The organism is Reinekea sp. G2M2-21, from assembly GCF_015687175.1.
Lineage (GTDB): Bacteria > Pseudomonadota > Gammaproteobacteria > Pseudomonadales > Natronospirillaceae > Reinekea.
In genome coordinates, this window is sequence record NZ_JADPQG010000001.1 from 1210444 (window position 1) to 1268114 (window position 57671).

At 46.3% G+C, this 57671-nt stretch carries 55 protein-coding genes and 6 tRNA genes (2 of these 61 only partly in view); 42 read left to right on the top strand and 19 right to left on the bottom strand.

The features are described 5' to 3' along the window. Positions 1–585, top strand: the end of a protein-coding gene (gene uvrC, locus IYN85_RS05550; RefSeq protein ID WP_230390486.1) for an excinuclease ABC subunit UvrC. 1251 nt of this gene lie to the left of the window's left edge; 585 of the gene's 1836 nt are visible here — the last part of the coding sequence; its start codon lies off the left edge, out of view; the stop codon is at positions 583–585. 79 nt (positions 586–664) lie between these two features. After that, positions 665–1216, top strand: a complete 552-nt coding sequence (pgsA, locus tag IYN85_RS05555) for a CDP-diacylglycerol--glycerol-3-phosphate 3-phosphatidyltransferase (RefSeq protein WP_196157831.1) — start codon at positions 665–667, stop codon at positions 1214–1216. Between the two features lie 45 nt (positions 1217–1261). Here the strand turns inward: pgsA and IYN85_RS05560 are convergent, their stop codons facing one another. The 3 genes from IYN85_RS05560 to IYN85_RS05570 form a co-directional block, all read right to left on the bottom strand. Continuing rightward, a complete protein-coding gene (locus tag IYN85_RS05560; protein ID WP_196157832.1) occupies positions 1262–1816 on the bottom strand; it encodes a hypothetical protein in 555 nt (184 codons plus the stop codon). A 90-nt stretch (positions 1817–1906) separates the two neighbouring features. Further along, positions 1907–2110, bottom strand: coding sequence for a hypothetical protein (locus IYN85_RS05565; RefSeq protein WP_196157833.1), 204 nt, complete (start codon positions 2108–2110; stop codon positions 1907–1909). A 162-nt stretch (positions 2111–2272) separates the two neighbouring features. Further along, complete coding sequence (locus tag IYN85_RS05570) at positions 2273–2752, bottom strand: hypothetical protein (protein ID WP_196157834.1); 480 nt, start codon at positions 2750–2752, stop codon at positions 2273–2275. A gap of 371 nt (positions 2753–3123) precedes the next feature. Here IYN85_RS05570 and IYN85_RS05575 point away from each other — a divergent pair. From IYN85_RS05575 to IYN85_RS05600, 6 genes are all read left to right on the top strand, one after another. Further along, positions 3124–3198 (top strand) — tRNA-Gly (locus tag IYN85_RS05575). A gap of 118 nt (positions 3199–3316) precedes the next feature. Beyond that, positions 3317–3390: transfer RNA gene (locus IYN85_RS05580), tRNA-Cys, on the top strand. A gap of 44 nt (positions 3391–3434) precedes the next feature. Continuing rightward, a tRNA-Leu gene (locus IYN85_RS05585) sits at positions 3435–3522 on the top strand. Between the two features lie 354 nt (positions 3523–3876). After that, positions 3877–4788 carry a hypothetical protein gene (locus IYN85_RS05590; RefSeq protein ID WP_196157835.1) on the top strand — a complete coding sequence of 304 codons (912 nt, stop codon included), beginning with the start codon at positions 3877–3879 and terminating at the stop codon, positions 4786–4788. Then, a complete protein-coding gene (locus IYN85_RS05595) occupies positions 4785–5660 on the top strand; it encodes a hypothetical protein (RefSeq protein ID WP_196157836.1) in 876 nt (291 codons plus the stop codon). Before IYN85_RS05590 ends, IYN85_RS05595 begins: the two co-directional genes overlap by 4 nt. A 73-nt stretch (positions 5661–5733) precedes the next feature. Then, positions 5734–6678: an aldo/keto reductase gene (locus tag IYN85_RS05600; RefSeq protein ID WP_196157837.1), complete on the top strand. Its 945-nt coding sequence runs from the start codon at positions 5734–5736 to the stop codon at positions 6676–6678. 125 nt (positions 6679–6803) lie between these two features. Here IYN85_RS05600 and IYN85_RS05605 read toward each other — a convergent pair whose 3' ends face one another. The 3 genes from IYN85_RS05605 to IYN85_RS05615 all read right to left on the bottom strand — a co-directional run bounded on the left by IYN85_RS05605 (position 6804) and on the right by IYN85_RS05615 (position 9510). Continuing rightward, entirely contained in the window at positions 6804–7259 is a 456-nt protein-coding gene (locus tag IYN85_RS05605; RefSeq protein ID WP_196157838.1) for a hypothetical protein, read from the bottom strand. A 111-nt stretch (positions 7260–7370) separates the two neighbouring features. Then, complete coding sequence (locus tag IYN85_RS05610) at positions 7371–7865, bottom strand: DUF934 domain-containing protein (RefSeq protein WP_196157839.1); 495 nt, start codon at positions 7863–7865, stop codon at positions 7371–7373. Beyond that, positions 7849–9510, bottom strand: coding sequence for a nitrite/sulfite reductase (locus IYN85_RS05615; RefSeq protein ID WP_196157840.1), 1662 nt, complete (start codon positions 9508–9510; stop codon positions 7849–7851). Before IYN85_RS05615 ends, IYN85_RS05610 begins: the two co-directional genes overlap by 17 nt. Before the next feature lie 186 nt (positions 9511–9696). Here IYN85_RS05615 and IYN85_RS05620 point away from each other — a divergent pair, with 186 nt between their 5' ends. Then, the gene (locus IYN85_RS05620; RefSeq protein ID WP_196157841.1) at positions 9697–9849 is read left to right on the top strand and encodes a methionine synthase; all 153 of its coding nucleotides are present in this window, start codon (positions 9697–9699) and stop codon (positions 9847–9849) included. Positions 9850–10020: 171 nt separating this feature from the next. Here the strand turns inward: IYN85_RS05620 and IYN85_RS05625 are convergent, their stop codons facing one another. Continuing rightward, positions 10021–10218, bottom strand: a complete 198-nt coding sequence (locus tag IYN85_RS05625; protein ID WP_196157842.1) for a DUF2970 domain-containing protein — start codon at positions 10216–10218, stop codon at positions 10021–10023. Between the two features lie 209 nt (positions 10219–10427). Between IYN85_RS05625 and IYN85_RS05630 the strand changes: the two genes are divergently transcribed. From IYN85_RS05630 to IYN85_RS05640, 3 genes are all read left to right on the top strand, one after another. Beyond that, positions 10428–15248 carry an NAD-glutamate dehydrogenase gene (locus tag IYN85_RS05630; RefSeq protein ID WP_196157843.1) on the top strand — a complete coding sequence of 1607 codons (4821 nt, stop codon included), beginning with the start codon at positions 10428–10430 and terminating at the stop codon, positions 15246–15248. A 21-nt stretch (positions 15249–15269) separates the two neighbouring features. Then, entirely contained in the window at positions 15270–15560 is a 291-nt protein-coding gene (locus tag IYN85_RS05635) for a DUF2835 domain-containing protein (protein ID WP_370592159.1), read from the top strand. A 67-nt stretch (positions 15561–15627) separates the two neighbouring features. Next, positions 15628–16641 carry a quinone-dependent dihydroorotate dehydrogenase gene (locus IYN85_RS05640; protein WP_196157844.1) on the top strand — a complete coding sequence of 338 codons (1014 nt, stop codon included), beginning with the start codon at positions 15628–15630 and terminating at the stop codon, positions 16639–16641. Positions 16642–16717: 76 nt separating this feature from the next. Here IYN85_RS05640 and rmf read toward each other — a convergent pair whose 3' ends face one another. Then, entirely contained in the window at positions 16718–16933 is a 216-nt protein-coding gene (gene rmf, locus IYN85_RS05645; RefSeq protein WP_196157845.1) for a ribosome modulation factor, read from the bottom strand. 285 nt (positions 16934–17218) lie between these two features. Between rmf and rlmKL the strand changes: the two genes are divergently transcribed. Further along, positions 17219–19354 (top strand): bifunctional 23S rRNA (guanine(2069)-N(7))-methyltransferase RlmK/23S rRNA (guanine(2445)-N(2))-methyltransferase RlmL, encoded by a 2136-nt coding sequence (gene rlmKL / locus IYN85_RS05650; protein WP_196157846.1) that lies wholly within the window; start codon positions 17219–17221, stop codon positions 19352–19354. Here the strand turns inward: rlmKL and IYN85_RS05655 are convergent. Beyond that, positions 19344–20153 (bottom strand): aminoglycoside phosphotransferase family protein, encoded by an 810-nt coding sequence (locus tag IYN85_RS05655; protein ID WP_196157847.1) that lies wholly within the window; start codon positions 20151–20153, stop codon positions 19344–19346. The two genes, rlmKL and IYN85_RS05655, sit on opposite strands and share 11 nt — an antisense overlap. A 4-nt stretch (positions 20154–20157) precedes the next feature. Continuing rightward, positions 20158–21240, bottom strand: a complete 1083-nt coding sequence (locus IYN85_RS26335; protein WP_196157848.1) for a class I SAM-dependent methyltransferase — start codon at positions 21238–21240, stop codon at positions 20158–20160. 25 nt (positions 21241–21265) lie between these two features. On the opposite strand from IYN85_RS26335, the gene IYN85_RS05665 reads away from it, so the two are divergent. Next, positions 21266–21688 carry a secondary thiamine-phosphate synthase enzyme YjbQ gene (locus IYN85_RS05665; protein WP_196157849.1) on the top strand — a complete coding sequence of 141 codons (423 nt, stop codon included), beginning with the start codon at positions 21266–21268 and terminating at the stop codon, positions 21686–21688. A gap of 50 nt (positions 21689–21738) precedes the next feature. On the opposite strand, the gene trmA is transcribed toward IYN85_RS05665, so the two are convergent. After that, positions 21739–22830 (bottom strand): tRNA (uridine(54)-C5)-methyltransferase TrmA, encoded by a 1092-nt coding sequence (gene trmA, locus IYN85_RS05670; protein ID WP_196157850.1) that lies wholly within the window; start codon positions 22828–22830, stop codon positions 21739–21741. A gap of 155 nt (positions 22831–22985) precedes the next feature. Here trmA and IYN85_RS05675 point away from each other — a divergent pair, with 155 nt between their 5' ends. After that, on the top strand, positions 22986–23612 hold the full coding sequence (locus IYN85_RS05675; RefSeq protein WP_196157851.1) for a tRNA-(ms[2]io[6]A)-hydroxylase: 627 nt from the start codon (positions 22986–22988) through the stop codon (positions 23610–23612). Here IYN85_RS05675 and IYN85_RS05680 read toward each other — a convergent pair. Genes IYN85_RS05680 through folD form a run of 3 tightly spaced genes read right to left on the bottom strand, consistent with a single transcriptional unit; the run spans position 23585 to position 25744 of the window. Further along, complete coding sequence (locus tag IYN85_RS05680) at positions 23585–24361, bottom strand: UDP-2,3-diacylglucosamine diphosphatase (RefSeq protein ID WP_255533655.1); 777 nt, start codon at positions 24359–24361, stop codon at positions 23585–23587. The genes IYN85_RS05675 and IYN85_RS05680 overlap by 28 nt on opposite strands. Before the next feature lie 3 nt (positions 24362–24364). Beyond that, the gene (locus tag IYN85_RS05685) at positions 24365–24862 is read right to left on the bottom strand and encodes a peptidylprolyl isomerase (RefSeq protein ID WP_196157853.1); all 498 of its coding nucleotides are present in this window, start codon (positions 24860–24862) and stop codon (positions 24365–24367) included. A 15-nt stretch (positions 24863–24877) separates the two neighbouring features. Beyond that, complete coding sequence (gene folD, locus IYN85_RS05690) at positions 24878–25744, bottom strand: bifunctional methylenetetrahydrofolate dehydrogenase/methenyltetrahydrofolate cyclohydrolase FolD (RefSeq protein ID WP_196157854.1); 867 nt, start codon at positions 25742–25744, stop codon at positions 24878–24880. Between the two features lie 212 nt (positions 25745–25956). On the opposite strand from folD, the gene IYN85_RS05695 reads away from it, so the two are divergent. The 11 genes from IYN85_RS05695 (at position 25957) to IYN85_RS05745 (ending at position 35709) form a co-directional block, all read left to right on the top strand. Continuing rightward, positions 25957–26033, top strand: a tRNA-Pro gene (locus tag IYN85_RS05695). Between the two features lie 145 nt (positions 26034–26178). Continuing rightward, positions 26179–26255 (top strand) — tRNA-Arg (locus IYN85_RS05700). A gap of 19 nt (positions 26256–26274) precedes the next feature. After that, positions 26275–26350 (top strand) — tRNA-His (locus IYN85_RS05705). Positions 26351–26509: 159 nt separating this feature from the next. Next, the gene (tig, locus tag IYN85_RS05710; protein ID WP_196157855.1) at positions 26510–27823 is read left to right on the top strand and encodes a trigger factor; all 1314 of its coding nucleotides are present in this window, start codon (positions 26510–26512) and stop codon (positions 27821–27823) included. 111 nt (positions 27824–27934) lie between these two features. Then, positions 27935–28567: an ATP-dependent Clp endopeptidase proteolytic subunit ClpP gene (gene clpP / locus IYN85_RS05715; protein ID WP_196157856.1), complete on the top strand. Its 633-nt coding sequence runs from the start codon at positions 27935–27937 to the stop codon at positions 28565–28567. Positions 28568–28684: 117 nt separating this feature from the next. Then, positions 28685–29968: an ATP-dependent Clp protease ATP-binding subunit ClpX gene (gene clpX / locus IYN85_RS05720; RefSeq protein ID WP_196157857.1), complete on the top strand. Its 1284-nt coding sequence runs from the start codon at positions 28685–28687 to the stop codon at positions 29966–29968. A 130-nt stretch (positions 29969–30098) separates the two neighbouring features. Then, complete coding sequence (lon, locus tag IYN85_RS05725; protein WP_304627152.1) at positions 30099–32489, top strand: endopeptidase La; 2391 nt, start codon at positions 30099–30101, stop codon at positions 32487–32489. Between the two features lie 157 nt (positions 32490–32646). Then, a complete protein-coding gene (hupB, locus tag IYN85_RS05730) occupies positions 32647–32919 on the top strand; it encodes a nucleoid-associated protein HU-beta (protein ID WP_196157859.1) in 273 nt (90 codons plus the stop codon). Between the two features lie 107 nt (positions 32920–33026). Next, positions 33027–34844: a SurA N-terminal domain-containing protein gene (locus IYN85_RS05735; protein ID WP_196157860.1), complete on the top strand. Its 1818-nt coding sequence runs from the start codon at positions 33027–33029 to the stop codon at positions 34842–34844. 60 nt (positions 34845–34904) lie between these two features. After that, positions 34905–35144 (top strand): hypothetical protein, encoded by a 240-nt coding sequence (locus IYN85_RS05740; protein WP_196157861.1) that lies wholly within the window; start codon positions 34905–34907, stop codon positions 35142–35144. After that, on the top strand, positions 35128–35709 hold the full coding sequence (locus tag IYN85_RS05745) for an HAD family hydrolase (protein ID WP_196157862.1): 582 nt from the start codon (positions 35128–35130) through the stop codon (positions 35707–35709). Before IYN85_RS05740 ends, IYN85_RS05745 begins: the two co-directional genes overlap by 17 nt. A gap of 137 nt (positions 35710–35846) precedes the next feature. Here IYN85_RS05745 and kdsA read toward each other — a convergent pair whose 3' ends face one another. Continuing rightward, the gene (gene kdsA / locus IYN85_RS05750) at positions 35847–36692 is read right to left on the bottom strand and encodes a 3-deoxy-8-phosphooctulonate synthase (protein ID WP_196157863.1); all 846 of its coding nucleotides are present in this window, start codon (positions 36690–36692) and stop codon (positions 35847–35849) included. 64 nt (positions 36693–36756) lie between these two features. Here kdsA and dinG point away from each other — a divergent pair, with 64 nt between their 5' ends. Continuing rightward, a complete protein-coding gene (gene dinG, locus IYN85_RS05755) occupies positions 36757–38871 on the top strand; it encodes an ATP-dependent DNA helicase DinG (RefSeq protein ID WP_196157864.1) in 2115 nt (704 codons plus the stop codon). 107 nt (positions 38872–38978) lie between these two features. Here the strand turns inward: dinG and IYN85_RS05760 are convergent, their stop codons facing one another. Together IYN85_RS05760 and IYN85_RS05765 are read right to left on the bottom strand one after the other, a co-directional pair. Beyond that, on the bottom strand, positions 38979–40049 hold the full coding sequence (locus IYN85_RS05760) for an agmatine/peptidylarginine deiminase (protein ID WP_196157865.1): 1071 nt from the start codon (positions 40047–40049) through the stop codon (positions 38979–38981). A 9-nt stretch (positions 40050–40058) separates the two neighbouring features. After that, the gene (locus IYN85_RS05765) at positions 40059–40613 is read right to left on the bottom strand and encodes a PilZ domain-containing protein (RefSeq protein WP_196157866.1); all 555 of its coding nucleotides are present in this window, start codon (positions 40611–40613) and stop codon (positions 40059–40061) included. A gap of 97 nt (positions 40614–40710) precedes the next feature. Here IYN85_RS05765 and IYN85_RS05770 point away from each other — a divergent pair, with 97 nt between their 5' ends. From IYN85_RS05770 to murB, 9 genes are all read left to right on the top strand, one after another. Further along, a complete protein-coding gene (locus tag IYN85_RS05770; protein ID WP_196157867.1) occupies positions 40711–41955 on the top strand; it encodes a lipoprotein-releasing ABC transporter permease subunit in 1245 nt (414 codons plus the stop codon). Then, entirely contained in the window at positions 41945–42631 is a 687-nt protein-coding gene (locus tag IYN85_RS05775) for an ABC transporter ATP-binding protein (protein WP_196157868.1), read from the top strand. The genes IYN85_RS05770 and IYN85_RS05775 overlap by 11 nt, the downstream gene beginning before the upstream one ends. Positions 42632–42724: 93 nt before the next feature. Then, entirely contained in the window at positions 42725–44863 is a 2139-nt protein-coding gene (locus IYN85_RS05780; protein ID WP_196157869.1) for a ComEC/Rec2 family competence protein, read from the top strand. Positions 44864–44923: 60 nt separating this feature from the next. Further along, a complete protein-coding gene (locus IYN85_RS05785; RefSeq protein WP_370592160.1) occupies positions 44924–45544 on the top strand; it encodes a MotA/TolQ/ExbB proton channel family protein in 621 nt (206 codons plus the stop codon). After that, positions 45541–45957 carry a biopolymer transporter ExbD gene (locus IYN85_RS05790; protein WP_196157870.1) on the top strand — a complete coding sequence of 139 codons (417 nt, stop codon included), beginning with the start codon at positions 45541–45543 and terminating at the stop codon, positions 45955–45957. The genes IYN85_RS05785 and IYN85_RS05790 overlap by 4 nt, the downstream gene beginning before the upstream one ends. Positions 45958–45981: 24 nt before the next feature. Next, the gene (gene lpxK, locus IYN85_RS05795; RefSeq protein WP_196157871.1) at positions 45982–46965 is read left to right on the top strand and encodes a tetraacyldisaccharide 4'-kinase; all 984 of its coding nucleotides are present in this window, start codon (positions 45982–45984) and stop codon (positions 46963–46965) included. Beyond that, a complete protein-coding gene (kdsB, locus tag IYN85_RS05800; protein WP_196157872.1) occupies positions 46937–47686 on the top strand; it encodes a 3-deoxy-manno-octulosonate cytidylyltransferase in 750 nt (249 codons plus the stop codon). The genes lpxK and kdsB overlap by 29 nt, the downstream gene beginning before the upstream one ends. Next, on the top strand, positions 47683–48156 hold the full coding sequence (locus IYN85_RS05805; protein WP_196157873.1) for a low molecular weight protein-tyrosine-phosphatase: 474 nt from the start codon (positions 47683–47685) through the stop codon (positions 48154–48156). The genes kdsB and IYN85_RS05805 overlap by 4 nt, the downstream gene beginning before the upstream one ends. Further along, complete coding sequence (gene murB / locus IYN85_RS05810) at positions 48149–49156, top strand: UDP-N-acetylmuramate dehydrogenase (RefSeq protein WP_196157874.1); 1008 nt, start codon at positions 48149–48151, stop codon at positions 49154–49156. The genes IYN85_RS05805 and murB overlap by 8 nt, the downstream gene beginning before the upstream one ends. 45 nt (positions 49157–49201) lie before the next feature. On the opposite strand, the gene rne is transcribed toward murB, so the two are convergent. Then, positions 49202–51892, bottom strand: coding sequence for a ribonuclease E (gene rne / locus IYN85_RS05815; protein WP_230390488.1), 2691 nt, complete (start codon positions 51890–51892; stop codon positions 49202–49204). 440 nt (positions 51893–52332) lie between these two features. On the opposite strand from rne, the gene IYN85_RS05820 reads away from it, so the two are divergent. Together IYN85_RS05820 and IYN85_RS05825 are read left to right on the top strand one after the other, a co-directional pair. Further along, positions 52333–53274, top strand: coding sequence for an RluA family pseudouridine synthase (locus IYN85_RS05820; protein ID WP_196157875.1), 942 nt, complete (start codon positions 52333–52335; stop codon positions 53272–53274). Positions 53275–53283: 9 nt separating this feature from the next. After that, positions 53284–54267, top strand: a complete 984-nt coding sequence (locus IYN85_RS05825) for a S49 family peptidase (protein WP_196157876.1) — start codon at positions 53284–53286, stop codon at positions 54265–54267. Positions 54268–54332: 65 nt separating this feature from the next. Here IYN85_RS05825 and IYN85_RS05830 read toward each other — a convergent pair whose 3' ends face one another. Continuing rightward, entirely contained in the window at positions 54333–54908 is a 576-nt protein-coding gene (locus IYN85_RS05830) for a nucleoside triphosphate pyrophosphatase (RefSeq protein WP_196157877.1), read from the bottom strand. Between the two features lie 112 nt (positions 54909–55020). Here IYN85_RS05830 and IYN85_RS05835 point away from each other — a divergent pair, with 112 nt between their 5' ends. The 4 genes from IYN85_RS05835 to fabD form a co-directional block, all read left to right on the top strand. Beyond that, entirely contained in the window at positions 55021–55533 is a 513-nt protein-coding gene (locus tag IYN85_RS05835; protein ID WP_196157878.1) for a YceD family protein, read from the top strand. 36 nt (positions 55534–55569) lie between these two features. Further along, positions 55570–55749: a 50S ribosomal protein L32 gene (gene rpmF / locus IYN85_RS05840; protein WP_196157879.1), complete on the top strand. Its 180-nt coding sequence runs from the start codon at positions 55570–55572 to the stop codon at positions 55747–55749. Positions 55750–55757: 8 nt separating this feature from the next. Then, positions 55758–56768, top strand: a complete 1011-nt coding sequence (locus tag IYN85_RS05845) for a phosphate acyltransferase (RefSeq protein ID WP_196157880.1) — start codon at positions 55758–55760, stop codon at positions 56766–56768. Between the two features lie 149 nt (positions 56769–56917). After that, a protein-coding gene (gene fabD, locus IYN85_RS05850; RefSeq protein ID WP_370592161.1) for an ACP S-malonyltransferase crosses the window boundary here: on the top strand, positions 56918–57671 show its 5' portion. 176 nt of this gene lie beyond the right edge of the window; only the first 754 of its 930 coding nucleotides appear in the window; it begins with the start codon at positions 56918–56920; its stop codon lies beyond the right edge, outside the window.

Here is a 57671-nt window from a genome sequence, read left to right on the forward strand (position 1 = left end):
GTTTTCGACCAGGATGGACCGAATAAGTCGATGTACCGAAAGTTTAATATTGACGGCATCATAGAAGGGGATGACTACGCAGCGATGGCTCAGGCGATTCATCGCCGCTATGCGCGTTTGCAGAAAGAAGAAACTAAACTCCCGGACCTGCTTATTGTAGATGGGGGCAAAGGTCAGATGAATATGGCCAGAGAAGTTATGAATGAACTGGGTATTGCCATTCCCTTGTTAGGGGTCGCCAAAGGGGAAACCCGCAAGCCCGGAATGGAAACTTTGTTTTTCGAGACGACAGACCAAGTGATTTTGCTGCCAAATTATTCCCCAGCGCTGCATTTGATTCAACATATTCGGGACGAATCGCATCGGTTTGCCATTACCGGACATCGGGCGAGGCGTGGCAAATCCAGAGTAGGATCCGTATTGGACGATATACCGCAAGTAGGTCCAGGCCGTCGTCGGGCCTTGATACGTCATTTTGGCAGCGCCATTGCCGTAAAATCTGCCAGCGTGGATGAAATTGCAAAAGTGTCTGGTGTTTCCAGAGCATTGGCGCAATCCATTTATGATTTTCTGCACAGCACCTAGCGGTTTTTCGTTTGGCTGGTGTCAGTGGCCTAAATGGCGTTTGAATGTATAATGCGCGTAATTCAAATACAGGTGTTTCATGAATATCCCTAATCTACTTACGCTCTTGAGACTCATTCTGATACCAGTATGTGTAATCATCTACTATGTCCCAGCGCCATGGGCGTACATGACGACGGCCATATTGTTTACGATTGCCGCTGTTACCGATTGGTTCGATGGGTATCTCGCGCGAAAATGGGGTCAGACTACGCCGTTTGGCGCTTTTCTGGATCCAGTGGCTGATAAACTCATCGTTGCCGCCGCATTGGTTATTTTGGTTGAGCGACACGAAACCGTTTGGTTGACTATTCCAGCGGTCATTATAATCGGCCGGGAAATCGTTATTTCTGCATTGCGCGAATGGATGGCCGAAGTCGGGAAACGCTCGAGTGTTGCCGTTAATATGATCGGCAAACTAAAAACCACAATGCAAATGGTGTCGATTATTGTACTGCTCAGTCAAAAACCCGGTACGGTCATCGCAGACATGGGTTTGATCGCGCTTCAGATTGCTGCGGTATTGACGCTCTGGTCAATGATCGTGTATTTGAATGCGGCTTGGTCGGAATTGAAGCCATCGGCGAAATAATCGAGCGATCTGTATTGCAAGGAGGCCATGCCTCCTTTTTGTTTGTCACACTTTTTTAATACGTTCGGCAATCGCCAGTACTTTGTCTATGGGTGTGTCTACCTGTTTGCTGAACTCGGTTGTGGGCGTAAATATTGTTGCGATAGTACTGAGGTCATCTGCCGAGAGTCTTTCTGGTCCCAGGGCTGCTATTACCTCGAGCGCTTGTGCTCTGGCCAGATAAAAATTAGCCAGTTTCAGGCTGTATCGGTAATTTGTAATGAGTACCTGTACCAAAAACATGATGACGGCTAACGCGCTGACTCGGATTAAACTTTTTTCAACTTGATCGTTTAAGTCACTCTTATCAAATTCAACCAGTGTTTTTTTGAAGTCTTCCAACAAGTTTTTTTGCTCTTGCAGCTGCGCTAATGTTACAGCTTCAACGTTGCGAGTACTGGCCGCCAATGCATTAATCAAAGCGGGAATGGCATCTTCGTCTCGTATTTGACGGATAGCGCGCAATAAATAAATTCCACCAAAACTCGATACCAGAGCACTTCCGTCTTCAACAAAAACCGGTGGCTGTAAACTGGTACGAATGCCTGTATCTTGCGTCAACCAGCTCAAAGCCTCTTTTTCAGAAATGAGCAGGTTGTCGTCCCTCCCGCTGATAACCCCCAACCGCAGTTTTTGAAAACACCGCGCGGTTCAGTCTTGTCGGTTCTTAGGTTTAGCTTTGTTCCAGCGTTTCCCACCTTCGCTGGTCTCGTATTTGGAATCTTCTTCACCAGAAATGATTAGCCGACTCATGAACTCTGTGGCTGAACTGAGGTTTTCAAACGTATAGATCCAGATGCTTTTGCATTGTTTTATCGTGTCATCGCCGATCAAAACAAGGTCGACATCAGCCAAAACAAGTGCTCTTCCGCTCTCAAGTTAAGCCACTTGATGTAATTCTGCATAGACTACTGTAGGGCAAGGTTGCCCAGCTAACCCTTTATCATTGGTCGTTATCAACAAGCCGTCTTCGACAACAATTACGCCTATGCTATCGCAGATGAATATCGGCGGTTATTAATGCTTGGACGCACCCGATAAATAGTGAGTCCAGTTCAGACCGCCATCGTTGCTGGTGAATATTACACCGAGCTCATCCGACATGACGCCGTTTTTTTCTCTGCTGAATACTGGTGGCCATAAAGCGCTGTTAACTCGGGTTGTTATTTTTTGCCAGTGTTCTCCGTTGTCCTTCGACACTAACATCAAACCCTTATGACCGGTAACGACTGAAATATCTTTGTCTGAAAATATCGCTGACCATAAAGGTCTTAGACCTGGGTAATAAATCTCTTCCTTTGAACCAAGCTCCGTAAAGACAGGAAAGGCGAGAATGTCCGGAATGGTTGTTATGGTCTTATCTATCCGGTCTTCAACAGAGGTGATTTTGTCTTCGACGACATCGACGGAATGAGAACTTCGAAATAGTTTATTGGCCAGACTAAGCAAATAGGGCAGCGCAATGACAATGAATAAACCGACAGCAGTTAATCCCACTATGGATCAGGAGTTTACTTTTGCGTCTTGGGTATGTTGTCCTGCAAGCTGGCGATAAGTTGTAATTGTCGCTGTGAAAGGGGTAGTGGGGTATCAAATTGGGCGGGCATGAGTCAATCGTTGGTCATTGTATAATTGAACACCATAAGGTGTATTCAAAACAGACAACGCTGCGGTTTGTCTTCAATGTCCTTGGACTTGAGATCAGAATGATCGGGGTTACCGAACCATAGTGGTCTATCCATGCCTCATGGTTAGCAAAAGCTCAATAAAATCAGGAAGTTATAAAAAAATGTTTGACAACATTCAGAACGTCGGTAAAATGCGCCCTCGTTGTTGAAGCACACACCAGCAACGGTTTAGTTTGATAAGCGGGAATAGCTCAGTGGTAGAGCACAACCTTGCCAAGGTTGGGGTCGCGAGTTCGAATCTCGTTTCCCGCTCCAATTAAATTAAGCATTAGGTTGATAGGTGGGGACTGAAGCGTCAACCGGTTCAGTCAAGTATCATATCCGATCAAGCCGATTATCAGCAGCACGCAAGCTGTCTAAATTTTGCGACATTGGCGCGGTGGCAGAGTGGTCATGCAGCGGACTGCAACTCCGTGTACGCCGGTTCGATTCCGACCCGCGCCTCCAGTCTGAGGACTGGTTCACCTTACAAGGTCGCCTTGTAACCCGAAGCCCGGGTGGTGAAATTGGTAGACACAGGGGACTTAAAATCCCCCGACTATTGCAGTCGTGCCGGTTCAAGTCCGGCCCCGGGCACCAACACTTTTTTATTTCCGCTTCGTTTTAACTTCTGCCTATACATTCTTTACGCTATCTGCACCTAATTCGGCAACGGAATTGATGTACTCAACTGCGTTTAACTTGTCATTCATTCCTTTTTGCTGTGTATTATTCGGTTTTTTTTCAGACCCTATCTCTTTTGGCAGCGAAGCGAAGCCTGCACTATGCTTTTTCTGATCTGTGTATTGGCAGCAGTTGCGCAGGTTAGGAACGTTACCTGTTTGGTAACGGGTTCAATCCACCATGCTAATTGCGCACGGTTGCACCGATAATTAGTCATACCAATTGTTGGCGTGTTGTCTTCATTGCGTTACACGACAAAGGAGGCTGTTCATGGCTACATTGGTGGTAATGGCCCACGGTGTCGGCAATGAAACCGAAGGTTTTGAAACGAAATGGCGAGAATTGATCGAGCAAACAACCTCCATTCCAGATGATGTTGTTGTCAAAGGGCTTTTGTGGGAGGACGTGCTCGAACAGGTCGCTCAAAAATATCCGATCATTTCACAACAGCAGGCAAGTTTACTTGCGATGCTTAATTTCCCATACCTGCAGCAGTTGTTGGCTTCAGATGTTTACGATCTGGCCAGAGACGCACTGATGGACGTGCTTGTTTACGCTGGACTCGATGATATGTGGGCATATATCCAAGCTGAATGCTCTGCAAAGCTTGATAGATTGCGACGTGATGATAATGGTCGACTACTCTATCTTGAATCCGATACTCTGTTGATTGGACATTCGCTGGGCGCCGCGATGCTGCCACACTTGGTCTGGCGTGAAGCCAAAAATACAGGTGTGATTCCCTATAAAGGAATGATATTGCTCGCGACCCCCTTGGGTATTCAATCGCCAATTCCCCGCGTATTCAAAGACCTACTGCAGCGGTTAGGGAAAATTCATGGTGGAAGCAGAACTAAAACACTTCAGCAGTTTGCTAAGCGCTGGTCGATGGGAGGAGCAAACCGGTTACGCATCATTAACAATGAAAACGACATTATCTGCTCGGATGTTCGTTTTGAGCTGCCCGGTGGGAAATTGAAAGATTTAATTCCGCTCAGGCAGGGGTTCGATCCAAATGAAATTGCAGTGTTGGATAAATGGCACCCAGGTTCTATCGAATATATCGCCTTTGGCGAACGAAAAATATCCTCAATTGCGTATAACCACGCTGTTTTCAATTATTTGCAGCAACCAGCCTTTATTACAGCATTTAATCGGATGGTACACGGAGGTGAGCAATGAGCAAGCGCATTGTTTTGTTCCTGACGGTGGTATTTTTCTTTCCTGTACCTTTTGCTGTGGCCGAGTCCTTTCAGGATGATTTGATTCGCTATGTCGACGAAGTGACGGTGATGCTAGAAGAGCAGACCGATGACGAAATAATCCACTATCTGAACAACAGTTTGATCCTTGTAAACTCAATGCGCGATAACGCATCACGCAAGTTGGTTGATACCCATGCTTTGGAAAGTCTCGGTGAAGCCTATTTTCTATTACCAGAAGAATTGTCTTTAGCTGCGATACAAAGCCAAGCGATACAAACTGAATCAGAGTTATATAGGCGGTATATACAGCCTTATATAAAGCAGAATTATCTGATTTTTTTGTCAGCTCAACAGAATATCTTGCAACGGAAATACTTTTCTTTAAATGATCACAATGCCAATTTTGTGGAAGGTTACTTAAACAGTAAATTGCCATTAACGCGAATCAACCTGAACGATACCTTGGCGAAGCAGGATCCATATCTGGGGGTTTCTCCTTGGGAAGCAACGTTTAGAGTTGAACCCGCTATGGTATTTGTCAATCAACTTGCTCCAGCACTGTTACTGACATTAGGAGCAACATTCACGGTTTTACCTGAAGTTAATCTTTCAGTATCACCGCCCGATTTTCAGGAAACATTTGCGACGAGGTTTATTCAAAAAGCCGGTCCGCGGATAGGTTTCGGGGCCATGCAGAAAGAGGGGGAGGTTCAGTGGGTTATGGGGGCAGGGATGCATCTTCGTTCCGTGGCCATTTGGGCGCTCTACGATTATTCTGATCAAAAAGTAGCATTGGGCGTTGGTTTGAGTGATATAAGTGTGCTGGCAAAGGTGATTGGCTGGTATTGAGCATTCGCAGTGAACGGGTTGTGCTATTTCAAAGAACGAGAAACTGGAAAGTCACCTAAAGGAGGATACAAAAATGAAACTACGACGTTTAGGTAAAACTGAGTTACAGGTTTCTGAAGTTTCATTCGGTGCCTGGCAGCTCGGTAACTATGATCAATGGGGTGGTATGACGGATGCCGATGCCTTAAATTTGGTGCGCAAAGCTCGAGGGTTAGGGTGTAATTTATTTGATACGGCACCAAATTATGCCAAGACCAACAGTGAACGATTGCTGGGTGAAGCCTTGCATCGTGAGCGTGCTGAGGTGGTGATCGTTAGTAAGTTCGGTCATCGGCCGGACGATGGACGCGCCGATTTCAGCGCGGATTGGTTCTGGAAAAGTCTGCATGGCAGCCTGACAAGATTGAAAACAGATTATTTGGACGTGGTGTTAGCGCATTCGCCGCCATTTGAAGTGCTAAATGGCCAGCACGAAATCTGGTCAGCGATGCAGAATGCGCAAAAACAAGGCAAAGTTCGTTTTTTCGGCGCGAGTGTAGATTACGCAAAAGATGTGCGCGAGGTCCTAAATACGACCGAGTCACAGGTTTTGGAATTAATGTTCAGTGTTGCGCATCAAGATGTTCGGTTTGCGTTTGATTTGGTCAGAAAAAACGATGTTGGTGTATTGACCAAGGTGCCTCTGGACAGTGGATGGCTATCTGGAAAGTATGATGCAACCAGTCGTTTTGACGGTGTGCGCAGTCGCTGGAGTTCGGAAGAAATTGCCCGTCGAGCTCAATTTGTAGACCGTTTCAGGGAAATCATGCCCAAGGATAGGTCGATGGCGCAATATGCATTGGCTTATTTACTGAGCTATCCAGAGGTTTCTGCGGTTATCCCTGGGATGCGCTCACCAGAGCAGTTGCAGGCAAATGTCAGTGCTGTTGGTCTGCAACTGTCAGCGGAACAACTGGAAACAGTTGAAGACCTTTGGGTAGAGCTGACCAATAATGGTAAAGATCTCTACCCGTGGTGAAGTGAACTGGTTCTAACGCCTTCACAGGTCGCTTTATGCCACCACGTGAAGGCTAATGTCCTAATTGCCTGCAAAGTTAACTTCATCGAATACCGAACCGCTCACACTAAGTCTCTTCTGGTGTGCTAAAAACAAAGTTCCATCTGAGGCGCAGCCGGTTGTTGCTTTGAATTCGTGAAAACCAGTGCCTGACAGCCTAGCGGAGATCCATTCAGCAGAATGTCGGGCAGTTCATTTGGGTTATTAGCCCACACTGCAACCACCGCACTTTTTCCGTTTTGTAGGCACCGCTGAATATAGCTAACGGTGGCGATATCACTATTGTCCAAACGGATAACCCGAACATAGTGGTCGCCTAGGCCAATTTCGCGCATATATCGGTCATTTGGGATGAACGGGGGGTTTATCAGGGTTACCCATTGTCGTGAATTAGCTTTTTCACGGATCGCCGACAACAGTTGGTGCCATTGGTTCAGAATAGGTGAATCGTAGGCATGAAAATGCACAACGCTTCGTGCTTTGTGTATTAAGCTGGTTATTATGGGTTGACGATAGGGTGCTTCGTATTCTGATGTAATCATCACTCGACCTCTTACTGTATGTTTGAACAGTACATGTATTTATATACAGTATTGGGTTCGAAGTCAAAAAAAGAGCCGAAAAACTCGACTCTTTTTTGTATTAAAAAATAACTATACAGTTCTACGCCGAAATAGAGGCTCTGCGAGGCGCGTATCGGATTGATACTGCTCCGTAAAATGGTCTTTAACACTCAAAGCCGTTTGCATTTCATTCTCTGTTCGACAGCAGAATGCAGTAAAACCACACCGTTGTAGGAAATTAACCTGGTCAGGTAAAAAGTCTCCAATAGCCCGTATTTCGCCCTCATACTTATACTGCATTCTGAGTAACCTTGCGAAGGTAAATAACCGTCCGTCGGCAAACTTACCGAACTTAAAGGCAATAATCTGTAAGTTCGCTAAAAATGGCAGAAGTTCGGTGTAGTCGTCGTCTTCACATACATAGGCGCCGAATGGTAAGGAGGACTCTGCCAATTCATGGCCAAAGTCAGTCCAGATTCGCACAGGCAGTAACGCATTGCCAGGTAGGCCTTGAGCGTCGGTCGATTCAAAGAGCTGCCAAGGATCGTCTTTAATTATTTGGCCGTCCTTAATGAGATGTTGCATATACGCGCTCCTTAAACGGTTCCAAGCCTAATCGATGCACGGCATCAATAAATAATTCATTTTCCTGGCGTTTTTCAACGTAGGTATCAATCACTTTTTGCAGAACATCCGGTACCTGCTCGGCTTTAAAAGAAGGGCCGAGAATTTTACCTACCTGGCCCTCGATGCCACTGTCGCCACCCAACGAAATTTGGTAAAACTCTTCGCCTTTTTTATCCACGCCCAAAATACCGATATTACCGATATGGTGATGCCCGCATGCATTCATACAGCCAGAGATGTTCAGATCGATGTCGCCCAGGTCGTATAGATAATCCAAATCATCAAACTTTACCTGAATGGCTTCTGCGATTGGAATAGACTTAGCATTTGCAAGTGCGCAGTAATCACCTCCCGGGCAGCAGATAACATCGTTTAAGGTGCCCACCGTGGCATCCGCCAGTCCCAGAGCATTTAGTGCGTTCCATAAGGTGAAAAGATCGGATTGCTTTACATCAGCAAGAATGATGTTCTGTTGATGACTGACCCGCAACTCCCCGAAAGAGTAGCTATCCGCGAGGTTGGCAAGGGTATCTATTTGCTCCGCAGTTGCATCGCCCGGCGCATAGCCCGGTTTTTTAAGCGAAACAGTAACCGCTGCGTAACCTGTTTTCTTGTGGCTCTCAACATTACGCTGAATCCATTTATCAAAAGCAGGGTGATTGAAACGCAACTGTGCTAGGGCTTCTGTCTGATCCTGGATCTGGTCATAAGCCGGATCTACAAAGTGTGATTTAACCCGTTCAATTTCCGAAGCTGTAAGGGTTTCCGCGCCATCTTTTATCAGCTGCCATTGTTCGTCAACTAATGTGCTAAAGGCCTCTACACCAAGAGCTTTGACTAAAATTTTGATCCGGGCTTTGTATTTATTGTCGCGACGACCTTTCAGGTTATAAACACGCAGAATTGCCTCAAGGTAAGACAACAGATGTTGCTGTGGTAAGAACGCATTGATTTCCTGACCGACAATAGGCGTTCGCCCTAAGCCACCGCCAACGAATACTTGAAAACCAACATCACCGGTTTCATTTTTAACCAACTGCAAACCTATATCGTGAAATCGAATTGCCGCCCGATCGGTGCTGGTTGCCGCATTCACCGCAATTTTAAATTTACGCGGCAAAAAGGCGAATTCTGGGTGTAGAGTTGACCACTGGCGGATAATTTCGCACCAGGGTCTGGGATCTTCGATTTCATCAGCAATTACGCCGGCAAATTGATCGGTTGTCGTGTTGCGGATGCAATTTCCCGATGTTTGTATGGCATGCATCTGAACTTCAGCCAAGTCAGCGAGAATATCAGGAACATCTTCCAGTGCCGGCCAGTTCAATTGAATGTTCTGACGGGTTGTGAAATGAGCATAGCCTTTATCGTATTTACGGCTAATATACGCAATACGCCGTAACTGAGTGGACGAAATCAACCCGTAAGGCACAGCAATTCGCAACATGGGTGCATGACGCTGAATATACAGCCCATTTTGCAACCGCAATGGCAAGAATTCTTCTGCCGCGAGTTCACCTTTTAAGAAGCGGTCCGTCTGTTCTCGGAACTGCGCAACGCGTTGATCAACTATCTGTTGGTCATACGAGTCGTAAACGTACATGTTACAACCTCATTAGAGTCGGAAAGCTGGCCAGCAAATCACTAGGATTTGCCATAACTTGGCGCACTATAACTCAGGTTCTTTATTCTCTGAATTATTAAAGTTTCATAATTTAATTCCATACCGTTATATATAGGTGGTTGCAGCCAGTTGAGAAAGGTTATTAAATGGCAAGGTGTGTGATAAATGCACACCATTGTTCAAAACAATAAAAAGAAAGGGGAGAGTATGTCTGCTGGTAAATCTCGAATTACGGATGCTCAGGCCGATGCTATAGCGGCCGTTGTTGTTATCTTTACGGTTGTTGCTACCGCTGTGTATTGGGTAGCGGGAGCATAACCGTGGAAGTCCGTTAAAAGGAGGGCGCAAGCCCTTTTTTTTATGCTCCAGGATTTTATTTCGTCTTTAAACTTCGCTTTGAATGACCAGATTAGGTTTGCGGTTCTTCATCAGCCCAGGATTTCTGAAACAAAGAACTTGGTTTGTCAAAAACAGGTGCCTTTCTTTGCTTTATGTATCTGCCAGTCTGACGAGAAAGATCAAAAAAGTGACGATACCAACGGTAAAAATGATGCCGCCGGCGACAAAAGGCCAAATGGTGGTGCTTTGAAAATCTTCCACTCTGTTTTTATTGCTTTGCACGCCAATAGCTGCCGCCATGACGCTTTTTGCCACTTGCAACGCACTCGGTTTTTTAGGGTTTGTCATTGCTTTTTTATCCTTTTGGTCGATTTTTCTATAAAAGAGCGACAACTGTTAGAAAAATGACGCCTTTCTGAACCATGCGACCTACTTAAATACTAGAGAATATGGGGTAATGAACTAGCATCATAGTAAAAGTATCACACGGAATGAGGCTTCAGACACTGGTCAAAAGTGTTTTGAGCCTAACTTAATAAAAATAAACAGAGGCCGATATGTCAACAGTGTTAATGACCAACCAAGATGAACTGATGGAAGCGCTTTATCAGCGATTATTGGTGCATTTCCCAGAGAACCATCATGCAAACTTGAATTACTTTATCCGTGAGTTATTTAAGCATGCCTCCATGCGTGACCTGATGCAGTATGAAATGACCGATTTAGCGGGAATGGTGGTGACGCTGTGGCGCAATATTCAGGTGAAATCCAAGCGCAAAGCGAGTATTGAAGTAATTAACCCCAATGTAGAAGAACATGAATGGCAGTCGCAGCACACCATTGTTTCAATACTTCAGGATGAAATTCCCTTCGTCATAGACTCAGCAAGACTGGCCCTAAATAAGCTGAACATTAATATACACGCCATTTTCTATGGCACATTTGGTGTTGAACGTACCAAAAAAGGAGAATTCAGAGGTTTTTCCGATGACGGCGACAAAGAACTTTTGTTGTGTATAGAAATGGACAGAACGTCTGTTGCTGAGCAGCGCGATGAGGTCGAAAGGGAATTGCAGAATGTGCTGAACGACGTAGTTTACGTCGTAGACGATTTTCCAGCGATGATTGAACGCACCACGGAAGTGATCAAAGACCTTCATGAAAAGCCATACCCGTTCAAGAAAGCTGAGCTGGACGAAGCGAAAGTCTTTATGGAATGGATCGCCAACAATCATTTCAGCTTCTTAGCCTACGATGAATACACCATAGCAGACGGTGTGGTCACTCAAGTGCCGGGAACCGAGTTGGGGTTGTTCAAAAAGAATAAATCTCGCCGTGATGAAAGAATAGACGATATGACCGAAGAACGTCGGTCACATGTGTTCAAACAGGAACTATTGATTTTTACCAAGTCGGGGCGGCGCTCCTCTGTGCATCGCGCCGCCTATTCTGATTACATCATTGTGAAGCACTTTAATGACAAGGGTGAAGTGATCGGTGGTCGACGATTTATGGGGCTCTATACCTCTGCGGTCTATAACGAAACGCCTAAGAATATTCCTGTAGTGCGCAAGAAAATTGAACGGGTACTGAAAACATCCGGTTATTACCCTGGCACGCATGCCCATAAAGAGCTTTCAGCTATTTTGTATAACTTCCCTCGGGATGAACTGATTCAGTCGAACGTGAAGACATTGCTGCGGGTGACTAATGAAGTGCTGTCAATTCAGGAACGTAAGCAAATTCGATTATTTCTGCGTAAAGACGCCTACGGGAAATTCCTGAATGCCGTGGTTTATATGCCAAGGGACGTCTTTAATACGCAGGTACGAATTAAAGTCCATGATCTGTTGGCAGAAAGCTTTAATGTAGAAGGCTCAGATTTTACGACTTTTTTCAGCGAATCTGTTCTTGCCCGTACCCGGTTTGTCTTTAAGCTTTCAGAGCCATTGGATGTAGTACCACCGGTTGAGGGATTGGAAAATCGTATTGTCCAGATTGCGCGTCGTTGGACAGATGAACTGCAACAGGCATTGGTTGAGTCATTTGGCGAAGAAAAGGGTATTCGTCTCTATCAACCCTATGAGCATGCGTTTCCGTCAAGCTATATGGAAGAATACAGTGCCCGTGTCGCGGTAGCCGACATTCAGCGAATCGAAAGCTTGCAGAAGAATGCCGACGAGAACCTGACGCTCAGCTTTTTCCGTTCTATGGAGCCGACTGGGAGTGTCTTGAAGTTAAAGATTTTTAATAAAGGGGATGCGTTACTCTTATCTGACCTGATCCCTGTTCTTGAGAATCTGGGGCTTAAGGTCATTGATGAATTTCCTTACGAAATCATCCATCCTCAGCAGGGTTGCACGTGGATTTACGATTTTAATCTGTTGTTTGAGCCAAACCCGGAAATTGATCCAGCTAAATATCGCGATGAGTTTTCTAAGGCGTTCCTGAATATCTGGAAAGGTCGCGCCGAAAATGACTCTTACAACCAACTGGTACTGCAGGCGAAACTAACATGGCGCGAAGTAGCGATGTTGCGCGGTTACGCAAAATACATGAAACAGACCCGTTTCGGTTTGAGCCTGGAATATATTGCCGAAACCCTGATTCGCTATACCAAATTAACCGATCATCTGTCAGAGTTGTTTTCAGCCAGATTTAATCCTGAAAAACAGAAAGGGGTGCACCTGGTTGAGCACTGGGTAGAACAAATTGAAGCGCAGTTGGACGATGTAAACAACATCAACGAAGACCGGATTATCCGTCGCTACATGGAACTGATCATGGCGACACTGCGCACGAACTTCTATCAGGAGAATGAGAAGGGGCTGCGTAAGGAATACATTAGTTTCAAACTTGATCCCAGTAAGATATCCAATATTCCGTTGCCTAAACCGAAGTATGAAATCTTCGTCTACTCGCCACGTATTGAAGGTGTTCATCTGCGCGGTGGGTCAGTTGCGCGAGGTGGATTGCGCTGGTCCGATCGAAATGAGGACTTCAGAACTGAAGTATTGGGTTTGGTGAAGGCACAACAGGTGAAAAACGCCGTAATTGTGCCTGTGGGTGCCAAGGGTGGCTTTGTCGCAAAACAACTGCCTCCGCCGACGAATCGCGATGCGTTCTTTGCAGAAGGTATTGAATGCTATAAAACCTTTATTCGTGGACTGTTGGACGTCACCGATAACCTGGTTGATAACAAAGTGGTACCTCCCGCTAAGGTTGTTCGTTATGACAACGACGACCCTTATCTCGTTGTGGCAGCTGACAAAGGAACTGCGACGTTTTCGGATATCGCCAACGAAGTAGCCAATGACTATAACTTCTGGTTGGGTGACGCCTTCGCTTCTGGTGGTTCATTTGGCTACGATCATAAGAAAATGGGTATTACTGCTCGCGGCGCTTGGGTGAGCGTACAACGGCATTTCCGTGAACTCGGCATCAACGTGCAAAGCGATCCTATATCGGTCATTGGTATTGGTGACATGGCCGGAGACGTCTTTGGTAATGGTTTATTACGTTCTGAGACCGTCCGGCTACTGGGCGCATTCAACCACATGCACATTTTTGTCGATCCAAATCCAGATGCTGCAGCCAGTTTTAAAGAACGGCAACGCATGTTTGCGCTACCAAGATCGTCCTGGGAAGACTACGACAGTAAGTTAATTTCTAAAGGTGGTGGTATTTTCAGTCGTAGTGCAAAGTCGATCACCATATCGGCTGAAATGAAAAAGGCTTTTGATATTAAGGAAAGTAAACTGTCGCCCACCGAGTTAATCACCGCGATGCTGAAAGCCCCGGTAGATCTGCTCTGGAATGGCGGTATTGGTACCTACGTAAAAGCGACCAGTGAATCGCACGCGGACGTCGGTGACAAAGCCAATGACGCATTGCGCGTCAACGGAAAAGAACTGCGCTGTAAAGTGATCGGGGAAGGCGGCAACCTTGGGTTTACTCAGTTGGGTCGTATTGAATTTAACCTCAAGGGTGGACGTTGTTTCACCGACTTCATCGACAATGCCGGAGGCGTCGATTGTTCCGACCATGAAGTCAATATGAAAATCCTGCTCGACGATATGGTCGCAAATGGTGACATGACCGTTAAGCAGCGCAATTCAACGCTTGAAAAACTAACAGAAGATGTATCGAGTTTGGTTTTGCGCAATAACTATCGGCAAACACAGGCATTGGGCATCGCTTACACCGAATCTCGGCAGCGCGTTGAAGAATACCGCCGGTTAATTAATGCGATGGAAGCCAGCGGTAAGCTAAACCGGGAGCTGGAGTTCATGCCTTCGGACGACTTGATTTCAGAACGTAAGGCGAATGGCTTTGGTTTGTCCCGTCCAGAATTGGCGGTATTGATTTCCTACGTGAAGGGCGATTTAAAAGAAATGCTGGCGAAGGAGGAGTTGGCAAGTGATACCTTTGTCAGTCAGATCGTAACCACAGAGTTTCCCGCAGCTATGCGAAAAGACTTCGGTAAGTTAATGACCGAGCATCGCTTGCACAAAGAAATTGTGGCGACCCAAGTAGCCAATGACATGATTAATTACATGGGCATTACTTTCTACAATCGCTTGCATGAAAGTACCGGTGCGTCCGCGATTGAAGTTGCCAAGGCCTATGTCGCATCACGGGAAATCTTCGGTTTGCATGAAATTTGGGATGACATTGAAGCGCTAGACTATCAGATACCCGCTGAGCTTCAGTCCAGTATGATGCAACGCACGTCCCGTATGGTGCGCCGAAGCAGCCGTTGGTTGGTGAAAAATTACCGTGCGGGCATCGACATTGAACAAGTGGTCGATCTGTTCCGAGGACCGCTACAGACATTGAGCGATAAACTGGAAGAAACGTTGCCGGAAGCCCCTAAAAAAGATTGGTTGCAAGACGCGCAGACAATGATTGACGCAGGCGTGCCAGAAGCGCTGGCCAGAAAAGTTGCAGCTGCGGATATGCTTTATACCTCTTTGGGTGTGATAGCCGTATCACAGCTGCTAAAACGGGATGTACTGGATGTGGCCCATGGTTATTTCCGAATCGGTGAATCATTGGGACTGGAACTTTTCGCCCGACAAGTGAATTCAGCATCTGTTAACTCCCATTGGCAGGCAATGGCGCGGGAGTCTTATCGAGACGACCTGGAATGGCAACAGCGGCGCATTACGCAAGGGCTTTTTGCACAAATGGACAAGGGTGATCAGCTCGACGAAACCGTTGACACCTGGTTAGCCGACAATAAGGTTCTAGTCGACCGCTGGTTGCGTATGATGAATGAAATCAGGGCAGTGAATGAGCCTGAATTCAGCATGTACAGTGTGGCAATCCGGGAGCTCCTGGACCTGTCGCAAGCGACGATGCCTGAGCTTTCCTAAGCCCCTAAAACAGGTGGTCGGGTGACCGACGACCTGTTACATTTGCCGGAAATTACCCTTGATTTTCGGCAAATGGCTTCCAACGCACAATCCAAAACCATCATAGTTGACCTACATATTCCAACTGAAGAGTATCTGCGTCATTACCAAGGGCAGGTTAGTCAGGTGAGCGCGATCGCGCATGATGGGCGGCGTGTTCGCTTTCCCAGCCGGATTTTGCAACCTTTTGTCACCCATGAAGGCATACATGGCTCATTTGCCATTCACTTTGATGAATACCATAAGTTTGTGGGTATCGATAAAATCCGTTGATCTAACTTCTACTAATGTCAAAGCGATTCCGTATAATCTCGCTGCACCAGACGCTAGGGAGCGCAGAATGTACCAATTTTTCAAAAAAATTCTTTTTATGTTGTCTGCCGAAACCGCACATGAGCTCACTATTGATGCGTTCGCTGCAGTGACGAATCTTAGCCTTTCCGGCGCAATTCCAGGCCCGAAAAAGCAAAAACCGGTAACCGTGTTTGGCATTGAGTTTCCCAACGCGGTCGGCCTGGCAGCTGGATTAGACAAGAACGGAGACGCTATCGATGCCTTGGGCGCCTTTGGTTTTGGGTTTGTTGAAGTCGGTACCGTAACGCCGAAGCCTCAACCGGGTAATCCGCAACCTCGGTTGTTCCGGATTCCAGAGAAAGAAGCCATCATTAACCGGATGGGGTTTAATAACAAAGGTGTCGACTATCTGGTGGAACGAGTGAAGAAAAGCAATTACTCCGGCGTCATCGGGATAAACATCGGAAAAAATAAAGACACCCCGGAAGAAGAGGCCGTAAATGACTACCTGATATGTCTTGAAAAAGTATATCCCGTGGCTGATTACATTGCGGTTAATCTTTCTTCACCCAATACGCCTGGACTGCGGAATCTACAATTTGGTGAAAATTTGGCCAAGCTGATTTCAGCGTTGCAAGCTCGACAACAAGAACTCGACGAATCTCATAAGCACACCCCAATCTTGATCAAGATAGCGCCGGATTTGACTGATGAAGAGGTTAAATCGTTGGCTGCAACCTTTAATGAGCTAAAGGTTGAAGGGGTGATCGCCACCAATACAACCGTCAGCCGGGACGCCGTAGAAGGTTGTGTTCACGCAGAAGAAACCGGCGGGTTGTCTGGTTCTCCGGTCCGGGATCAGTCGAATCACGTATTGAAACTCTTCCGTGAGCAGCTGGACGACAGTATTCCGTTAATTGGTGTTGGCGGGGTTATGTCTGAACACGATGCTGAAGAGAAGCTTAAAATGGGTGCCGACCTGGTTCAGGTTTATACCGGCTTTATATATCAAGGGCCGGGGCTGATTAAAAAAGCTGTTGAGCGTTTGGCGCGATTGTAAGCCGTTTTTTCAAAACCGCAGATGCTACAAAGCCGGCAAGTGCCGGCTTTGTAGCTTATGAATTCGTTCGGTGAATTTAGTGATGAATGACGACTTCGTTGACTCGATGAATACCACTTACCCCGGTATAGCCGTCCCAATGGTCGCTGCGTCCTTCACGCCAGCCGTTAATCCATTGTTGATGTTCTGGTCCTGCTTCTTTTGGGCATTGATCTTTGGATTTTCCTTCTACGCCTGCCATGTAGCCCTTTTGAAATGCTCTTTCCATTTTGTCTCTTTTTTGTCTTTTCATACGCGTTCCTCGTATTTAGGTCTTGCCAGAGAGCAGAACGGATCTTTTCATCCGTTCCAAGTAAAAGCGAAAGATGTGCTACTGTTGTAACTAATTGCAGACGGTGGTGTCGATGAACTTTATAATCTAACCATCATTTTTCTTATGAACCAACAGAATATGTAAAGAGCCACAGTTGGCATGCCCATGAGACAGGGCTTTCCTCAAGAGTCTCGAACGGCGGTAAATTTACTTATTATAGTTTGTTACCGTTTAATGAATTTTTAATAGAGAATCTGTCTAAAAATGTCTTCTACGCAAACCTATCGTTTTTGGGTAACTTGCCCTCAGGGTGTTCATGGCCTTCTCAAGCAGGAAATTGAGCAAATCACCGGCATAACGGCGGGCGATTGGCACAAGGGTGTCGTATTCGAAGGCCCACTGGTTGACGGTTATCGTGTGTGTTTGTGGAGTCGACTGGCGAATCGCATTTATCTCGCCCTGCATGAAGTGGAAGAAGTCTCATATTCAGCGCTCGAAGCCATGGTGAAGCGTGTTGAATGGGATCAACATCTTCGGCCTAGTGGCACACTGAAAGTAACCTTTACCGGGCATCTGCCTGAAATCCGAGACACCCGATTTGGTGCTCAAAAGGTAAAGGACTGGGTTGTCGATCAGTTCCGTGACAAACATGGTATGCGGCCCAGTGTCGACAAATCTGCCGATCTGACTATTTTTGCGCAGGTGGCAAAAAAGAAGATGTTTCTTGGTATTGAGTTGACGGGTGAGTCACTGCATAAGCGCGGATACCGACAATCTACGGGTCCGGCACCCATTAAAGAAAATCTGGCTGCGGCATTGTTACTGGCAAATGACTGGCCGGCCAAAGCGAGACGCGGAGAGGCCTTTTTAGATTTGATGTGTGGCTCCGGCACAATTGTAGTCGAAGCCGCTATGATCGCTGCTGACTACGCCCCGGGCCTTGGCCGAGGCAAATTTGGTTTTGAGCGATGGTTACAGCACTCCGTAAATGATTGGCGGTTGTTACAGGAAGATGCCCGCAACCGGCGAACCGTTGGAATTGAATCGATGCCGCCGGTTTTGGGTTACGATGCTGACGGCGGAGTTATTGCTTCGGCTAATGAAACTTTGCAGAAACTGGGATTGGAAAAGCAGGCCCGTTGTTATCATAAAAGTCTGGATGAATGGACATTACCTACCCATTGGGAATTAAAGCCAGGTCTGTGGTTGTCGAACCCACCATACGGGGAGCGATTAGGTGACAAACCAACCCTTATGCGGACTTACCGTAAGATTGGTGACATCGCACGTGAGCAGTTAGCGGGCTGGGACCTGGCCATGTTGACATCCGACGATATTCTTGCGCGGGAAATCGGTCTTAAACCAAAACAGAAGCGCACATTTTTTAACGGCCCTTTGGAAACCGTGCTCTACAATTTCAGCGCAGAAGGGGACCGACTTGCTGAAGGGCAGGCGGTCAATGAACAAATCACAGCATTTAAAAATCGGATAGAAAAAAACCTGAAACAATTGAAAAAGTGGCGCAATAAAGACGGTATTGAAGCCTTTCGTGTTTATGATGCGGATATACCGGAATACGCGATAGCCGTTGATCAATACGCCGATTGGCTCCATGTTCAGGAGTATGCACCGCCAAAGTCGGTGCCTGAGCAAAAAGCGCAACAGCGTTTATTTCACGCCATAGACGCGCTTTCTGAATTGTTCGATATTCCGGTAAAGCGAATTGCTGTAAAACGTCGAGAACGGCAGAAAGGCAGTAATCAATATGAAAAAAACGCTGCCACAAACCAGTCATTTATCGTGCATGAATATGGCGTCAAGCTGAAAGTAAACCTGTTGGATTATCTCGATACAGGGTTGTTTTTGGATCACCGAAGTTCCCGACACTGGGTGCAGAAAAATGCTGCCGGAAAAAGGGTGCTGAATCTGTTTTGCTATACCGGCAGTTTTACCTCACATGCATTCGTGGGTGGCGCAAAAAAAACGGTCAGTGTGGATTTGTCGAAAACCTATTTAAACTGGGCCAAAGATAACCTGGAGCTTAACGGTGGCAAAGAGGGACCCAACCATCAATTTATTCACGCAGACTGTTTGAAATGGTTAGCAGATTGTCGCGATTCGTTTGACCTGATTGTGATGGATCCACCTACGTTCAGTAACTCGGCACGAATGAGCGAGACACTGGACGTTCAACGCGATCATGAAATGCTGATTACCAATGCGATGAAGTCATTGAGTGCATCAGGGGTTTTGTTGTTTTCAAACAACTACCGAAAGTTTTTTATGGATGAAAAGATATACGAGCTGTTTGACGTGAAAGATGTTTCAAATTTGTCGATCGGTCCGGACTATAAACGTAAAAAGCCCCATCGCTGCTTTGAAATCCGTTTTAAAGGGTAATGGGTTTATTGGGTGATAAGGATTGCGTCGCCGTTTTAAGTCGATGCCGATTGTGTTTGAACGCGGCGGCTTCCCGTTGCCAATGATCGAGGTGACCCTCTGCTTCGAGCCGATCTGCAGCGCTTTGACCGAGGCGGCTGATCATGTCGTCTTTGTTGCCCATGATGAACAGTACCTCCTCAATAGCGTCTAACAGCCTCGGATCAATCTCGCATTGATACGTGGCTGCAAACAATTTAAAGCGGTGGTGTTGGTTAACGATGTCTTGTTCAGTGAATGCCACTAAGTCATTTGCTGCGAAGGATAAGGGGACTGTCCAGTAAGCGGCGTATGCGATATCCGTTATTTTCAACCCCGGTCCACAGAGTTCGAAATCAATAACAGCCACGGGTGACTGGCCGCGGAAAATAAAATTGTACGGTGCGAAATCATGATGGCAAATTACCTCATGATGCTGCGGGTCTGCGTCGATCACAGCCCAATGTTGGTCGGTTAGGGTATAGCCCTCGGCGGCATCATGGAATCGTTTCAACAGTAATGCCGTGTCTATTAATGGTTGATCCTCCGTCCAGAAATGTTTTGGAATCTCACTACTGCCTTCGATATACGTCAATATTTCCCGACCCTGCTCATCGAAACCCAGAAATTCAGGGCACGCATTAAACCCTTTTTGGCGCAAATGGCGCATGAATTCTTGTATTGAATGGCTGTGCTTAGATGCGGCTCGTCGCACCGTATTGCCCTTGCGTACAACCTCAGTATTGGTATTGCCGCCCGTCATTTCTGTTTCGCTTTGCAAGTATTTAGCCCTTCTTACAGCAAATTACATTGAATTTTGGGTGTGACGATTTTATCTGCGTCGTGCGAAAGTATTTACGCAACGCCTCATGATAGGGCAAATGGCGATTCGCGACGATCCACAACTCTCCTTCGTTGGTTAATGCGTTGTGTGCGTCTGCAAACATTTTTTTTGCGATGCTATCGGTGACCGTGTTTTCTTGATGAAAAGGAGGGTTGCAAAGAATGAGGTCAAAGTTACAGTCTGGCACCGAATTCAGACTGTTCGAATGAACGAGTTTAAACTCATTGCTAAGTTTTGAATTCTTGAAATTGATTTCAGCGGATTGCAGTGCCTGATGGTTTTCGTCGACCAATGAGAGATGTGCATGTGGATGCTGCTGAGCGTAGATCAATGACAGTACCCCATTGCCACAGCCCAAATCCAATACATTGTGTGCATCGGGTAGCAGTCCAAAATGCTCGATAAACACTAACGCCCCTTGATCCACGGTTTTTTCGGCATAACACCCAGGTAGGTTGGCCAGGCCACAAGGGAGTCGATCGAAAGATTGGAAATGTGTTTTCGATTTAATGGTCCGAGTGGGATTCCAGAGCTCAATGACTCGGGCTTTTTTTTCTGCGCGACCAGGATTCGAGTCTTTGAAGAGCGTGTTCATTACGGCAATGTGACCCGCACTGATGTGTTTTACCATGCCCAAAGCGTATACGCGTGCGTTGTCTGGCATGTGCTGTATGGCTTGTTCGAGTTGCCAGGCGAACAGGTTAGTAGATTTGGGTATTTGAATCACAATCGTCTGGTATTTGTTAATTTCTTGAACCAGTCCATTGAGAATAACGGGTTCCGGAATATTGTTGAGTTCGCAGTTCATCCGCAGAGCTTCTGCGGACATCGTCGAGTAATGCCACCAGTTCACTGACTTTTCTGCCAAAGCAATAGCCAGCGCGCCAAAGTGGTCGTTTATCAATAACAGGTTGCCGAGCGGCAATGTTGAATGGTGCCGTTTTAAGAACAACTCGTCTGCTGCATTCCATGCCTGCAATGATGCGTCTTGTGGAATACGGTTGAGTCGGTAAGATGAAAGCACGTAAATTTCCTGGGTCGTTCATGTGATGGTGTTGAATAAGATTATCAGTTTGCCAGCATATCGTCGTGGTTTTCACCTCGTCACCGATGAAATTCTCCAGCAGATACCAGAAATCAGGACAGTAAAGTCTGGGTTGTTGGTTTTAACACTGCAACACACTTCAGCTTCGTTAAGTTTAAACGAGAATGCCGACCCGACAGTGAGAGACGATCTTGAATCTGTATTTAATCGGTTGGTTCCAGAAAGTCATCCCGACTACCGGCATACCTTCGAGGGACCGGATGATCTTCCGGCTCATATTAAAAGTGCACTTCTGGGCACCAATTTAAGCCTATCCGTTCAACACGGTGAGCCCTTGTTGGGGACGTGGCAGGGGATTGTACTCGGAGAGCACCGCAACCACGGGGGTTCCAGGAACATTGCGGTAACACTCATCGGTGATCGCTAAGCATACGCGCTTGGCGAAAACACCAACTTATTGTCAGTTGAGATTGGTCGTTATTCCGTGCGTTCCAATACCACGCCAGATTCCATATGGTCGGTGTATGGGAACTGATCAAACAGAGCCGCCGCCGTCATTTGGTAAGTGGATTGCAGTTTGCTGATGTTTTCTACCATGGTCACCGGATTGCACGAAACATAGATAATGCGTCTAAAACGTTTTAACAGCTCTACCGTGTCGTCATCCAGACCGGCTCTGGGTGGGTCGACTAGGACCGTATCAAAATCGTAATTCTGTATGCCAAACTCGTTGAACCGTCGGTTAGGTTCATTGTGTAACCAGGCTTTAGACAGGTCTTCACTGGCCATTCTGGCAATTTTCAGATTCTGGCATTTGTTCAGCGCTATATTCTCTTGCGCACTGGTCACTGACGTTCGTGATATTTCCGTGCCTAACGCATTGCGGAAGTTTTTAGCCATGGGAATCGAGAAATTACCATTGCCACAGTACATTTCCATTAAATCATACTGCTGAGTGCCTCGACTGTTTGCGACCGCCCAGGCCACCATTTTTTCACATACGGCCGCATTAGGCTGCGTAAAACTGTTTTCGTATTGGTGGAAGTGAAAATGTTGATCACCTATCTGCAAGGTCTCGGTCACGTAATCTCGCTCTAACACGAAACGTTGTTTGCGGGCGCGACCGATAACAGGGAAGCCCCATACGGATTGCCAATGTCGGCCACGTGTCTCCCAGTTTTCATCCAGTTTGCGGTGATAAATCAGGGTGATCAGAGCATCACCTGATTGAGTGGTTAAAAATTCGACCTGGAACAGTTTGAATCGTAATTCCGGGTCCTCATGGATTGCGATCCGGACCTTCTCCATCAAACGATTTAGCAAGGTTGAAGCAATCGGGAACTCAGTCACCTCGACGGGTGTTCTTCGATCTTCAGGCCGAAACATAGCAAAGAACGATTTATCATCCTCATGCCAAACTCGAAATTCCGCGCGCATGCGATAATGTTGAGTGGGTGATGCAAATATTTCGATTGTCGGATGTGACCAGCCCGAAAGGAGTTCGGTCAAATGATCCGCTTTGACTGACAGTTGTTGTTGGTAGTTTTCGGGGGCAAAAGGAAAGGGCATGATCGTGCTCAGCTAAAAAGTCGGGGAATTGTAGGGCTATTTGCTGATATTTCTAGTTTATACCGTTATCTGGTGTGTTTTTACACTTTTGCTGGCATTTACTTAATCGATTCCTATAATCGCCCCTTTTTTTAAGTAATCAAACAGGCATCTATATGGACCATGCACTCATTCAAGATATCACAGCCGATATTCGGGAATTTCTCCTGTGTGCAACGCCACAAGGATGGGTCGATGCTGCCTTGAACGACTTACCGACATTGCTGATAGATCATGCGAACTGTGAGAAAAAGGCAGCGTCAACGGCCATGTCGATGATGTACAAATACATCGATCGAAAAGAACTGTTGGCTAAAATGAGCAAGTTAGCGCGTGAAGAATTGGTTCATTTCGATCAGGTAACCAAAATCATGTACGCCCGTGATATAGACTATACGCCGGTGTCAGCAGCACGATATGCATCTGCGCTCCACAAGTTGGTTCGTAAAGAAGAGCCTTTGCAGCTCATTGATAAATGCATATTGGGCGCCATTGTCGAAGCGCGTTCCTGTGAACGTTTCGCGGTACTCATCCCATTCTTGGACGATGAACTGGCTAAGTTTTATTTCTCATTACTGAAAAGTGAAGGGCGTCATTTTCGGGATTATCTTACTCTGGCGCAGCTTTATTCCGATGAGCCTATTGACGCTCGTGTTGAAGAGTTTTTGTTGGCGGAGAAAGAGTTGATTGAAAGCGAGGATGTTGAGTTTCGATTTCACAGTGGCGTTCCAAGCGCTGCCTGAAAGTCAGGGGCGGCAATATCGAACTGGTGCAAGGATAGTTGGTTACCGTCAAACCGTCCGAACCATCCCAGTTTATGCCAGTCTCCCAGAACCATTCGTTGAATATTTCCCCGGTTGCATTGATGAAGGTGAATATTGGCAAGGTGTGTATGGCCGTGTATGAGTATATTGCTGGCATGGCTTGCTGCTGAGTCAAGTACTGCATCTTGGTTTACATCGATAAGTGATTCGTAGCGCTTAAACTTCTCAGTTGAATTCTGTCGAAGCTTTTCTGCCAAGCGCCTGCGAAAACGTGCTGGCAGCGACAGTAAAATATTCATTACCACAGGGTGGCGAATCACCGCGCGAAAACGCTGATAGCTGATGTCATCTGTGCACAAAAGATCGCCGTGGCAAAGCAACAATCTTTCGCCCCCAATGCAAACAATCGTGTTATCGCTAATAAGCTCCATATTGCTAAGTTGACAGTAACGGTTGCCAAGGCTGAAGTCGCGATTGCCGGGCAAAAAGTACAAGTTTATGTTTTTACTTTTGGACTGGGTCGCCAGTTTTTCTGCCACAGCCTTTGATAATTCTGTTGCTATATCGTCACCGATCCAATACTCAAAAAAATCGCCCAAAATGAACAGGGCCTCGGTTTCGGCGGGAATCCATTCCAGAAACGAATAAAAAGCCCGGATGCAATCCGGGCGATTTTCAGTCAAATGCAGATCAGAAATGAAAATTGCATTTGTGTGATTTATCGACATTAATCAGTCAGCCATAGTCGCTGTTTCGATGATGACATCTTCCGTAGGAACGTCCTGATGACCAGCGCGGAATGTCGTAGGTACAGATTTAATACGGTCTACCACATCAGTTCCATCAATGACTTCACCGAACACTGCATAGCCCCAACCGTCTGCTGTTTCGGACTTGAAATCTAAAAATGAATTGTCTGCAACGTTTATGAAAAACTGCGCTGTGGCTGAATGTGGGTCCATGGTGCGGGCCATTGCAACACTGTACTTAGTGTTTTTAAGGCCGTTATTGGCTTCATTTTCTATTGGGTTGCCTGTCTCACGCTGCGTCATTCCCGGTTCAAAACCGCCGCCCTGAATCATAAATCCATTGATGACCCGGTGAAAAATCAATCCGTCAAAGAAACCATCTTCAACATATTTTTTGAAGTTTTCTGCTGTCTTTGGTGCTTTTTCAAAATTCAGTTTGATGGTTATGTCGCCCATCGATGTTTTCATCAGTACGTTCATAGTCGTTCCTTAGTGTTAATTTGTGATGCCTAAGTGTAGCTGTTTTGCGGCAATTAAAGTGTTTTCCATTAGTGTGGCAACGGTCATGGGGCCGACACCACCGGGTACAGGTGTGATCCAACCAGCTTTTTGTTCAGCCGCGATAAACTCAACATCGCCGACAATTTTATTGTTGTTGTCTCTGTTTATGCCCACATCAACGACAATAGCACCTTCTTTAATCCATTCGCCTTTAACCAGGCCTGGTTTACCGGCGGCGACGACGACGATGTCGGCGTTACGGATATGGCCTTCCAGATTTTTAGTGAATCGGTGAGTGGTGATGACCGTGCAGCCGGCGAGCAATAACTCAAGCGCCATAGGTCGGCCAACGTGATTGGAGGCGCCAACCACTACTGCATCCTTTCCTCGGATTTCTTCGCCCGTGCTTTTTAACAGCGTCATAATACCTTTAGGTGTGCAGCTTTCGAGTAGGGGGCGACGTTGTGCAAGGCGGCCGATATTGAACGGGTGAAAACCGTCAACGTCTTTGTCAACTTTGATGCGCTCGACGATGGTATCCGCGTTTATGTGTTCTGGCAGTGGCATCTGAACCAGTATGCCATCGATAGAGGCGTCTTCGTTCAACCGATCAATCAGTTCAATTAATTCAGATTCCTTTGTTTCGGTCGGCATTTCGTAGCTTTTTGACTTAAACCCGACTTCTTCGCAGGATTTGATTTTGCTGCCAACATATTTTTGTGATGCAAAGTCAGATCCCACCAGTACCACTGCCAACCCGGGAGGGCGGTGCCCTTGACTGGTTAGAGCTTTTACATCATTTGCTATTTTCGTTTTCAATTCAGCCGCAATGGCCTTTCCGTCAATAATTTTCGCAGACACTGATTTATCACCTAAGGTGGCAGAGGAAATATGAGGCGCGATTTTCGCATGGCCCCGGCATGACGGCAACCGCGAAGAAAGGTTCAAAGGATGGTCGAAAATTGCGCTGAATAAAGCTATCACCTTGTTTTTTAAGATTTTTTTTAAAAAATGTTTGACGAGGCAATGAGTCATCATTAATATGCGCGCCACGTTGACGGACACAAGTCGATCGGAGCATAGCGCAGTTTGGTAGCGCATCTGGTTTGGGACCAGAGGGTCGGGGGTTCGAATCCCTCTGCTCCGACCAATCTTTGAATTGGTGCTTAAAGTGCTTTAGGGTACTTTCGGTGAGCAGTAACAAGGTTGGAGTGTGGTAAGTTGGCAGTGCTGCGTAGTTTGTTTCACTGTCAATGTGCCGAAACTTAGACAAGTGGCCGGTAGGAACGGGCAGAGCGCTCGTAGCTCAACCGGATAGAGCACACGCCTTCTAAGCGTGTGGTTGCAGGTTCGAGTCCTGCCGGGCGTGCCATCCAACAACGGTTAATGTGGTGGGCGTAGCTCAGTTGGTAGAGCCCCGGATTGTGATTCCGGTGGTCGTGGGTTCGATCCCCATCGTCCACCCCAATAAATGAAAAGGCCGTTTGTAAAAACGGCCTTTTTTTTTGCCTTTATCGTCTTAAATCACTGTTTTAAGCCGTTTAGGGCTTGATTATACGAGGTTGGCTCCTTAGAGTATCAGCCCCCAAAATTGTGTGTATATCATCTATATAAAGAGGAAGCCTCATGCAAGTTTCTGTCGAGACGACTGCAGGTCTTGAGCGTCGCATGACTGTTGGTGTACCAGCAGGAGATGTTGACAATGCTGTTACCCAAAAATTGAAAGAAACCGCTCGACGAGTGCGAATTGATGGCTTTCGTCCCGGTAAAGTCCCTGTTTCTGTTGTTAAGCAGCGTTTCGGTGACGGTATCCGCGCTGAAGTGTTGGAAGAAGTAGTGCGTAATCAATATTTTCAGGCATTGTCAGCCGAAAAAATCGTACCTGCGGGTTCGCCAAAAATTGAATTCACCAAAGATGTTGCCGGTGAAGACGTAGAATTTGTTGCGACTTTCGAAGTGTTCCCAGACGTAAAGCTGGCGTCCTTCGAAGGTTTTGAATTTGAAAAATCAACAGCTGAAGTGACTGATGCTGACATTGAGAAGATGTTAGAAAACCTGCGCAAGCAGCGTGCAAACTTCATTTCAGTTGAACGTGCTGCCAAAGACGGTGACCGCGTGAAGATCGACTTTACTGGCAAAGTCGACGGTGAAGCGTTTGACGGAGGCTCTGCCGAAGGTCAATTCGTGACTTTGGGTTCAGGTCAGATGATTCCTGGCTTTGAATCCGGTATCGAAGGGATGGAAGTAGGCGCCGAAAAGGCGGTCGAAGTGACCTTTCCTGAAGATTACGGTAACAAAGATCTCGCTGGCAAAGCCGCTGTTTTCGATATCAAAGTTCATGAAATTGCCGAAGCTGAGCTGCCTGAATTAAATGAAGAATTCTTCACCGCTTTTGGTGCTGAAGGTAAAGATCTTGAAACTTTCCGCGCTGAAGTCCGGTCGAACATGGAGCGTGAAGCTCGTACCGCTCTTGAAGGTAAGTTGAAAAACGCTGTGATCGAAAAGTTGGTTGAAGCGAATAGCTTTGACGTACCTAAAGCGCTGGTTCAGGACGAGATCGTTCGATTGAAACAGCAGGCGGTTCAGCAGTTTGGTGGTCAGGCTCAATTGGATCCAAACCAGTTACCTGATGAATTGTTTTCAGAGCAAGCCGAACGTCGTGTTAAGGTCGGCCTGATCATGAATGAAGTGATCTCTTCTGCTGAAATTAAAGCGGATGACGCTGCGGTGAAAGCTTATATTGAAGATCAAGCATCTGTTTACCAAGATCCTCAGCAGGTTATTGACTACTACAGCAGTAACCCTGAAATGCTTGAGCAAGTTAAGGCTGTTGTGGTTGAAAACGCCGCAGTTGACCATATCCTAGAGCAATCTAAGGTGGTTGACTCAGTGGTCAGCTACGAAGAAGCCATTAAATCAAATGCTCGTACTCAGGGTTAATTATTCGTAACTCTCTGTAACAGTATTCGAATTAAACGACTACAATTAAAGTTGGCTCTTCACACAGAAAGCCAACTTTTTTTTGTTCTAATAAAATCAAGGAGTCGGTATATGTCAACCAATCGCGAATCGGGTTTTGCGGGTGATATTCGAAATGCAGGTGGCCTTGTGCCGATGGTCATTGAGCAAACCTCGCGGGGAGAGCGTTCTTTTGATATATATTCAAGGCTGTTAAAAGAGAATGTGATCTTTGTGGTTGGTCAGGTTGAAGACTATATGGCCAACCTGATTGTTGCTCAGTTGTTGTTTCTGGAAAGTGAAAATCCGGATAAAGACATTCACCTTTATATTAATTCGCCCGGTGGTTCGGTCACGGCTGGTATGGCAATTTATGACACCATGCAATTTATTAAACCAGACGTCAGTACGATGTGTATCGGTCAGGCAGCCAGTATGGGTGCCTTATTGTTAACTGGCGGTGCGAAAGGTAAGCGCTATTGTTTGCCTAATTCGAGAATGATGATTCACCAGCCGTTGGGTGGGTATCAGGGTCAGGCGACGGATATTGAGATCCACGCTAAAGAAATTCTTGATATGAAACAGCGTTTGAATGAAATAATGGCGTTTCACACTGGTCGTCCTCTGGCAGATGTCGAAAAAGACACAGACAGAGACAATTTTTTGACTGCTTCGCAAGCTGTAGAGTACGGTTTGATTGATAAAGTGATTACGGATCGGTCGTGACGCGGTAGTATGTAACCTAAAAATTTACAAAATCCCACGAAAGTTAGGGGCTGAAAACTTGCTTTTATAGCAAGGTGGTTACATCTTTAATAAGTAATAAAGTGATGGAGTATTTAGATGGCTGACGATAGAACCAGAAAGGGCGATGATGGCAAACTCCTCTATTGCTCATTCTGTGGTAAGAGCCAGCATGAAGTTCGTAAGTTAATTGCTGGCCCGTCGGTGTTTATCTGCGATGAATGTGTCGATCTTTGTAACGACATTATTCGTGAAGAATTGCAAGAAGCCGCCCCAAAAAGCGAAAACACGCAGTTGCCGGTACCGGCGGAGATCCGCGAAACATTGGATGAATACGTCATCGGGCAAGATCGCGCGAAAATGGTGCTTTCAGTCGCGGTGTATAACCACTACAAAAGGTTGCAGTACAGTGAGTCGAATACAGATGTAGAGTTAAGCAAGTCTAACATTCTTCTCATAGGTCCGACCGGTAGCGGTAAAACATTATTGGCTGAAACAATGGCTCGGCTTTTAAACGTACCGTTTACTATGGCAGATGCTACGACTTTGACGGAAGCCGGTTATGTCGGTGAAGATGTTGAAAATATCATTCAGAAGCTGCTGCAGAAATGTGATTACGACGTAGATAAGGCTCAGCGCGGCATTGTTTACATCGATGAAATTGACAAAATTTCCCGAAAATCCGACAACCCTTCAATCACCCGGGATGTATCCGGCGAGGGTGTTCAACAGGCGCTGCTAAAGCTTATTGAAGGTACCGTTGCGTCAGTACCACCTCAAGGTGGGCGCAAACATCCACAACAGGAGTTTTTGCAGGTTGACACCTCGAATATATTGTTTATTTGTGGTGGTGCTTTTGCGGGCCTGGAAAAAGTTATCCGCAATCGAACAGAAAAGGGCGGTATCGGGTTTAACGCTGAAGTTAAAAATAAAGACGAACGAAAGCTTGGTTCAGTCATTGCCGAAGTCGAGCCGGAAGATTTGGTTAAGTACGGTCTGATTCCTGAGTTTATCGGTCGTTTGCCTGTTGTTGCGACGCTAACTGAATTGGATCAGGATGCGTTGGTGCAAATATTGACTCAACCTAAGAACTCCTTAATTAAGCAGTATCAGAAGCTGTTTGATATGGAATCGGTTGAACTGGATATTCGCGAAAGTGCATTGAAAGCTGTTGCGAACCGGGCTATGGAGCGGAATACCGGTGCTCGCGGTTTGCGTTCAATACTCGAAAATGTCTTGTTGGATACTATGTACCGTGTACCATCTGAGGCTAACGTAACTAAAGTTGTTATTGATGAATCTGTCATTAATGGCGAGTCTGAACCCTTATTGATATACGAAAGTTCTGAATCCCAACGGACCGCAAACGGTCAATCAGAATAGAATAAATCGGGCTCCGGCCCGTTTTTTTGTCTAAGCCATTGATATCCTTCAACTTGTCACCATTGTTGGATGATAATTAACACGAATTGAGGTTTCCATGTCGACTCCAGACGTAACCGAAAACCAGGCGATGGAATTGCCCTTGCTCCCTTTGCGGGATGTTGTTGTGTATCCACACATGGTTATTCCATTATTCGTCGGTCGTCAAAAATCTATAGCGGCCTTGCAATATGCTATGGATAACGACAAAAAGATTTTGCTCGTTGCGCAGAAGAATGCTAAAGACGATGAGCCAAATCGCTCCGACCTGTATGAAATTGGTACATTGGCAACAGTGCTGCAATTGCTGCGTTTGCCCGACGGTACTGTGAAAGTATTAGTGGAAGGTATCGATCGTATTTCCATTCAGGAAATCACAGAAAGCGATGAATTTCTGACCGGTAAAGCTCAGTTGATGGACAATCACCGTCTTAGCGAACGGGAGCAGGAATCGCTGGTGCGAATATTAATGGCCCAGTTTGATAAATATGTCCAATTAAGCAAAAAAGTTCCATCGGAAGTGATTACATCACTGAATAACATCGAAGACCCAGGCCGTCTATCCGACACTATTGCTTCGCATCTTTCCCTCAAGGTTGAAGAAAAACAGAAAGTTCTGGAGGTTGCAGGTGAGCGCGATCGGATTGAACATTTGCTGACATTGCTCGAGTCTGAGATTGACTTGCTGGAAGTCGAAAAGCGAATTCGCGGGCGTGTTAAAAAGCAGATGGAAAAATCGCAGCGCGAGTACTATTTGAATGAGCAGATTAAAGCGATTCAAAAAGAGTTGGGTGATCTGGATGAAAACAACGCCAGTGAAGTTGAAGATCTGACACGAAAAATAGATGAATCCGGAATGCCGAAAGAGGCGCAGGAAAAGGCGATGTCGGAGTTGAATAAACTCAAAATGATGTCACCTATGTCGGCCGAAGCGTCAGTTGTGCGTAACTATCTGGACTGGATGTTGGGCGTTCCCTGGTCCAAGCGTTCCAGAGTACGTCATGATTTAGCGAAAGCTAAAGAAGTGCTGGAAGCGGATCATTATGGTTTGGATGAAGTTAAAAAACGGATTCTTGAATACCTTGCTGTGCAACAGCGGGTTAAAAAGGTAAAAGGTCCCGTGCTGTGTCTGGTAGGGCCTCCAGGGGTTGGTAAAACTTCCTTAGGACAATCTATTGCCAAAGCAACGAATCGCAAATTTGTTCGTATGGCGCTGGGTGGTGTTCGAGATGAATCTGAAATACGGGGGCATCGTCGAACCTATATTGGTTCCATGCCCGGCAAAATAGTTCAGAAATTAAGCAAGTCTGGTGTTAAAAATCCGCTGTTTCTGTTAGACGAAATCGATAAGATGGGTATGGATCACCGTGGGGATCCAGCGTCTGCGTTGCTGGAAGTTCTGGATCCTGAGCAGAACCATACGTTTAATGATCACTATCTGGAAGTCGATTATGATTTGTCAGATGTCATGTTTGTTTGTACGTCGAACAGTATGAATATCCCTGGTCCATTGTTAGATCGTATGGAAGTTATCCGGATTCCGGGTTATACCGAAGATGAGAAGTTGAATATCGCGCAACGTTATCTGACACCGAAACAAATCAGCGCGAACGGACTCAAAAAAGGCGAGCTGACCATTACCGATGACGCTATTATGTCGTTGATTCGGCATTACACCCGGGAGGCTGGTGTGCGTGGTCTGGAGCGGGAGATTGCCAAGGTTTGTCGTAAGGTGGTCATGGAAAACGTTTTAAATAGTAATAATGACCCGGTAACTGTGAGTGCCGACGCCATAGAAAAATATTCTGGCGTGCAAAAATTCAAGTACGGCATAGCAGATAAAGAAAATCAAATTGGTATGGTAACAGGACTTGCGTGGACTTCCGTCGGTGGTGAGTTGTTGAATCTAGAAGCCAGTTGTGTTGCTGGTAAAGGTGTGGTTTTGCGAACTGGGTCACTTGGTGATGTCATGAAAGAGTCTATCCAGGCCGCAATGACAGTAGTCCGAAGTCGAGCGCAGGGTTTGGGTATTTTACCTAACTTCCATGAAACCAAAGATATACACATTCATGTACCTGAGGGTGCAACACCGAAAGATGGGCCGTCAGCGGGCGTAGGCATGTGCACAGCGTTAGTTTCTGTATTGACCCGCATACCGGTAAGGGCAGATGTTGCAATGACCGGAGAGATAGCTCTGCGTGGCCAGGTGCTGCCAATCGGTGGATTGAAAGAAAAATTGTTGGCAGCACATCGTGGCGGAATAAAAACAGTTATCATTCCTGAAGAAAATGTTGGGGATCTTAAAGAAATTCCTGATAACATTAAGAATGAATTGGATATTCGACCGGTGTCTTGGATCGACGAAGTTTTGGATATTGCTCTTGAGCATAAACCAAAAGCGTTGTCCGATGAGGAAGTCGCTACGGCAATTTCTAAACAGAAATCAAAAAACAGTGAAGAAAGCAGCGTTAGTACGCACTAAGCCGCTTGACAGCTGTTTTTCGAGACTGGTATAAATTGTGGCTGGTTGAACAACAACGTCACGAATAATCATTAACAAAGTCATATTCGGTTGAAGATTATAAATCAAAGCCAGAATGTGACTTTGATACCTATAAAACAAAGTAAAGGGGAATAGTGTGAATAAATCTGAATTGATTGATGCGGTTGCTGCTGCTGCGGACCTGTCAAAAGCTGCTGCTGGCCGTGCCTTGGATGCGATGGTTGATTCTGTAACAGGCGCCTTGAAAGAAGGTGACCAAGTGGTATTGGTTGGTTTCGGTACATTCTCTGTTAAGGAGCGTGCAGCCCGTACTGGTCGCAACCCACAAACCGGTGAGCCAATTGAGATTGCTGCAGCTAAAGTACCTAGCTTCAAAGCTGGTAAAGCTTTAAAAGACGCAGTTAACTAAGTTTGATCTAACGGGCTAAGGCCCGTTTTTTTGATTTTCTGGATAACAGCGTATCGTTCGATACGCTTTTTTTATTTTTGAGCTTTTTAAACGGGGTCATGATCTCAATGCTCGACGTTTTTCGAAATTCAGCAAAAGGTACAGCAGGGAAAGTTATCGTTGGCCTTATTGTCATTACATTCGTGCTATTTGGGGCTGAGTCCATCATCTCCATTGCAGGAAACAATGCACCGGCAACTGTTAACGGCGAAGATGTTTCTGAACTTGATTACCAGAGATTGCTCAATAGCCGTCAACAGGAGTTAACAAATCAGTTTGGTGCTGAAGTTGCTGCTCAATTAGCGAACTCACCTTTTCTAAAAGATGAGATTGTCGAAACACTCATCAGTCAAACATTGCAGTCTCAGCTCGCGTCAAACTTGGAATTCGATGCTTCTGAAGAACAGGTTTTAAAATCCTTTGCGAATATTCCTGCTTTTCAGATTGATGGTGTTTTCAATCAAGACCAATATCAGAATATCCTTGCCGCGAATGGATTTAATCATCAATCATTTGTTGCTGCTCAAAAAGCACAGACAGCGTTGTCTCAATTGCAGTCTGGCATCGCAGATTCAGCGTTCGTTGTTGACAAAGTGGTTGATCGATATGCGCTATTGGATGCTCAGCAACGTACTGTTCGCTATAAGGCATTTTCTTCATCTGATTTTGTCGAGATGGTTGAATTATCAGATGATGAGCTCAATGCTTACTATCAGGAAAATGAATCTCTGTTTATGAGTGAAGAGCAAGTGAAGTTGCAATATTTTGCTCTGACTCTCGATAGTTTGGCTGCGGATATGGTTGTGTCCGACAATGAAATTCAGGCAGCTTACGATTCATATGTTGCGAGTCTTTCCACGCAGGAAACACGTGAAATATCCCATATATTGTTTGCTGACGGTGGCGATAAGCAAACAGAGGCTCAGGCAGCCCTGGAGCGGTTGGCAAACGGTGAGTCCTTTGCTGATTTAGCCACAGAACTGTCGGATGATCCGGGCAGTGCGGAATTTGGCGGCTCACTGGGTGTATTATTACCAGACGTGTATGTTTCTGAGTTTTATGATGCTGCGGCTGCGCTTCAGTCCGAAGGTGATGTTTCTGAGCCGGTCGAAACGCAATATGGTGTTCATTTAATCCGCTTGGATGCTCTGGATACGGTACAACCGGAATCACTGGAAACGAAACGAGCTGAATTGATCGAAACCATTAAGCAACGCAAAGCGCAGGATGAAATGATTCTTGTGCAGTCGCAGTTGTCGGATGAAGCTTTCTCGACCGATGTTTTGGCGGATGTTGCACAGTCATTCCAGGCTGATCTTCAACAGTCTGAGTGGTTAACTCGAAACAGTGATCAGGCGCCATTTACCGAGCCGGCAGTCGTAGAGGCAGCGTTTGCCGCACAGGTTATCAATGATGGCCTAATCAGTGATGTCGTCAGATTGAGCAACGGTGATCTGGTCGTTATGCAAAAGCTTGACTATACACCGGAAGCCGTTAAGCCATTCGATGACGTCAAAGATCAGGTGGTGGCGACATTGACGTCTGAAAAAGCCTCTGAACTAATGCAACAAGAATTGGCAGGTATCGTCGCAGAAAAACGTGTTTCTGATGATTGGTTAACGGTTGAAAACATCACTCGTGACAATTCAGACGTTCCTGGTGAAGTTATCTCGATCGCGTTCGCAACCGCCGTTGGTGATGTAAATATTACTGATGGTGCTAAAACCGCTTATGCGGTCACCGTTGTGGATCTGCAGAATCCTGAACCCGATTCAGATTCATTGGCATCAGCGGAAGATTTCGCAACGCGTGCCAGTGGCAGTCTGCAATACCAAATGCTGTATAACCAGGCGAGAACTAGCGCTAAAGTGACTGTTCGCCGGTAATTTAATTGCCACTATATTTAAAAGGCTGCTTTTGCAGCCTTTTTACGTCTGGAGGGTGCTATGAATACGCAAGTAGAAAAGTTGAATATCATTCTTACTGAAAATGCGATCGAGGTAGAGGATTTCGCTAATTGCCTGGGGATCAGTGTTACTCAAGCTGAGGCCTTATGTGATGGAAAGAAAATCTTAAGCAAAGCATTGGCTCGGCAGATTGAGCAAACATTCAGTAAGCCGGATAAATGGTTAGAGTTCGATAACTCAGGTGAATCGGAAGGACCCAATTATGACTTATTTGGCTGAATTGGATGCCTACATAGACCCAGTCAAGGAATCCTTGAAGCGAGTGCGACTGGTCATATTCGACGTCGACGGTGTATTAACGGACGGACATTTAAACTATAGCGATAAGGGTGAATCGTTAAAACGTTTTCATGTTCGCGATGGCGTCGGTCTGAAACTCTTGGCTGATATGGGGTTTCAGGTGGCAATTGTCACCGCAAAAGATTCGTTAATGGTAAAAAAACGGATGAATGAACTGGGGATCCAACATTACTTCCCAGGTGTTAAAGACAAACTTGAGTTAGTCCAGAAATTAGCCTCATCGCTAAGTGTTAGTTTAGAAGAATGTGCATTTGTTGGTGATGACATGGTTGATTTGCCCCCAATGCAAGAGGTCGGAATCTCATTTTGCCCATCGGATGCTTATCCATTGATTGGCGAAATGGCTGATATCGTTTTAGCCGTGCCGGGAGGTAAAGGTGTTGCGCGTTTGGTGTGTGATATTTTGTTGCATTCGAAAGAGCAATTTGAGGCAGCATACCAACTGGCCAGTAGCAGTATGTTTGAGCGAATTAGGAACAAATAGTACTCAAATCTGCATGGGTTGGTTCTTTTGGAACGTCATTCCAATGATCGATTAATTGCGCGTTGTGGTACCTTCGAGGTTACGTAGCACTCCAGGAAGCAGATACGCATCTAGGAGTGTCTATGAGGCGTCTTTGCTTAACCCGTAATAATATCTGGCAATGCTTTAACCGTTTCGTCGATGGCTTTCATCTGTTCAAGAAAGGGCTTTAGTTTGTCCAGAGGCAGAGCAGAGGGGCCATCGCACTTTGCTTGACTCGGATCTGGATGAGACTCCAGAAACAAACCCGCGATTTTTTGTGACATTCCCGCTCGTGCCAAGTCGGTGACCTGAGCCCGTCTTCCGTCTGCAGAATCGGTACGGCCGCCAGGTTTTTGCAGGGCATGTGTCACGTCGAAGATGACCGGAAATCCGGTTTCTTTCATGATACCAAAGCCCAGCATGTCTACCACCAGATTGTTATATCCAAAGCTGGTTCCGCGTTCACATAAGATCAGTTTATCGTTTCCGGCTTCCTGGAATTTGGTCAGAATATGTTGCATTTCATGCGGTGCGAGAAATTGAGCTTTTTTTATGTTTATCACGGCGCCTGTCTTGGCCATGGCCATAACCAGGTCTGTTTGCCGTGATAAGAATGCCGGAAGCTGGATGACATCGGCGACTTCTGCGGCGGGTTGTGCTTGAAATGGCTCATGTATATCCGTAATGACAGGGACATTGAACGTATTTTTTATTTCTTGCAGTATTTTCAGGCCTTCTTCTAAACCTGGTCCACGGAATCCTTTGATGGAACTACGGTTTGCTTTGTCAAAACTGGCTTTAAATACGTAAGGTATGGCAAGTTCGTCGGTAATTTTTACGTATTGCTCAGCAGCTTTCAGTGCTAAATCCCGGCTCTCCAGAACATTAATACCACCAAAGAGCGTAAATGGCTTATCATTAGCGCATTCGATTGAGCCAATGTTCACTGTGCGTTGCTGCATCGATATTTCCTCTGATTTGTAATTTAGGCTATTGTAGCCGCCTACCTACGTAAACCAAGTTTAAATGTTATCTGATACTGTAAAATCAACAATTCAAACCGCCTATTCCAATTACTTAAGCGCGCGTGATTTAAAAGCCAGGCATGGGCAAAAGCACATGTTGGCCCAGGTTGCGCGTACGTTGGGGTCCATTGAATTGGATGCTGAAGGTAAAAAAGTAGCTGGTGCCTCGATTGCGGTCATCGAAGCTGGGACGGGAACCGGTAAAACGGTCGGTTATGTTGTCAGTGCGGTTCCTGTCGCTTTGGCGCTGGAGAAAAAGCTGGTCATTGCAACTGCAACGGTGGCTTTGCAGGAGCAGGTCGTGAATAAAGATCTGCCTGATATTCAGAAGTACACAGACTTAAAGTTTACGGCTGTTTTGGCTAAGGGTCGTGGTCGATATCTGTGTACCCATAAACTAGAGCAATTGATTCAGTTTTACAGTGGCACGGTGGTGGCAATGTCATTGTTTGAAGAAACAATGGAGGCTGATGAAGCGACCCTTAGTTTTTATAATGAGCTGATGACGAGTTTTGGTTCAGGTGAATGGACTGGGGATCGAGATCAATGGCAAGACAAACTGGATGACAGCCTTTGGTCAACAGTCACGTCCACCCATCGTGAGTGCCTAAATCGTCGTTGTCCACATTATCAGAATTGTCCCTTTTTCGAAGCACGAAAAGAATTGGAAGAGGCTGATGTCATCATTGCTAATCACGATCTGGTGATGGCAGATCTGTCTCTGGGTGGCGGGGCCATCCTCCCTGCGCCGGAAGATACGATATACATTTTTGATGAAGGCCATCATCTGCCGGATAAGGCGTTGATGCATTTTGCCAACCAGTTGACGGTTAAGTTTCTGTTGAATCAGTTAGAGAACTGGCGAAAACAATTACCGAAGGTTCGTTTGGAGTTGGCTTATGGTGAGCAATCAGAACGATTGGTCGATGAGTTAAATGATGGCTTGTTAAATGCGCATCAACATCTGTCCATTGCGTGGACATCCTTGCAGCCATGGTTTACTCGACTGAATGCGGATGATCGGACCTTAACCTTGCTTCAGCCGGAACAATTGTTACCCTTTTTCGATATTCTGCAGCCTTTGCAATCGCCATTGTCTGCGCTTTTTATGACCTTGACCGCCATTGAAGAAAGCATCCGCAAAAGGCTATCAAACGCAACGGATATCGAAGAAAAAGAACGTTTGCAAAATGTAATGCCTTTAATAGGTCGCTGGATTTCAAGAATGGAGCCTGCAAAAGATCTGGTCAGTTCCTGGCTGAATGTTGACGTTGAAAATGCGCCTCCAACCGCGCGATGGTTAGAGCGTATTGACACCCCGGAAATACAGGATTTGGTACTAAATACCAGCCCGGTTTCAGCAAATCAGGTTTTGCGCAACTTCCTTTGGCATCGATGTTGCGGCGCAATCCTAACGTCAGCAACATTGACGGTTGACAGTAAATTCGACCGTTTTCTGGCTCAAGCAGGTATCTCTGAGAATGCCGATGTGATGAAAGTGAATAGCCCATTTGACTACCCTCAATTGGTGCAGGCGATTATTCCTTCCTTTGCGGTAGACGGTGGTAAGCGAGAGCCGCACAGCCTGTCTATTGTCAATTTGATTGAAACCAAGTTACCTCGGGAGACTGGCAACCTCGTGCTGTTTTCTTCGCGTGCACAAATGCGGGAGGTTTACGAGCAGCTATCAGACGATTGGAAGGCGCTTGTTACCTTGCAGGATGATTTACCAAAAACAGCCCTTATTGCTCACCATAAAGCGCGACTCGAGGAAGGAGGTGGCTCCACATTATTTGGCCTGGCCAGTCTGGCAGAAGGTGTCGATTTGCCGGGCAATTATCTTACCCATTTAGTCATTGCCAAAATTCCGTTCGGTGTACCGGATGACCCTATTTCGTCCACTTTATCCCTATGGTTAGAGGCCAAGGGTATGAATCCATTTCAGATCGTGACCTTGCCGGCCGCGACCATTCGAATGGTTCAAGCTTGTGGGCGTTTAATCCGTCATGAAAATGACAAAGGGACCATTTGGATGATGGATCGACGCATCGTCGAAAAGCGATACGGTAAAACCATTATAAACTCGCTGCCCCAATACCGTTGGGTCATTGAATAACAAATTGAATTGAGCGAGGGCTGATCCGATTCAATTGATGTTTGCGATTTTTTTAGATTTGGTGTGATGCCCCTAGTGAATTGGGGGCATCACATACGTTTCGAACATCAGCCAGTGTGTTTCAGTTGTTCAAATGGCGCGTTAAAATTTACACTGCCTTTGGGCAATTGCATGGTAATGCAATGCAGTGATCCATGCTCTTCTATCAATGGACGAGCATTAATGCTGGTCACCATATGGTCAGGAAATGCCTCTGCGATAAGCTTCATGGCTTCGTTATCCACTGAGTCTCCATAAACAGGAACCAACACCAGTTTGTTGGTGACCAAAAAGTTCGCATAGGTCGCCGGTAACCGGTGCCCATCGTCAGCAAAAATTGCCTTTGGAAAAGGTAGTTCAATCAGTCGATACGACTCTCCATTGGCATTCTTCGCGAGCGCCAACTCTTGCTTCATGGCGTTCAGGGCAGGGAAGTGGCTATCTGCGGTATCCTGGCAGCCTTGAAATACGATGGTATTTGTCGGCGCAAAACGGGCAAGCGTGTCAATATGGGCGTCAGTGTCATCACCCTCTAGTTCACCGTTCGCCAGCCAAATAGTATGTTGTGCACCAAAATAGTCTTTGAACAGCGCCTCTAAATCTGCACGACTGGCGGGACCGTTGCGATTTTCGTTTAATACGCAGTTCTCGGTGGTCATGATGGTACCCTGGCCATCGCTTTCAACACTGCCTCCTTCCAGCACCCAATCGACCGCCTGATGGCCGAAGATACAGTTTTGTTTTGCCATCTTTAGATTCAACAAATTGTCTAGCTGTGACTCAAATTTGTTGCCCCAACCATTAAAGGTGAAATCGAGCATGGTGATGCCATTTTCACCAAGAACACCAATCGGTCCATGGTCTCTGGCCCAGGTATCGTTGCTGTCCATGCGGATGAAATGGCAATTACTGAGGTTGGCTTCGCCATCCGCGAGTATTTTCAGTAGAGGGCTTATATCAATGCTTGCGTGCAATTGAATAATGATTGGTTGGTAGTGTGAAAGCTTTGAAGTGAGCTCAAAATAAGTTTGCTCAACCTCTGAAAGTGCTGAATGCCAGGCGCTTTGTTCATGAGGCCATGTAACTAGAATGGCGTCCTGTGGGTACCATTCAGCGGGTAATACGAAATCAGTTTTCATGGGTAGTGTTCAACTTATGGATTTTTTGGCGTCGGTTTGCGCCTGAAACATATGTTTGAGCAATGTTTGCTTCTGGCGCTCTGTTAATTCGACGAACTTAAAGTGCACTTTAAATCTGTTCTGCACAGGCGTGATAGTAATAACTTCTGCAAAAACGAACAATGAAAAATAGCTGGGAGTAAAAACAATAGCGAGTGCTACTACGTCTCCAGTGTTTACTTTGTTCGAAAGAGTCGCTGCACAGCCACCTTCACTGATGCTTATTTTTTGAGTGATCAATGACTGCTCGGTCAATATTTGGTTGGTCTGCAGTTTAGACAGGATATCCAGTTGGCTACTGAGCAGTTCAATGGATTTTTTTGCCGCCAGATCTTTAATTCGTTCACTGACCTGTCCGATTTCCTGTTTCACGGCGTCAAATTCAGAAGTTAGTGCGAGTGCCTCTAAATCCCGAAAATAGTCTATAGGTTGTGATTCGAGCTGTTGTTTTTTGGCAATGGTCAGATAGGCATCCAATTCCATGCGAAATGTATCGCGACGCTCGTTTTCCTGCGGGTTTGACATCTGTATTTCTCGTTGTCAGAGTTGTGTAAAATAGGTCTCCACTGGTCATTGTAGTCAATATAGTTCCACATCGCTGTATTCACGGACGTTAATTTTTATGTTTCATTCATTACCGTTTTATATCGGTATGCGTTATTTGCGCGCTAAGCGACGCAATCATTTCATTTCTTTCATTTCTGGGGTCTCAATGGCTGGCTTGACCCTTGGGGTCATGGTATTGATTATCGTGCTTTCTGTGATGAATGGGTTCGACCGTGAAATGCGGACTCGGATTCTCGGTATGGTGCCTCATGCACAAATATACCGCACCGGCGCCATGAATGATGCAGAGTCCGTACGCCAGGAAGCTTTGAAGCACCCTATGGTGCTGGGGGCCTCAGCCTATATCGAATCTCAGGGGATGGTCAGCGGAAATGACCGTACCCAAGGTGCGTTAATAACCGGCGTGGATCCAGAAACGATTCGATCCGTATCGATCCTACCGGATCATATGGTTCAGGGTGATATTTCTCAGTTGGCGGAACAACCCTTTGGCGCGATCATTGGTGAAACCTTGGCGCGCATCCTCAACATTGGCGTCGGCGAAAAAATAACCGTAATCGTGCCCGAAATATCAGTCAATATCGCCAGTATGCAGCCACGTTTCAAACGATTCACCGTTGTCGGAATATTTAAAGTCGGCGCCGAACTCGATGCCAATCTGGTCGTAACTCATGTGGATGATTTAGGCAAGTTGTTGCTTTACGGGGGGGCCGTTGATGGCGTACAGCTAAAGACCACTGACTTGTTTAAAGCACGGCAGGTCGCTCTGGAAGTGGGACAAAATTTGCCGCAAATCTATTACGTGTCGGATTGGACGCGCACTCAGGGAAATTTATTTCAAGCTATACAGCTCGAGAAAAAAATGGTCGGACTGCTGCTGTTTATGATCATCGCAGTCGCAGTGTTTAATATCGTGTCCTCTTTGGTCATGTTAGTGACCGATAAGCAAGGTGAGATAGCCGTGTTACGGACACTAGGAGCAACGAGTCGACAGATTCTTGGCGTTTTTATCGTCCAAGGTACGGCAATCGGCGTAATTGGTATCGTAATCGGAGTAGCGCTTGGCATTCTTGGTGCGTTAACCGTTGCGGATATTTTAGCCTGGATAGAGTCTTTCTTTAACATTGAATTTTTAAATTCGAATGTCTATTTCATTAACTACATTCCGTCGGAATTGAAGATGTCAGACGTCTATCTGATATCCGGAGCGACCTTTTTGATATCTGTGTTATCCACAATTTATCCCGCGTGGAAAGCGTCTCGAATTTCACCGGCAGAGGTACTGCGCTATGAATCGTGAAACTGTTTTGCAGTGCCAACATGTGTCACGACGCTTTAAGCTGATAAACGAAACAGTTGAAGTGCTCAAAGAAATTGATTTTGCCATTCACCGAGGTGAGATGGCTAGCATTGTTGGTGCCAGCGGTTCTGGCAAGACGACTTTACTTAACCTGCTCGCGGGACTGGATGATCCCACTGAAGGGAGGGTGCTAATGGTCGACCGGGAATTAAGATCGATGTCTGATAGAGAGCGAGCTCGGTTGCGGAATGAGCATATGGGGTTTGTGTTTCAGTTTCATCACCTTCTTCCTGAATTTTCTGCGCTCGATAATGTATTAATGCCATGTAGGATAAACGGTCGGATTCAGAAAGCAGAGCGTGAGTATGCTGAATTTTTACTGGAAAAGGTTGGTTTAAAAGACCGGATTGTTCATCGGCCCGCAGAATTATCAGGTGGTGAACGTCAGAGGGTGGCTATAGCCAGAGCGTTGATTCGACAACCCGATTTCGTGTTAATGGATGAACCTACCGGCAATCTTGATGAAGAGACTTCAGAACAAGTTCATGGGTTGATTATTGAGTTAAACAAAACGCTGGATTCAAGTTTCATTGTTGTGACGCACAATCAGGACTGGGCAAAAGAGCATCCGGTACAATTCAAATTGACGAAAGGGCAGCTTACTCAGCTGAGATAACTATTTCCAATAAGCCAGGGACCAAGGATGATAGTCGCGGCTTTTTTTATTGCGTTAATATGGCTTTGGTTTCAACTCGGTTGGAGCTGGGCAGTGGCATCACTTGTCGTGGGTGTTGGCGTCGTTTTGGTATGGCATCGTTGGACTGCGGTGCTGCTATTGGTTGGCGGAATCTGGATTCTTGGGCAATTGGAAACGTCAATTCAACATGTTCTGCCAAACAGCCAACAACATCAAAAAAATTCGCTGGCGGTATGTCTGCTGCAAGCCCCAAAGCTATATGATGATGGACTCATGTCTGGCCTGGCTAAGGTTGTTCAACAACCCGATTACCTGAACCTTCGCACCATAAAAATTTATATTCCACAATCGGTGCTGGATCCTACTCGATTCCAACCGGGTGACTGTTTGTCGGGAGTAATTCGCCTTCGACTGCCCTTGGGGAAAATCATCCCAGGGGTTTTTAATGCAGATCGGTTTTACTTTGCCAATAAGATAGATGGTATCGGTACTGTAACGAGCCTAACCGAACTTTGGTCAGACAACGATCCAGCCCAGCGGCTCTATAATAAACGAGCACCCAACTTCACTAATGACGATGCTTTACAGCTTTGGGCTGCGCTAACCCTGGGTTGGTCATCGGCTATGTCAAGCGATTTGAAGGCACTGATTTCAGCTAATCAACTTATGCATTTGTTTGTGATCAGCGGCATGCACCTTGGACTGATTGCGTTGATGGTCGGATTCCTTGTACAGGGCACTGCGCTGTGTTTTGCCAAATGGTGGATCATAGATTTTAAGCTGAAGTCAGCAGCGGTCTTGGTGTTTTGCCTGTTTTATGTTTTTTGGTTGGGGTTTCCAGTGCCCGCCGTACGCGCCTTTGTAATGATGGGTGTCCCGTTACTGCTGTTTGTGTGCGGATTAAAAGTCGACCGATTTCGCAGTTTAGCGCTCGCCGCAATTGCGGTGACAATATGGCAACCCCAATGTTGGTTAGCATTGGGCGCTTGGCTCAGTTTTATCTCCGTGGCAGTTATCTTGATTATGTTGAAATGGCGACTGTTTGAGCGATTTAACCGGGTGCTGTCCATTGTTATTTTCCAAGCAATAATGTCGGTTTCTATTTTACCATGGGCTTTGGTGAGTGGCTTTTCGGTTAATCTCTTCAGTATTGTGACTAATCTTATTTTGACTCCCTTGATCGCTTTTACCGCGTTGCCTTGCGTCGCTTTGATTGCCATTTCAGGCAATAAGGTATTGATCCAAGGTTTTGAATCTGCGTCGAGTTGGTTGCTGAACGTGCTAGGCATTATAGAGCAGTGGAGTGTCACGCTACCATTTGTGCCATTGTTGATTTTGCTTTGGGTAGGAGCTTTGTTGGCTTTTGCGTTTTGGTATCGCGGTGTGCAAGGCCTATTGGGGGGATTTGTTGGGCTGTTGAGTGTCCTTTTAATCGCGGCGCAGTCCACGTTGGGAGTGACAAAACAACCTAAAACTCGAATGACCGTATTTGATGTTGGTCATGGCACGTCTGTGTTGCTTGAAACACAACAGCACAAGATCTTGTTTGATACAGGAGGGTATTTCTCAGAAAATGTGAGTCTAATGGAGGCCAGCCTTAGCAGAGTTTTGCCCACATTGGATGCCATTGTGGTTTCTCATTCAGATGCCGACCATGCCAGCGGCTTTCAATACTTAATCGAAAAACAACCCGGCCTGCTCAGTTGGTCTGGACAACCCGCTGAGGTTGGGGTTCCAGGGCAGGTTGCAAACTGTCACCACGAACAGATTCCATTTGAAACGCTTCGTTTTATCCCTGTACCTGACGCCTTGTGGCAAAGCGATAATGATTCGTCCTGTATTCTTGTTTTTAACGATGGTCAGCACTCTGCCATATTGACGGGCGATGCTGGAAAAACAGTTGAGTATTATCTTTTGCAAGCGCATCCTGAGCTGCTTCCAGTCAATGTTTTGATGTTGGGTCATCATGGTTCGGCGTCAAGTAGCGCGCAGGATTGGCTGGCAGCACAGGCTGGGCAACTATATACCGTTAGTTCCGGTGATCGTGCTGCGCCAAGATGGCCCGCGCAAAGGGTCAAAGACTGGTTTTTCAGTCAAGGTGAGACATTGCTGAATACTGCAGAGGTCGGAACAATCCAGCTGACATTTGAAGCTGATTCCATATCCGTGAAAACTTGGGACTCAGCCTACAGAATTCGCCTTATTAATTGATTTTTATACGTTTTCTTAAATTCACTATGATAAAGTACTGCCTCTCAGAGGAGGATAACCGTGTTTGAGATTGTCAAATCCGGCGGCTGGCTCATGCTGCCCATTATACTGTGTTCAATTATTGCGTTGGCTATAACGGTCGAACGCTACTGGACGTTACGCGTGTCCAAAGTGCGGCCAAAAGAGCAACTGCCTCAGGTCTGGATGTGGATCAAAAACCAGGAACTGGATTCGCAGAAAATTAAAGAGTTACGCCAGAGTAGTTTGTTCGGCTATGTCTTGGCAGCAGGTTTGACGACCTCTAAACATGGTCGTGACGCCATGAAAGATGCTATTCAGGAAGCTGGCGATCACGTGGCGCATGAAATGGAAAAGTTTCTAAGTACGCTGGGTACCATAGCGGCCATTTCTCCTTTGTTGGGTCTATTGGGAACCGTTTTGGGTATGGTAGACGTATTTACCGATATTATGTTGCAGGGAACCGGCAACACAGCCATTCTGGCTGGCGGTATCTCAAAGGCATTGATTACCACTGCAGCTGGGCTATCCGTTGCAATACCCGCAGTTATTTTTCATCGAGCGCTGACACGGAAAGTAGACGAGCTTTTGGTATTGATGGAGCAAGACAGTGCCAAGTTGGTGGAAGCAATTCACACTGAAAGTTCGAGTGTTAAAAAATGAGATTTCGCCGCAGCCGACAAGAAGAGGTCAATGTTAATATCACGCCATTGATCGACGTTGTCTTCCTGTTGCTCATCTTTTTCATGGTGACGACAACCTTCACCCGGGAAACACAACTGCAGATCAATCTTCCTGAAAGTCAGAGTCAGCGCGTAGCGGAAGACAATAAACCGATTGAAATTCTGATTGATCGGGTCGGTACTTACGCCATCAATGACAAAGTCTTGATTAAACAGGATGTGGAATCTCTCAAGCGAGCGCTTAAGGAAATGACTGCCGATTTGAGTACGCCTATTGTTATTACTTCCGATGCTGACGCGCCGCATCAGGCTTTTATTACCGCATTAGATGCCGTTGCGCAAATCGGTTTTTCAAAAGTGAGTATCACGACTCAGGCTGAAGAATCGAACTGATTTTTTCAAAAGGCAGGGGTAAGAATGAAATTTTGGTATCACTCCAAATTGACCATTGCCGCGCTCATGTTGATGCCGTTCAGCCTCATAACGTTGATCGTAAGCCTATTTAAACGAAAGTTTCGCTCTCGTCATTCATATCCTGTTCCCGTCATCGTCATCGGTAATCTGACCGTTGGCGGGACCGGAAAAACACCCACCATTATCTGGCTCGTAAATCTGTTGCAGTCTCGCGAGTGTCGGGTGGCTGTCGTAAGCAGAGGTTACGGTGCTAAACCAAATCAAAGCTTTCCGATATTAATAGCAGATCAGCATTCAGCGTTTGAAGTGGGTGATGAGCCAACGCTGATACGCAATAAAACCAGTGCTGACGTAGTTATCGATCCGGACAGAGATAGGGCCGTTCGTTATCTGAGTGATTTGCCTCTCGGGCAGAGACCAGATGTGATCATCAGTGATGACGGCATGCAACATTATCGAATGGCCAGAGACGTCGAGATTCTGATGGTAGATCCGTTGCGTGGTTTCGGAAACGGCTTGTTGCTCCCCGCGGGACCTCTGCGAGAGTTGACTTCCCGTTTGCAGAGTGTTGACTATGTTCTCGCTAAACAGACGGGGCCTATGCTCCCCGAAGGAAGGGTTCATACCGCATCGGCGCATACCGAAATGCCGATCAATGCTCAAGGTGAAACCTTAGTAACTACGCAAGTTCACCTGTGTTCCGCTATAGGGAATATTCAGTCATTCATCGATACGATGATTGCGATCGGTTTTTCAGTAAAGGTCGTGCATGATTTCCGAGACCATCAACGGCTACCGGATAGGGTGTTATCAGACAAGCGGCTACCAATTGTGGTCACTGAGAAAGACTTTGTTAAATTACTTGCACCGGCTGAACACGTTTATTTTTTACCTTATGGGCTTGAGTACAGCGACGAATTTAAATGGGAGCTGTTGACCCGAATTGAAGGCGTAATCCATGAAAAAAGTAGTCATTATTCCGGCTAGATTCAGCTCAAGCCGTTTACCGGGTAAGCCCTTGTTGGACATTGAAGGCAAGCCGATGGTAATACGGGTTTGCGAATCGGTTGATGCGGGAGCTTTTGACGCAGTTGTTGTTGCGACAGATGATTCGCGCATCTTCGATGCGGTGCAGAAAGCTGGTTTTCACGTGGTCATGACTCGGTGCGATCACGTCAGCGGTACAGATCGGTTACAGGAAGCAGCTGAGCTGCTCGCGCTATCTGCAGAAGATATTGTGATCAATCTGCAGGGAGATGAGCCATTAATGCCCAGCGTTAATTTAATTCAAGTTGCTGAATTGTTAGAAATGCAGGCATCAGCCTCTGTGGCGACATTGTACGAAGAGGTCGCGGTTGATATAGGTCAGGAAAATCCCAACATGGTTAAGCTGGTTCAAGCGGTAGATGGACGCGTACTGTACTTTAGTCGGGCCGGCATTCCCTTTGACCGTGACCAGCACCGAGTTGGTACCGACAGTTTAAAGCGTCATGTGGGAATCTATGCCTATCGCAAAGCTGCGCTGGATCAATTTATTCACTTTGGTGAAGGGCATTTAGAATATCTGGAAAAGCTTGAACAACTGCGTTTTATGGAAAACGGTCGCCATATTTACGCCGCAAAAGCTCAGTTGCCGATTCCTGTCGGAGTCGATACAGCCGAAGATCTCGAGCTGGTCCGGAAAATATTTAGTGGGAAAGTACAATGACACGCCTCTTGTTTGTTTGTCTGGGTAATATTTGTCGTTCACCAACAGCTCACGGCGTCATGCAGAAAAAGGTAGAAGAGCTGGGGCTGGATTGGATTCATGTCGATTCAGCGGGTACCGCTGCCTACCATGTCGGTAAAAAACCCGATTCAAGAACTCTAGCTGAGGCGAGTAAGGCAGGATATGACCTGAGTCGACTGACAGCTCGACAAGTTAAGGAGTCGGATTTTTATGAGTATGACTATATTTTTGCCATGGACTCGGAAAATTTCCGAAACTTAAAGGCGTTGCGACCCGTCGGATCAAAGGCCTCCTTGCATTTGGCACTCGAATTCACTGATGTTGACGGCACCGATGTGCCGGACCCCTACTACGGCGGAGCATCCGGTTTTCGCGACGTTTTAAACTTGTGTGAAATGTTGTGCGACGACATTTTGAAGATGATTTCCGAAGGAAATATGCGTGCTTGAAATTCAATCCGATGTCCCATTGCAGTCGTTGAATACAATGAGTGTGGAATCCAATGCCCGGTTGTTCGTTAAGTTGACTCATCCATCGCAATTATCAGAAATCGTTTCAGCGGCAGAATCTCACCAATTGCCTATCCGAGTATTGGGCGGAGGCAGCAATATAATTCTGCCTGATTATGTGGAAGCGCTGGTTGTTTTAATGGCGAATAAAGGCATTAAGATTATTGGTGAAGACGATCAGTCAGTGGTAGTAAAGGTTCAGGCTGGTGAAAATTGGCATGAGTTTGTTACCTGGGCTGTGTCTCAAAACTTCTTCGGATTAGAAAACCTTGCGTTAATTCCCGGTTCGGTCGGTGCTGCACCGGTGCAAAATATTGGTGCCTATGGTGTTGAAGTGGGTGAGGCCATAGAGCGCGTCACCGTTTTTGATTTGGTAACAAATTGTGAAGCGGAGTTAATGCCAGTAGATTGTGAGTTTGGCTACCGTGATAGTCTGTTTAAGAAAGAGGAGAATCGCTACGTCATCCTGAATGTTGTTTTTCGATTGGAGAAGGTCTTTTCGCCAGTACTAGGTTATGGTCCATTGGCGGTGTTAAAGCAAAAAAATGATCTGACTGTGTTGGATGTTTATAATGAGGTCGTCAGTATACGTACTGAAAAACTACCATCACCAGAGCAGTTACCCAATGCAGGCAGTTTTTTTAAAAACCCTATCGTGACATCGGATAAGTTAGCGAGCTTGCTTCAGGCGTATCCTGACTTGGTGCATTTTCCTTATTTGACTGAATACAAGTTGGCTGCGGGATGGCTGATTGATAAGGCGGGCTTTAAAGGGCAGTCCGGCGAAAACGGTGTCGGTTGTTATGAAAAACAGGCACTTGTCATTGTTAACCCTGAGCATGCGTCAGCCGTTTCGGTCATGAAATGGGCGTCCAGAATCACTGAAGTCGTGGAAGATACATTCGGTGTAGCGCTGGAAGTTGAACCGAGACATTGGTAAGAAAAAAGGCGCTCATCAGAGCGCCTTTTTTATCACAGGAAAGGATTATTCCTGATTTTCCTGCTCTCGTTTTTGAGCTTCAAGCTGTCGACGCTTAACTTCTCTCGGATCATTCGGTGCCCGAGTCTTTTTAACAGGTTTTCCCTGTTCAGCGATTTCTTTTGACTCTGTATCAGACACTACTGGCTCTGCTGTTGCTTCGACGTTTTCAGGTGTTTCAATACCCTTAACAGGTTCTGCTTCGGTTTGCTCTTCCGAAACCACTGTAGCAATTGGTTCATGAGCTACAACGGGTTCAGGTGAAGCATCTAACGTGGTTTTTTCAATCGCGTCTTCTGCCGCGTTTGTCAGTTCATCCTGTTTTTCTGTGGACGTTGATGCAATCACTGCAGAAGCGGGTTTCGGCTCATCAGTAACCACCTCCAACTCTGTTGTCGACTCGCTGGCATTTGATTTTTCAACTTCAGCAACGGTCTCAACGTTTACTTCAACAGTTGGGCTTTCGGTTACGGTAGAAACAGCTGCTGTCTTTTCCAGCTCAACATCAGTTGCTTCTGTCGTTGGCTCCGGCTTTTTAGTCAACAATTCGAAATCAATTTCGGTAATCGTTTCTTTCGGTTTCACAGGATTGACGCGCTTGGCAGCGTTTTTGCTATCGCCACGTGTCTTTCTGTTGGCTCCTACTTCATCAGACGCTACCCGGCCAGTTTGCGGATCACGGGTTGGTCGCTTTTTAACGTTTCGACGGTTTTGCGCGTTCTTGCTGGATGGATCGTCTGGTTTTTCCGTTTTTTCGGGTTTCTCGGTTTTCGCCTCAACAACTTTACGGGTGTCGTTTGCATCCGCAGGCTTGTTGCGATTTGATGGTTTACGTTCTGCACCCTGTCCGCGATTGCTTTTACCCCGATTGTTTCGGTTATCCCGGGTATCGCGGTTGTCCCGATTACGGCTATTCTTGTTCGCTGGTGCCGGTTTTGTGGATTTCTTAGCAGGTTTTGCTTCGGTTTCTTTATCGGCGAAGAGGTCTGCAAACCATTGGCCAATTTTAGCGAACATACCAGGAGCTTTAGGCTCTTTAGGTGTCGTTGCTTTGGCTTTTGCTTTGACCGGCTCACTTGGCTCTGGAGCAGGGGCGCGAGGCGCGACTTGTAACGAGGAAATAGCCGCTTCCTGAGGTTTGGCTTGGGTTTCCAGTACAGTTTCAGATTCTAACGGAACTTCATCGAACTTGATCGCATAGCTGGGTTCACCGGACGTAAGAGACTCATCGTCATCACGCATACGGATAACTTCGTAATGCGGTGTCTCCATCTGAGGGTTGGGTACGACCAATACGTGAACACCATGACGTTTTTCAATGTCGGTAATGGCTTCTCGCTTCTCATTCAACAAAAAGGTTGCAACCGCCATAGGCACGATGGTCCGAATCTGGGCAGTGCGCTCCTTAAGAGACTCTTCTTCAATAAGGCGTAAAATAGCCAAAGAGAGTGATTTCACGTCGCGGATAGTGCCGTGACCATTACAGCGGGGGCAAACGATACCGCTGGTTTCCCCGAGTGACGGTCGCAAACGCTGCCGAGACATCTCCAATAAACCGAAACGGCTTAGACGGCCGATTTGCACTCGCGCTCTGTCAGACGCGGTTGATTCTTTAATCTTGGCTTCGATCTCGCGCTGGTGTTTCGCTTGATTCATGTCGATGAAATCAATGACCACCAATCCGCCCATGTCGCGTAAACGCAACTGGCGTGCAATTTCTTCTGCCGCTTCCATGTTGGTATTGAAAGCGGTTTCTTCGATATCGCCGCCCTTGGTTGCCCGGCTGGAGTTGATATCGATCGATACCAAGGCTTCCGTTGGGTCTATCACGATAGAGCCACCGCTAGGTAGTTTTACTTCCCGTTGAAAGGCAGTTTCAATCTGAGTTTCAATTTGGTAGCGGTTGAACAGCGGTACGGTGTCTTCGTAAAGTTTGATTTTACTTTGATAGGTTGGCATGACTTTCTGAACGAAATCCAACGCGTAGTTGTACGCGTCTTTATGGTCGATCAGGACCGCATCAATGTCTTGTCTTAAGTAATCGCGGATTGCTCGCAAGATAACATTACTTTCCTGCAAGATCAGGAATGGAGCAGGGCGGGCAACAGAGGCTTCTTTAATTGAAGTCCACAATTGTAGTAAGTAGTCTAAGTCCCATTGCAATTCTTCAGCAGAGCGGCCAATACCGGCTGTGCGTACAATTACACCCATTCCGTTAGGGATATTCACCGTTTGCAATGCGTCACGGATTTGAGCGCGCTCGTCGCCTTCGATCCGTCGTGATATGCCGCCAGCACGGGCGTTATTCGGCATTAATACTAAATATCGTCCCGCCAAGCTAACCATAGTGGTTAACGCTGCACCTTTGTTGCCGCGTTCTTCTTTATCAACTTGAACGATAACTTCAGTGCCTTCTTTAACCAGCTCTTTAATACTTGAGCGAGAAGACATAGAAGGGTCGATAAAATATTCTTTGGCGATTTCTTTGAGGGGAAGGAAGCCGTGACGTTCGGCGCCGAAGTCGACAAATGCCGCTTCTAAACTGGGTTCAATTCTGGTGATACGTCCTTTGTATATGTTGGCTTTCTTCTGCTCACGAAAACCAGCTTCAATATCAAGGTCGTATAGTTTTTGTCCATCAACCAGCGCAACCCTAAGCTCTTCGGCTTGGGTCGCATTAATTAACATTCTCTTCATTGAGGTTAAATACTCTGAATTTTGTTCGTTTCAGAGCAACAAGACAGGTGCCACAGCGGCTAACACCGATAGAAATCGACTACCATGATACAAAAGCACAATAAATGCAGGTCAATACCCACGATGCTTAAACCAAGCGGTCAGTACTGTTTAGGGAAGAGTCTTATGGAGATACCTGCTCTATTTAGAAATATTCGCCTTTTTTGATTGGAATATTATCAACCTGGGGGTAATGACTGCTTTTTCTGTTTCAATCTGTTCTTGCTGCCCAACCAATTTTAATTTTCTGTGTTGGGCACCCTTGCCTGATCACCTGTGTTATCTCTGGATGTCAGACTCGGAATACCAAGCGGGAAGGAATATAGCAGTAAACTGGGGCTGCTTCAACGTAGGCTGACCTGTTATCATCGCGATCCTTATGGTGTGGCTAGGGTTCATGAGTGTCTAAAGTTCGTTTTATTGAAGTAGAAGAAGATCGGGCGGAGCAACGGCTCGACAATTTTCTGCGATATTTTCTTAATAATGTACCTAAAAGCCGAATTTACCGGGTTATCCGCAAAGGAGAAGTGCGAGTTAACGGGAAGCGGGCCAAGCCGGATTCCAAGCTATCTGCTGGTGATATTGTGCGCGTCCCACCGGTGAATAATCCAGAAAAAGAGGCTGTGGTTGCGATGCCGGGTCAATCTTTGAGAAAGGCTCTCGACGCTGCAGTGGTTTATGAGGATGAATGTTTGCTCGCGGTAAACAAACCCAGTGGCTTGGCAGTGCACGGTGGTTCTGGCTTGAAACTGGGTATGATTGAAGCATTGCGTGCGGATCGACCACAGCAAAAGTTCCTGGAGTTGGTGCATCGGTTGGATCGAGATACGTCCGGAGTTGTACTGGTGGCTAAGAAGCGTAAGTGTTTGACGGTCATGCAGGATGAGTTTCGCTCAAAAACCAATGTGCAGAAAACATACTGGTGTCTCGTGAAAGGGCAGTGGCCAGTCAAAGCAACCAAAGTGAATGCGCCCTTGTTACGACATGATGAGAGCGAATCCGGTGAAAGACGGGTTTCCGTACATCCTGATGGCAAAGCATCGGTGACTAAATTTCGACTTTTAAAGCAATTCGCAGATTGCGCCTGGGTTGAGGCGCAGCCAGTGACCGGGCGAACACATCAGATTAGAGTGCATTGCCAATACCTGGGTTGCCCTATTTTGGGCGATGATAAATATCAAGATGCTGAATCTGAACGTATTGCCAAGGCCATTGGTTTAAAAAGGTTATTTCTTCATGCGGCGCAATTAGTGCTGCCGCACCCGGTGACTGGTGAAGAAATGACTTTTGTCGCAGACCTGGACAGCAAGCTTAAGGCATTATTAGCACGGTTAAGTGAATAGGGTAATTCAATGTTTGGACGTATTGATCAAGAAAAAGGTTCTATGAGTAATGTTGGCAGTCAGGAAAAAGAGTGGCGCCTGATTGAGCGTGTTGTTATGGCAAACACGGATGAGCTGCGACGACATCGACGCTGGGGTATTTTCTTTAAAATACTCACATTTGTTTATTTGTTTGGGATATTTGCCTATTTGTGGAGCAGTTCAACCGCGAGTCACGACATAGGACCTACAGGTGGTCATACCGCGGTAATTGATGTTGAAGGCGTTATCGCCAGTGGTGAGCAGGCTGGCGCTGATAGTGTAATCAGCAGTTTGCGGGATGCATTGGCACACAGCGATACTAAAGCCGTAATTTTACGTATCAACAGCCCAGGTGGTAGTCCTGTTCAAAGTTCTTATATTTATAATGAAATCAATAGGTTGCGAGGTATTCATGAGGGTGTTTCTATATATTCAGTGATTGTCGATACGGGGGCCAGCGGTGCTTATTATATTGCTGCTGCCACAGAAGAAATTTACGCCAATGGAGCCAGTGTTGTCGGCTCTATTGGTGTAACCGCGGCCGGGTTCGGATTCCAGGAGCTTCTGGATAAAGTCGGTATTGAACGCCGGGAATTTACGTCCGGGGAACATAAAGCGTTTTTGGATCCTTTTTCTTCGGTAGATCCAGAAGAGCAGGCATTGTTTGAGGCCCTTCTGAATGATGTTCATCAGCAATTTATCGATGATGTGAAAAAAGGTCGTGGCGATCGGTTGATGGAAGATCCCAAGCTGTTCAGTGGGCTTTTCTGGACGGGTAATCAGGCGCTTGAGCTTGGTTTAATCGACGGGCTGAAGTCATCGTCGGAGCTTGCTCGAGAGCTTGGATATCCAAAATTGGTTGATTTCACTTACCGACCGTCTCCTTTTGAGCAATTTGCCCGTAATCTTGGGGTGAGTATCGCGCAGTCCCTGGCAAAAATCAGTTTGCAACAGGGATTTACACTTCAATAAGGTCTTTGGGTGGTGGCTCTGGTTTATTCGAGAGTCGCCACTTTTGATGCCTATTTAGTTTGCGATCAAGGCGTCATGAAGCCGTGCGAGCGCAGCTCATGTGCTAGTGATATCAGCGGAAGACCCACTAATGCAGTGGGGTCGTCCGATCGAATGGATTCAAACAAAGTGATACCTAACGATTCTACTTTGAAGCTACCAGCGCAATCCAGAGGAGCGTCCTGATCTACATAGCGGATGACCTCCTGTTCAGATAACGTCCGGAACCTGACGTCGGTTTTAACCGACCAAGAATGTTCGTACCCAGCCCCAACGACACAGATGCCACTGTAAAATTCAACGGTTCGATCGCTGCTTTTCAGCAATTGATCAATTGCCTTCGCTTCAGTGCCAGGTTTGGTGAGGATGGTTGCCTCATCTGTGAACGTTGCCGTTTGGTCGGAGCCAATGACTAGGTGGTTCGGATGTGCTTTTAACAACGCTTTTGCTTTCTGTTCTGCCAGAAAAATTGAAAGCTTTTCAGGTGACAGATCCAGTGAGTGATCTTCCTTGACGTCTGGGGATTCGGCCAAAAATGGGATTTTCAGCAGACGCATTTGAGCTTGTTTGTAAGGCGATTGAGTCGCTAAAATGAGACGCATAGATAATGAGAGCCCTGTTATTTTATAAATATGGCGATTAAAGCCAGTGGTAGGGCTATTTTCATGAAAAAGCCTTTGACTTAACACCTTGCATACGTATCATACCGCGCCTATGTCAAATTTCGAGTTGCCTGACCGTGTAAATCCTTATCAATTAGCGGACAAAAAGTCTGAATTGAGCGGTGAGATAAATGCGCAAAGGCTAAAACGCTTGGACGATGTAACCGAAGGTGTTACTGAATCTGCTCAAACAACATTGAGTTTTGATTTGGATGACTCTGGGCGTCGCGTTATTACCGGGCATGTACAGGGCGCAGCTGATGTGTTGTGCCAACGTTGCTTAAAAGCCTTTAATTATAAGCTGGAAGGTTCATTTAACCTTGCGTTGGTTTATTACGATGAAATGGCTAAAGCATTACCGGCACATTTGGATTCGTTGTTATTGCTTCCAGATGAGCCTTTGGATGTGGCGAGTATTGTCGAAGACGAGTTGTTACTCTGTCTGCCAATGCATGCAATGCATCCTGAAGGCGAATGCCATATAGAAACCCATTTTGGGGCGGATGAGTCTGGAGAAGTTCCTGAAAGGGCTAATCCGTTCGATGTGTTAAAAGATCTGAAATAATTTTCAGAGAAATCAGTTAGCAGGAGGCTTTAGGCCATGGCAGTTCAAAAATCAAAAGTGACTCGTTCACGTCGCGGCATGCGTCGTTCACACGATGCGTTGTCAACACCAACTCTTTCTGTAGACGCGACAACCGGTGAAACTCACCGTCGTCACCATGTTTCTGCAGATGGCTTTTATAAAGGCCGTAAAGTTGTTGCTGGTAGTGACGACTAATAGGTTTAATGGCTCGTTTTGCCATTGACCTGCACGGAGGGGATTTCGGCCCCTCCGTCATTATTCCCGCCTCATTTCAGTTTTTTCGAGAAAATCCTCAGCATTACGGTGTTCTTGTTGGTGACTCCCGTGTATATCGACCCTATGTCCAGCACTGTCCGACTAATATCGAATGGATCGATGCAGACCCTATTGGGGAGGCTGCTGAGAAGCCCAGTCGGTTATTACGTAAGGACGGCTTCAGTTCCATTGAAATCTGTTTTCGAGCATTACACAACCAAGATGTAGACGTGTTGGTTTCCAGTGAGCACACGGGTGTTTTGTTGGTGTTAATGTCTAAGTACGGTCAACTGCATTCGTTACTGTCGCGGCCTGTGCTGGCCTCATGGTTACCAACACCGGAACGTTCTACCGTGATGCTCGATTTGGGCGCATCTTTTACGGCAACGGCAGATCAGTTGCTGGCGTTTGCGGCTGTGGGGACAGGAATATTGCGCGATACAAACGAACGCCCCAAAGTAGGCTTGTTGAATATAGGTCAGGAGTATTTCAAGGGGCCGCCTGAGGTGCGAGCCGCTCATGAAGCTTTAGCTCAATGGTCTACTATCGATTATCAGGGGTTTGTTGAGGCTTCTGAAGCGTTCAAAGGTGGCCTGGATATTCTTGTCACCGATGGCTTTACCGGTAATTCTGTTATTAAAGCCTCAGAAGGCACGCTTAATCTCATTTTTGACGTAATGCGGGACAACTTGACAAAAGGACTTTTATCCAGACTTCTGGGGCTGTGGTTGAAGCGTCAGATGCGGGCCTCCCTGCAAAGTCTTGATCCGCGCTTGTCTAACGGCGCTCTGGTAGCGGGTAGCAATCTGTTGGTCGTAAAAAGTCATGGAAATGCGGGGGAAAAAGCGTTTACAGCCGCCCTAAAGCGAGCCGGTACGGCAGCCTCTGCCAGTATGGTTGGTTCAATATGGGCAGAACTGGATCGACTCTTAGACACAGAATTGCATTTATTGCGCTAAGCTTCGTGGTGTTTTGTTCATATTTGTTGATTTATATACGAATATCTTTGTTTTCTAGTTCCTATAATTCATAAATGTTTTAACAGTCCGCTGCTTTAAAGTACTCGTATTGGGCGGATAATGCCGAACAATTAAATTTGACAGGGTTTGTGATGAGTAACATAGCGTTTGTTTTTCCGGGGCAGGGCTCACAACAGGTAGGCATGCTGAATGATTTTGCCGAAAAGTTCAGTTTGGTCGCGACGACCTTTGAAGAAGCGTCAGATGCACTCGGTTACAATATGTCTCATTTGATCTCTCAAGGGCCTGTTGAAGAGCTGAATAAAACGGAAAAAACTCAACCAGCACTACTCACCGTCAGTGTTGCTCTTTATCGCTTATGGTTGCAGAACGGTGGTGCAAAACCGGCGCTGTTTGCGGGTCATAGCCTAGGTGAATACAGTGCACTGGTTGCCAGTGGTGTTCTCGACTTTACGGCGGCGGTCAAGTTGGTTGAATTGCGTGGTCAGCTGATGCAGCAGGCTGTGCCAACCGGTGAAGGTTTGATGGCAGCAGTCTTGGGCTTAAGTGATGAAGATGTTGTAGCAGCTTGTGTGGAAGCCACTCAAGGCGACGTTGTCGCAGCAGTAAACTTCAATACCCCAGGGCAGGTTGTGATTGCCGGTTCAAAAGCTGCTGTGGAGCGAGCCATGGTGATTTTAAAAGATAAAGGCGCCAAGCGTGTACTGCCTTTAACCGTCAGTGTTCCTTCCCACTGCGATCTTATGAAACCTGCTGCCGAAAAACTGGCTTCGGCGTTGCAAGATACGATGTTTAACGCGCCACTGGCCCCAATTATCCAAAACAGGGTCGCTGCTGCTGTGACGAATGTCGCCGAAATTCGGCAAAATCTGCTCGAACAGC

Coding starts and splice junctions, on each gene's coding strand:
- pgsA (WP_196157831.1), top strand. CDS start 665: ATGAATATCCCTAATCTACTTACGCTCTTGAGACTCATTCTGATACCA.
- IYN85_RS05590 (WP_196157835.1), top strand. CDS start 3,877: ATGGCTACATTGGTGGTAATGGCCCACGGTGTCGGCAATGAAACCGAA.
- IYN85_RS05595 (WP_196157836.1), top strand. CDS start 4,785: ATGAGCAAGCGCATTGTTTTGTTCCTGACGGTGGTATTTTTCTTTCCT.
- IYN85_RS05600 (WP_196157837.1), top strand. CDS start 5,734: ATGAAACTACGACGTTTAGGTAAAACTGAGTTACAGGTTTCTGAAGTT.
- IYN85_RS05605 (WP_196157838.1), bottom strand. CDS start 7,259: ATGATTACATCAGAATACGAAGCACCCTATCGTCAACCCATAATAACC.
- IYN85_RS05610 (WP_196157839.1), bottom strand. CDS start 7,865: ATGCAACATCTCATTAAGGACGGCCAAATAATTAAAGACGATCCTTGG.
- IYN85_RS05615 (WP_196157840.1), bottom strand. CDS start 9,510: ATGTACGTTTACGACTCGTATGACCAACAGATAGTTGATCAACGCGTT.
- IYN85_RS05620 (WP_196157841.1), top strand. CDS start 9,697: ATGCACACCATTGTTCAAAACAATAAAAAGAAAGGGGAGAGTATGTCT.
- IYN85_RS05625 (WP_196157842.1), bottom strand. CDS start 10,218: ATGACAAACCCTAAAAAACCGAGTGCGTTGCAAGTGGCAAAAAGCGTC.
- IYN85_RS05630 (WP_196157843.1), top strand. CDS start 10,428: ATGTCAACAGTGTTAATGACCAACCAAGATGAACTGATGGAAGCGCTT.
- IYN85_RS05640 (WP_196157844.1), top strand. CDS start 15,628: ATGTACCAATTTTTCAAAAAAATTCTTTTTATGTTGTCTGCCGAAACC.
- rmf (WP_196157845.1), bottom strand. CDS start 16,933: ATGAAAAGACAAAAAAGAGACAAAATGGAAAGAGCATTTCAAAAGGGC.
- rlmKL (WP_196157846.1), top strand. CDS start 17,219: ATGTCTTCTACGCAAACCTATCGTTTTTGGGTAACTTGCCCTCAGGGT.
- IYN85_RS05665 (WP_196157849.1), top strand. CDS start 21,266: ATGGTGTTGAATAAGATTATCAGTTTGCCAGCATATCGTCGTGGTTTT.
- trmA (WP_196157850.1), bottom strand. CDS start 22,830: ATGCCCTTTCCTTTTGCCCCCGAAAACTACCAACAACAACTGTCAGTC.
- IYN85_RS05675 (WP_196157851.1), top strand. CDS start 22,986: ATGGACCATGCACTCATTCAAGATATCACAGCCGATATTCGGGAATTT.
- IYN85_RS05680 (WP_255533655.1), bottom strand. CDS start 24,361: ATGTCGATAAATCACACAAATGCAATTTTCATTTCTGATCTGCATTTG.
- IYN85_RS05685 (WP_196157853.1), bottom strand. CDS start 24,862: ATGAACGTACTGATGAAAACATCGATGGGCGACATAACCATCAAACTG.
- tig (WP_196157855.1), top strand. CDS start 26,510: ATGCAAGTTTCTGTCGAGACGACTGCAGGTCTTGAGCGTCGCATGACT.
- clpP (WP_196157856.1), top strand. CDS start 27,935: ATGTCAACCAATCGCGAATCGGGTTTTGCGGGTGATATTCGAAATGCA.
- clpX (WP_196157857.1), top strand. CDS start 28,685: ATGGCTGACGATAGAACCAGAAAGGGCGATGATGGCAAACTCCTCTAT.
- lon (WP_304627152.1), top strand. CDS start 30,099: ATGGAATTGCCCTTGCTCCCTTTGCGGGATGTTGTTGTGTATCCACAC.
- IYN85_RS05735 (WP_196157860.1), top strand. CDS start 33,027: ATGCTCGACGTTTTTCGAAATTCAGCAAAAGGTACAGCAGGGAAAGTT.
- IYN85_RS05740 (WP_196157861.1), top strand. CDS start 34,905: ATGAATACGCAAGTAGAAAAGTTGAATATCATTCTTACTGAAAATGCG.
- IYN85_RS05745 (WP_196157862.1), top strand. CDS start 35,128: ATGACTTATTTGGCTGAATTGGATGCCTACATAGACCCAGTCAAGGAA.
- kdsA (WP_196157863.1), bottom strand. CDS start 36,692: ATGCAGCAACGCACAGTGAACATTGGCTCAATCGAATGCGCTAATGAT.
- dinG (WP_196157864.1), top strand. CDS start 36,757: ATGTTATCTGATACTGTAAAATCAACAATTCAAACCGCCTATTCCAAT.
- IYN85_RS05760 (WP_196157865.1), bottom strand. CDS start 40,049: ATGAAAACTGATTTCGTATTACCCGCTGAATGGTACCCACAGGACGCC.
- IYN85_RS05765 (WP_196157866.1), bottom strand. CDS start 40,613: ATGTCAAACCCGCAGGAAAACGAGCGTCGCGATACATTTCGCATGGAA.
- IYN85_RS05770 (WP_196157867.1), top strand. CDS start 40,711: ATGTTTCATTCATTACCGTTTTATATCGGTATGCGTTATTTGCGCGCT.
- IYN85_RS05775 (WP_196157868.1), top strand. CDS start 41,945: ATGAATCGTGAAACTGTTTTGCAGTGCCAACATGTGTCACGACGCTTT.
- IYN85_RS05790 (WP_196157870.1), top strand. CDS start 45,541: ATGAGATTTCGCCGCAGCCGACAAGAAGAGGTCAATGTTAATATCACG.
- lpxK (WP_196157871.1), top strand. CDS start 45,982: ATGAAATTTTGGTATCACTCCAAATTGACCATTGCCGCGCTCATGTTG.
- kdsB (WP_196157872.1), top strand. CDS start 46,937: ATGAAAAAAGTAGTCATTATTCCGGCTAGATTCAGCTCAAGCCGTTTA.
- IYN85_RS05805 (WP_196157873.1), top strand. CDS start 47,683: ATGACACGCCTCTTGTTTGTTTGTCTGGGTAATATTTGTCGTTCACCA.
- rne (WP_230390488.1), bottom strand. CDS start 51,892: ATGAAGAGAATGTTAATTAATGCGACCCAAGCCGAAGAGCTTAGGGTT.
- IYN85_RS05825 (WP_196157876.1), top strand. CDS start 53,284: ATGTTTGGACGTATTGATCAAGAAAAAGGTTCTATGAGTAATGTTGGC.
- IYN85_RS05830 (WP_196157877.1), bottom strand. CDS start 54,908: ATGCGTCTCATTTTAGCGACTCAATCGCCTTACAAACAAGCTCAAATG.
- IYN85_RS05835 (WP_196157878.1), top strand. CDS start 55,021: ATGTCAAATTTCGAGTTGCCTGACCGTGTAAATCCTTATCAATTAGCG.
- rpmF (WP_196157879.1), top strand. CDS start 55,570: ATGGCAGTTCAAAAATCAAAAGTGACTCGTTCACGTCGCGGCATGCGT.
- IYN85_RS05845 (WP_196157880.1), top strand. CDS start 55,758: ATGGCTCGTTTTGCCATTGACCTGCACGGAGGGGATTTCGGCCCCTCC.